The organism is Paenibacillus sp. NPDC058367, assembly GCF_042723305.1.
GTDB lineage: Bacteria > Bacillota > Bacilli > Paenibacillales > Paenibacillaceae > Paenibacillus_AQ.
Window position 1 is genome coordinate 115,344 of record NZ_JBHXIZ010000006.1, and the last position, 57,671, is coordinate 173,014.

The 57,671-nt window shown below is 45.0% G+C and carries 57 protein-coding genes (2 of these 57 cut by a window edge); 31 read left to right on the forward strand and 26 right to left on the reverse strand.

The features are described 5' to 3' along the window. Positions 1-458, reverse strand: the start of a protein-coding gene (locus ACFWMP_RS25895) for a glycosyl hydrolase family 8 (RefSeq protein WP_379425087.1). 4,702 nt of this gene lie to the left of the window's left edge; the window shows 458 of its 5,160 coding nt (coding positions 1-458); it begins with the start codon at positions 456-458; the stop codon falls past the left edge of the window. A gap of 269 nt (positions 459-727) precedes the next feature. Here ACFWMP_RS25895 and ACFWMP_RS25900 point away from each other — a divergent pair, with 269 nt between their 5' ends. Then, the gene (locus tag ACFWMP_RS25900) at positions 728-1,606 is read left to right on the forward strand and encodes an AraC family transcriptional regulator (RefSeq protein ID WP_379425090.1); all 879 of its coding nucleotides are present in this window, start codon (positions 728-730) and stop codon (positions 1,604-1,606) included. Positions 1,607-1,784: 178 nt separating this feature from the next. On the opposite strand, the gene ACFWMP_RS25905 is transcribed toward ACFWMP_RS25900, so the two are convergent. The 5 genes from ACFWMP_RS25905 to ACFWMP_RS25925 all read right to left on the reverse strand — a co-directional run bounded on the left by ACFWMP_RS25905 (position 1,785) and on the right by ACFWMP_RS25925 (position 10,733). Continuing rightward, positions 1,785-2,516: a sugar phosphate nucleotidyltransferase gene (locus ACFWMP_RS25905; RefSeq protein WP_042191506.1), complete on the reverse strand. Its 732-nt coding sequence runs from the start codon at positions 2,514-2,516 to the stop codon at positions 1,785-1,787. A gap of 47 nt (positions 2,517-2,563) precedes the next feature. Then, positions 2,564-3,301 (reverse strand): glycosyltransferase family 2 protein, encoded by a 738-nt coding sequence (locus ACFWMP_RS25910; protein WP_339266983.1) that lies wholly within the window; start codon positions 3,299-3,301, stop codon positions 2,564-2,566. Continuing rightward, on the reverse strand, positions 3,298-4,281 hold the full coding sequence (locus tag ACFWMP_RS25915) for a glycosyltransferase family 2 protein (RefSeq protein WP_143764120.1): 984 nt from the start codon (positions 4,279-4,281) through the stop codon (positions 3,298-3,300). The genes ACFWMP_RS25910 and ACFWMP_RS25915 overlap by 4 nt, the downstream gene beginning before the upstream one ends. Further along, positions 4,278-5,120 (reverse strand): glycosyltransferase family 2 protein, encoded by an 843-nt coding sequence (locus tag ACFWMP_RS25920; protein ID WP_379425093.1) that lies wholly within the window; start codon positions 5,118-5,120, stop codon positions 4,278-4,280. Before ACFWMP_RS25920 ends, ACFWMP_RS25915 begins: the two co-directional genes overlap by 4 nt. 207 nt (positions 5,121-5,327) lie before the next feature. Next, positions 5,328-10,733, reverse strand: coding sequence for a WIAG-tail domain (locus tag ACFWMP_RS25925; RefSeq protein ID WP_379425095.1), 5,406 nt, complete (start codon positions 10,731-10,733; stop codon positions 5,328-5,330). A 239-nt stretch (positions 10,734-10,972) separates the two neighbouring features. Here ACFWMP_RS25925 and ACFWMP_RS25930 point away from each other — a divergent pair, with 239 nt between their 5' ends. Both ACFWMP_RS25930 and asd read left to right on the forward strand, forming a co-directional pair. Continuing rightward, positions 10,973-12,067: a YheC/YheD family endospore coat-associated protein gene (locus tag ACFWMP_RS25930; RefSeq protein ID WP_339243404.1), complete on the forward strand. Its 1,095-nt coding sequence runs from the start codon at positions 10,973-10,975 to the stop codon at positions 12,065-12,067. An 86-nt stretch (positions 12,068-12,153) separates the two neighbouring features. After that, on the forward strand, positions 12,154-12,945 hold the full coding sequence (gene asd / locus ACFWMP_RS25935; RefSeq protein WP_042191516.1) for an archaetidylserine decarboxylase: 792 nt from the start codon (positions 12,154-12,156) through the stop codon (positions 12,943-12,945). 73 nt (positions 12,946-13,018) lie between these two features. On the opposite strand, the gene ACFWMP_RS25940 is transcribed toward asd, so the two are convergent. The 5 genes from ACFWMP_RS25940 to pdxR form a co-directional block, all read right to left on the reverse strand. Further along, positions 13,019-19,885: a glycoside hydrolase family 3 N-terminal domain-containing protein gene (locus tag ACFWMP_RS25940; protein WP_379425098.1), complete on the reverse strand. Its 6,867-nt coding sequence runs from the start codon at positions 19,883-19,885 to the stop codon at positions 13,019-13,021. Positions 19,886-20,545: 660 nt separating this feature from the next. Then, entirely contained in the window at positions 20,546-21,508 is a 963-nt protein-coding gene (locus tag ACFWMP_RS25945; RefSeq protein ID WP_379425100.1) for an ABC transporter substrate-binding protein, read from the reverse strand. Between the two features lie 253 nt (positions 21,509-21,761). After that, positions 21,762-22,505 carry a 2,3-diphosphoglycerate-dependent phosphoglycerate mutase gene (gene gpmA, locus ACFWMP_RS25950; protein WP_042191518.1) on the reverse strand — a complete coding sequence of 248 codons (744 nt, stop codon included), beginning with the start codon at positions 22,503-22,505 and terminating at the stop codon, positions 21,762-21,764. A 547-nt stretch (positions 22,506-23,052) separates the two neighbouring features. Beyond that, positions 23,053-23,838, reverse strand: a complete 786-nt coding sequence (locus ACFWMP_RS25955; protein ID WP_339243407.1) for a helix-turn-helix domain-containing protein — start codon at positions 23,836-23,838, stop codon at positions 23,053-23,055. Between the two features lie 171 nt (positions 23,839-24,009). Beyond that, the gene (pdxR, locus tag ACFWMP_RS25960) at positions 24,010-25,515 is read right to left on the reverse strand and encodes a MocR-like pyridoxine biosynthesis transcription factor PdxR (protein ID WP_379425103.1); all 1,506 of its coding nucleotides are present in this window, start codon (positions 25,513-25,515) and stop codon (positions 24,010-24,012) included. 143 nt (positions 25,516-25,658) lie between these two features. Here pdxR and ACFWMP_RS25965 point away from each other — a divergent pair, with 143 nt between their 5' ends. The 3 genes from ACFWMP_RS25965 to ACFWMP_RS25975 all read left to right on the forward strand — a co-directional run bounded on the left by ACFWMP_RS25965 (position 25,659) and on the right by ACFWMP_RS25975 (position 28,024). After that, positions 25,659-26,276: a pyridoxamine 5'-phosphate oxidase family protein gene (locus ACFWMP_RS25965; protein WP_379425105.1), complete on the forward strand. Its 618-nt coding sequence runs from the start codon at positions 25,659-25,661 to the stop codon at positions 26,274-26,276. Between the two features lie 178 nt (positions 26,277-26,454). Further along, positions 26,455-27,756 (forward strand): aminotransferase class I/II-fold pyridoxal phosphate-dependent enzyme, encoded by a 1,302-nt coding sequence (locus tag ACFWMP_RS25970; protein WP_379425107.1) that lies wholly within the window; start codon positions 26,455-26,457, stop codon positions 27,754-27,756. Positions 27,757-27,904: 148 nt separating this feature from the next. Continuing rightward, entirely contained in the window at positions 27,905-28,024 is a 120-nt protein-coding gene (locus tag ACFWMP_RS25975) for a YjcZ family sporulation protein (protein WP_212567871.1), read from the forward strand. A gap of 141 nt (positions 28,025-28,165) precedes the next feature. On the opposite strand, the gene ACFWMP_RS25980 is transcribed toward ACFWMP_RS25975, so the two are convergent. The 5 genes from ACFWMP_RS25980 to ACFWMP_RS26000 all read right to left on the reverse strand — a co-directional run bounded on the left by ACFWMP_RS25980 (position 28,166) and on the right by ACFWMP_RS26000 (position 32,991). Continuing rightward, complete coding sequence (locus ACFWMP_RS25980) at positions 28,166-29,386, reverse strand: ABC transporter permease (RefSeq protein WP_339243410.1); 1,221 nt, start codon at positions 29,384-29,386, stop codon at positions 28,166-28,168. 1 nt (position 29,387) lies between these two features. Beyond that, positions 29,388-30,134, reverse strand: a complete 747-nt coding sequence (locus tag ACFWMP_RS25985) for an ABC transporter ATP-binding protein (protein ID WP_076285232.1) — start codon at positions 30,132-30,134, stop codon at positions 29,388-29,390. Continuing rightward, positions 30,131-31,633: a DEAD/DEAH box helicase gene (locus tag ACFWMP_RS25990; RefSeq protein WP_042191534.1), complete on the reverse strand. Its 1,503-nt coding sequence runs from the start codon at positions 31,631-31,633 to the stop codon at positions 30,131-30,133. The genes ACFWMP_RS25985 and ACFWMP_RS25990 overlap by 4 nt, the downstream gene beginning before the upstream one ends. A gap of 97 nt (positions 31,634-31,730) precedes the next feature. Next, positions 31,731-32,507 carry an SDR family NAD(P)-dependent oxidoreductase gene (locus tag ACFWMP_RS25995; protein ID WP_379425111.1) on the reverse strand — a complete coding sequence of 259 codons (777 nt, stop codon included), beginning with the start codon at positions 32,505-32,507 and terminating at the stop codon, positions 31,731-31,733. 28 nt (positions 32,508-32,535) lie between these two features. Beyond that, entirely contained in the window at positions 32,536-32,991 is a 456-nt protein-coding gene (locus tag ACFWMP_RS26000) for a chemotaxis protein CheX (protein WP_042130872.1), read from the reverse strand. A 253-nt stretch (positions 32,992-33,244) separates the two neighbouring features. Here ACFWMP_RS26000 and ACFWMP_RS26005 point away from each other — a divergent pair, with 253 nt between their 5' ends. Next, positions 33,245-34,147 (forward strand): LysR family transcriptional regulator, encoded by a 903-nt coding sequence (locus ACFWMP_RS26005; protein WP_042191539.1) that lies wholly within the window; start codon positions 33,245-33,247, stop codon positions 34,145-34,147. 69 nt (positions 34,148-34,216) lie between these two features. Beyond that, on the forward strand, positions 34,217-35,026 hold the full coding sequence (locus tag ACFWMP_RS26010; protein ID WP_042191541.1) for a histidinol-phosphatase: 810 nt from the start codon (positions 34,217-34,219) through the stop codon (positions 35,024-35,026). A 99-nt stretch (positions 35,027-35,125) separates the two neighbouring features. On the opposite strand, the gene ACFWMP_RS26015 is transcribed toward ACFWMP_RS26010, so the two are convergent. Beyond that, positions 35,126-35,866 (reverse strand): NADPH-dependent oxidoreductase, encoded by a 741-nt coding sequence (locus tag ACFWMP_RS26015; protein ID WP_042191544.1) that lies wholly within the window; start codon positions 35,864-35,866, stop codon positions 35,126-35,128. 233 nt (positions 35,867-36,099) lie between these two features. On the opposite strand from ACFWMP_RS26015, the gene ACFWMP_RS26020 reads away from it, so the two are divergent. The 15 genes from ACFWMP_RS26020 to ACFWMP_RS26090 all read left to right on the forward strand — a co-directional run bounded on the left by ACFWMP_RS26020 (position 36,100) and on the right by ACFWMP_RS26090 (position 45,233). Then, positions 36,100-37,329, forward strand: coding sequence for a replication initiation factor domain-containing protein (locus tag ACFWMP_RS26020; RefSeq protein ID WP_379425115.1), 1,230 nt, complete (start codon positions 36,100-36,102; stop codon positions 37,327-37,329). A 591-nt stretch (positions 37,330-37,920) separates the two neighbouring features. Next, positions 37,921-38,202 carry a hypothetical protein gene (locus ACFWMP_RS26025; protein ID WP_379425117.1) on the forward strand — a complete coding sequence of 94 codons (282 nt, stop codon included), beginning with the start codon at positions 37,921-37,923 and terminating at the stop codon, positions 38,200-38,202. A 42-nt stretch (positions 38,203-38,244) separates the two neighbouring features. Further along, complete coding sequence (locus ACFWMP_RS26030; RefSeq protein ID WP_379425119.1) at positions 38,245-38,406, forward strand: hypothetical protein; 162 nt, start codon at positions 38,245-38,247, stop codon at positions 38,404-38,406. 25 nt (positions 38,407-38,431) lie between these two features. Next, positions 38,432-38,674 (forward strand): hypothetical protein, encoded by a 243-nt coding sequence (locus ACFWMP_RS26035; protein WP_379425121.1) that lies wholly within the window; start codon positions 38,432-38,434, stop codon positions 38,672-38,674. Positions 38,675-38,901: 227 nt separating this feature from the next. Beyond that, entirely contained in the window at positions 38,902-39,057 is a 156-nt protein-coding gene (locus ACFWMP_RS26040) for a hypothetical protein (RefSeq protein WP_379425123.1), read from the forward strand. A 51-nt stretch (positions 39,058-39,108) separates the two neighbouring features. Next, positions 39,109-39,309 carry a hypothetical protein gene (locus ACFWMP_RS26045; protein ID WP_379425125.1) on the forward strand — a complete coding sequence of 67 codons (201 nt, stop codon included), beginning with the start codon at positions 39,109-39,111 and terminating at the stop codon, positions 39,307-39,309. Beyond that, positions 39,309-40,643: a hypothetical protein gene (locus ACFWMP_RS26050; RefSeq protein WP_379425127.1), complete on the forward strand. Its 1,335-nt coding sequence runs from the start codon at positions 39,309-39,311 to the stop codon at positions 40,641-40,643. The genes ACFWMP_RS26045 and ACFWMP_RS26050 overlap by 1 nt, the downstream gene beginning before the upstream one ends. Positions 40,644-40,656: 13 nt before the next feature. Beyond that, positions 40,657-42,492, forward strand: a complete 1,836-nt coding sequence (locus tag ACFWMP_RS26055) for a fibronectin type III domain-containing protein (RefSeq protein WP_379425129.1) — start codon at positions 40,657-40,659, stop codon at positions 42,490-42,492. 11 nt (positions 42,493-42,503) lie between these two features. Continuing rightward, complete coding sequence (locus tag ACFWMP_RS26060) at positions 42,504-42,635, forward strand: hypothetical protein (RefSeq protein WP_379425131.1); 132 nt, start codon at positions 42,504-42,506, stop codon at positions 42,633-42,635. Further along, positions 42,632-43,069: a hypothetical protein gene (locus ACFWMP_RS26065; RefSeq protein ID WP_379425132.1), complete on the forward strand. Its 438-nt coding sequence runs from the start codon at positions 42,632-42,634 to the stop codon at positions 43,067-43,069. The genes ACFWMP_RS26060 and ACFWMP_RS26065 overlap by 4 nt, the downstream gene beginning before the upstream one ends. Before the next feature lie 370 nt (positions 43,070-43,439). Next, positions 43,440-43,562, forward strand: a complete 123-nt coding sequence (locus ACFWMP_RS26070; protein ID WP_379425134.1) for a hypothetical protein — start codon at positions 43,440-43,442, stop codon at positions 43,560-43,562. A gap of 44 nt (positions 43,563-43,606) precedes the next feature. Next, complete coding sequence (locus ACFWMP_RS26075) at positions 43,607-43,939, forward strand: PH domain-containing protein (protein WP_379425136.1); 333 nt, start codon at positions 43,607-43,609, stop codon at positions 43,937-43,939. Between the two features lie 15 nt (positions 43,940-43,954). After that, complete coding sequence (locus ACFWMP_RS26080) at positions 43,955-44,377, forward strand: hypothetical protein (RefSeq protein WP_379425138.1); 423 nt, start codon at positions 43,955-43,957, stop codon at positions 44,375-44,377. Continuing rightward, complete coding sequence (locus ACFWMP_RS26085) at positions 44,377-45,003, forward strand: AAA family ATPase (protein ID WP_379425140.1); 627 nt, start codon at positions 44,377-44,379, stop codon at positions 45,001-45,003. The genes ACFWMP_RS26080 and ACFWMP_RS26085 overlap by 1 nt, the downstream gene beginning before the upstream one ends. Positions 45,004-45,026: 23 nt before the next feature. Then, positions 45,027-45,233 carry a hypothetical protein gene (locus ACFWMP_RS26090; RefSeq protein WP_379425142.1) on the forward strand — a complete coding sequence of 69 codons (207 nt, stop codon included), beginning with the start codon at positions 45,027-45,029 and terminating at the stop codon, positions 45,231-45,233. 17 nt (positions 45,234-45,250) lie between these two features. On the opposite strand, the gene ACFWMP_RS26095 is transcribed toward ACFWMP_RS26090, so the two are convergent. Next, a complete protein-coding gene (locus ACFWMP_RS26095; RefSeq protein ID WP_379425144.1) occupies positions 45,251-45,451 on the reverse strand; it encodes a hypothetical protein in 201 nt (66 codons plus the stop codon). Positions 45,452-45,712: 261 nt separating this feature from the next. On the opposite strand from ACFWMP_RS26095, the gene ACFWMP_RS26100 reads away from it, so the two are divergent. From ACFWMP_RS26100 to ACFWMP_RS26130, 7 genes are all read left to right on the forward strand, one after another. Further along, the gene (locus tag ACFWMP_RS26100) at positions 45,713-45,892 is read left to right on the forward strand and encodes a hypothetical protein (RefSeq protein ID WP_379425146.1); all 180 of its coding nucleotides are present in this window, start codon (positions 45,713-45,715) and stop codon (positions 45,890-45,892) included. Positions 45,893-45,907: 15 nt separating this feature from the next. Continuing rightward, on the forward strand, positions 45,908-46,276 hold the full coding sequence (locus ACFWMP_RS26105) for a hypothetical protein (RefSeq protein ID WP_379425148.1): 369 nt from the start codon (positions 45,908-45,910) through the stop codon (positions 46,274-46,276). 323 nt (positions 46,277-46,599) lie between these two features. Further along, positions 46,600-46,839: a hypothetical protein gene (locus ACFWMP_RS26110; protein WP_379425150.1), complete on the forward strand. Its 240-nt coding sequence runs from the start codon at positions 46,600-46,602 to the stop codon at positions 46,837-46,839. Positions 46,840-47,089: 250 nt separating this feature from the next. Beyond that, positions 47,090-47,629 (forward strand): site-specific integrase, encoded by a 540-nt coding sequence (locus ACFWMP_RS26115; protein ID WP_379425305.1) that lies wholly within the window; start codon positions 47,090-47,092, stop codon positions 47,627-47,629. Between the two features lie 12 nt (positions 47,630-47,641). Then, the gene (locus ACFWMP_RS26120; protein WP_379425152.1) at positions 47,642-47,884 is read left to right on the forward strand and encodes a hypothetical protein; all 243 of its coding nucleotides are present in this window, start codon (positions 47,642-47,644) and stop codon (positions 47,882-47,884) included. A gap of 108 nt (positions 47,885-47,992) precedes the next feature. After that, positions 47,993-48,358 (forward strand): hypothetical protein, encoded by a 366-nt coding sequence (locus ACFWMP_RS26125; RefSeq protein ID WP_379425154.1) that lies wholly within the window; start codon positions 47,993-47,995, stop codon positions 48,356-48,358. A 117-nt stretch (positions 48,359-48,475) separates the two neighbouring features. Continuing rightward, positions 48,476-48,655, forward strand: a complete 180-nt coding sequence (locus ACFWMP_RS26130; RefSeq protein WP_379425156.1) for a hypothetical protein — start codon at positions 48,476-48,478, stop codon at positions 48,653-48,655. A 200-nt stretch (positions 48,656-48,855) separates the two neighbouring features. Here ACFWMP_RS26130 and ACFWMP_RS26135 read toward each other — a convergent pair whose 3' ends face one another. The 6 genes from ACFWMP_RS26135 to ACFWMP_RS26160 form a co-directional block, all read right to left on the reverse strand. Beyond that, positions 48,856-49,401, reverse strand: coding sequence for a GNAT family N-acetyltransferase (locus tag ACFWMP_RS26135; protein WP_379425158.1), 546 nt, complete (start codon positions 49,399-49,401; stop codon positions 48,856-48,858). Positions 49,402-49,432: 31 nt separating this feature from the next. Further along, positions 49,433-50,377, reverse strand: coding sequence for a metallophosphoesterase (locus ACFWMP_RS26140; RefSeq protein WP_379425160.1), 945 nt, complete (start codon positions 50,375-50,377; stop codon positions 49,433-49,435). A gap of 19 nt (positions 50,378-50,396) precedes the next feature. Further along, positions 50,397-51,188: a DUF3891 family protein gene (locus ACFWMP_RS26145; protein ID WP_076300337.1), complete on the reverse strand. Its 792-nt coding sequence runs from the start codon at positions 51,186-51,188 to the stop codon at positions 50,397-50,399. Positions 51,189-51,376: 188 nt separating this feature from the next. Beyond that, positions 51,377-52,141, reverse strand: a complete 765-nt coding sequence (gene sdhB, locus ACFWMP_RS26150; protein ID WP_042130877.1) for a succinate dehydrogenase iron-sulfur subunit — start codon at positions 52,139-52,141, stop codon at positions 51,377-51,379. A 75-nt stretch (positions 52,142-52,216) separates the two neighbouring features. Next, positions 52,217-53,959, reverse strand: a complete 1,743-nt coding sequence (gene sdhA, locus ACFWMP_RS26155; RefSeq protein ID WP_042191550.1) for a succinate dehydrogenase flavoprotein subunit — start codon at positions 53,957-53,959, stop codon at positions 52,217-52,219. A gap of 68 nt (positions 53,960-54,027) precedes the next feature. Beyond that, positions 54,028-54,693 carry a succinate dehydrogenase cytochrome b558 subunit gene (locus ACFWMP_RS26160; protein ID WP_042130879.1) on the reverse strand — a complete coding sequence of 222 codons (666 nt, stop codon included), beginning with the start codon at positions 54,691-54,693 and terminating at the stop codon, positions 54,028-54,030. A 401-nt stretch (positions 54,694-55,094) separates the two neighbouring features. On the opposite strand from ACFWMP_RS26160, the gene ACFWMP_RS26165 reads away from it, so the two are divergent. Next, positions 55,095-55,997 (forward strand): LysR family transcriptional regulator, encoded by a 903-nt coding sequence (locus tag ACFWMP_RS26165; RefSeq protein ID WP_149644994.1) that lies wholly within the window; start codon positions 55,095-55,097, stop codon positions 55,995-55,997. A 72-nt stretch (positions 55,998-56,069) separates the two neighbouring features. Here the strand turns inward: ACFWMP_RS26165 and ACFWMP_RS26170 are convergent, their stop codons facing one another. Next, positions 56,070-56,738, reverse strand: coding sequence for a potassium channel family protein (locus ACFWMP_RS26170; RefSeq protein WP_042191554.1), 669 nt, complete (start codon positions 56,736-56,738; stop codon positions 56,070-56,072). 13 nt (positions 56,739-56,751) lie between these two features. Then, a protein-coding gene (locus ACFWMP_RS26175) for a TrkH family potassium uptake protein (RefSeq protein WP_339271789.1) crosses the window boundary here: on the reverse strand, positions 56,752-57,671 show its 3' portion. 376 nt of this gene lie beyond the right edge of the window; only the last 920 of its 1,296 coding nucleotides appear in the window; the start codon falls outside the window, past its right edge; the stop codon is at positions 56,752-56,754.

Consider the following 57,671-nt stretch of genomic DNA (forward strand, 5'->3'; position numbering starts at 1 on the left):
GTATTCGGCACATCCTCCCACGTTTGTCGGTCTACACTCGTCTGCACTTTAAAATCACGCGGACCTGACCCGGATGAATTTTGCTCAGAGGATAAGGTGATCTTCTCAAACCCGGTTGTAGACACGGTAGCAAGCCAATACTTTTTCCCGTTTCCATTGTCCCAGCCCTGATAGCTGATCGCTTTCTTGCTTACATCCACATCCTCGAACACACCGCCTACATTGCGAAAAGTAGAAGCTGTCTCATAGATGCCGTATGTAGCCGAGATTACCCCCACATTTTCAGCGGCCTCATCAAACACCCATTCGGCAATCGTCTTTACACCGGTTATTGAATCTGAACCGACAGCATCTGGTGCTGGTGCAGCATTTGCAATCTGGAATGGCAGCAGTATAAGCACGAGCAACAAAGAAATGGATTGGTGCAGCCTTCTTTTCAAATGACCCTTCTTTTGCACTCTCGTTCCCTCTTTTCGCAGATAATAGTTTAAGCGCTTTAACTTTCACTTGCAGCGGACCCTGATTTTTTTTCCCCTCCTTAAATACGATTTATATGTAAATATAGCGCATTCATTTCTATTCAATCTCTGCATATTTTGTTATTGTTAATGATTTTCTACTTTTACCGCTATTTAATTTCTATCCTGTTCAACAGGTCAATGAACGTGATACGATTGATTCAGGTATGGATCATGTTTCTGCGAGGATCATTCCCGCCGGATTGGAGATGACACCCCTGGAAATCAACTTCTATAAGTCTGATCCCTTTCACATTAGCCGAGAGAAAAAAAATGTCTCAAGTATACCTTCAAATCATTATCACGATGCTTATGAAATTCTCTACTTAGTGTCTGGAGAGCTGTACTATTTTATAGAAGACCGAACCTTTCAAATCGTCAGCGGGGTTTTATTGTTCATTAACGCTAATGACCTGCACAGACTGATTAATGTAAATGATACGATGTACGAAAGAGTTACTTTATTGTTTAAAAGGGAGTTCCTTCGCGACTTTTTTGCGGACAGCCCTCTTCCATGCGACCTCTTCTCCTGCTTTCACTCCAGATCAAATGCGATCAAGTTAAGCGGCAACGACCAGATCTTTGTCGAGAATCTTTTTAGCAAATTGATTCATGAAGACACCAAGAGACCTCCAAATTTCGACTACTATCGGAAAATCCTGTTGATGGAGCTGCTGATCTTCATCCAACGAAAAAAGCTTCTGGATCAAAACGAGCATTTTGTAGAAACGAACCGGACCCATAAGAAAATTTCCCAAATCATCCATTTCATCAACGGTAACTTCGCTGAGCCTCTGTCTCTGGAATACATATCGGACAGGTTCTCCATAAGCACCTCCCATTTAAGCCGAACGTTCAAGGACACAACCGGTTTTACTTTCAGCGAATATGTAAATAACACCCGCCTGAAAGAAGCCCGCTCTCTGCTGCAGGACTCCAAATTAACCGTTTCGGAAATCGCTGAGCGTGCAGGATTTGGTAACCTGACCCATTTTGGAAGAGTATTTAAAACCATGACCGGAACCTCACCGCTCAAATACCGCAAACAGAACCGGGTTGATGAAGATAATATCTCTACGCAAGCTTGAGATCAGGTCCTTCGTCCGGACTGCTGCGCCAATCAAGAAAAAACGGGAGCCGTCCATAAGGACGACCCCCGTATCTCGTAGAAATATAAGCAAAGTATGTTGAAAGATATACTTTCTTATAGTTTATAAAAAAGGAGTGCCCGACCAAGGCCGGCCACTCCACGTTACCGGCTGCCACTTATGGCAGTGCATCCTTCAGCTTCTCTCCCGCCTCCCGGAGAGACTGAAACGTCCCCGCATCGCTCCACCAATCCTTGAGAACATCATAGCTGAGCCTGCGGTTAGCAGCATATATATTATTTACATCGGTAATCTCCAGCTCCCCCCTCTTGGAAGGGGATACTTGGCGGATGATGTCAAACACAGCTTCATCGTACATATAAATACCTGTTACGCAAAATTTGGTCTTGGGATGCTCGGGTTTCTCTTCGATATAAGCAATCCATGCGGAATCTTGACTATCGAACACGGGAACACCGTATCTACGTGCGTCGTCCACCGGCTTCAGCAATACCTTCGCTGTACCTTCAGGCTGCCGGAGATAGCTCTCCACGTAAGGTGTCAGATCATCCATAAACAGATTATCACCAAGCAATACGACAAACCGTTCCCCAGGGAAAATGAATCCTTCTGCTAAATCGAGAGCCTCTGCAATACCTCCAGCAGCTTCCTGAATCTTATAAGTCAGAGATACACCAAATGCTGCACCGCTGCCTAAAAAATCCGTATACAGACCAGCAGATTGCTTGCTGATGACCAGAAGAATGTCGGTAATCCCTCCCCGGCGAAGCCGATCTATGCCGTAACAGACCATAGGATATTTGCCGACCGGAAGCAAATGTTTGTTCATAAGCCGGGTCAGCGGTTGAAGTCTGGATCCTGTTCCGCCCGCCAGTATGACTCCTTTCACTTACTTTCCTCCTCTTTATCTAAGTCCTTTGCCTTCGGATCTGCACTTTATATGAAACTCGTTGGATCCACATTCCATTTGTTCATAAAGAGCTTACGATTTCGTTCCACCAGCTCCTGCAGCCCGGTGTGATATACCTGCTTGAAGCTCGCACTTCCTTCATGGTGTACAAGGCAATCCCCTGCGATGAGCAACCGGTATCCCTTTAGCCTGGCACGATAACAATAGTCATCATCCTCGTAATGTCCAGGTGAGTATCTCTCATCCAACAGACCTACGGAAGTAAGTAGCTCTCTTTTGAATAAAAAACATAATCCTACCAAACGGTTAGTCTCCAACCATTTTTGAGGATTGGAACGGTTAGTTATCTCTGCAGCCTTATGAAAATCTAACAGACTTTCATAATCAGTCTTCACCTGTTGACGTCCACTCGCATAGTTTGTCACTGGCCCAACAATACCAACTTCAGGAGCACTATATAGCGATCTCTTCAGATTAGTTAACCATCTATGGGAAACCACCACATCATTATTCAGCAGTAACAATTCATCCCCTGATGCTAGCAGTAGACCCAAATTGCAGGCGGATGGAAAGCCTCGATTCTCAGGCAACGAAATAAACGTTATACGATTCGCGCGGCAATAGGCATCCGTTCCATCTGATGAAGCATTATCTACAACGATGATCTCGTAAGGCAGTGGAGTATAAGCACGTATCGATTCCACGCAGGACCGCAGCAGTGGCAACGCGTTGTAGGTCGGAATAATAATACTAGTCATCGTCATATCCGGTTCCTCCAAGCAGCTACTTGTCTGCGGTATTCACGCTGCGTTTCGCTATTAAGTAGGCCCCCATCATCTCGACGGGAAAGCACCTCAAGGAGAGCCTCTGCGTGATCCCCTATGATCAGTTTCTCCACAGCATTTCCAGCGCCTATGTTCGCTTGACGCAGCCGATTATGCTTAATCACATTCACCGTTCCAACTTTCTCCACCCTTAGCTTCTCTAATACAGAACGAGCTTGGGCTTTAGGAGGAACTATTAATTCACGGTAGCCTATAGTCTCAAGTGCTCTCCGGGAAAGCGCGTGAGGGACAGCCGTCATAGAGCTAACTCCGAGATCGTACCGTCCAAGAGCATAATTCAGAAACAGCTTGCTGCGAGTAACATCATCGCATAATCCAAAAGAAGGCATCAGTGGATCCAAATCATTAAGAGCCACGTCAATTCCACCATCTACAGCAGCTGTGAATAATCCGAGCTGAGATGCAGGGATAACCATATCTCCGTCCAGGAAGAGCAGAATATCTCCTCGACTCAGCTTCGCACCAATAGCCCGCCCTACATCATGTCCAACTGACTCCGGACAATGCACAACTATAGCTTGACGATGTTGTCTGGAAATGGGAAAGCTGCTATCGCTGCAACCGTTAAGCACGACGATAATTTCAGTAGGTCCCAACCGCGATACCTGTTGCAGCAGACGTCCCAAGGTCTGCTCCTCGTTACGCGCGGAGATAATAACTGACAAGGTCCCACGTAAGCTCGGTAAATTCAGCACCTCGCGACCTACCTTGGATTGCCGAGACAGAATCGGTGGCCGAGCGGTAGGGATGCCTCTTTTTACCGAACGATTCGCTACCCTTTGGCGGGGTGCCAGTGTTGTTTTGGCCTGACTAGATGCTGAACGTTTCTTTACCGTACGAGTTGCTGTTCCTCGTCGAACGGCAGAGCTACCAGACACTTGTAACAGAGCAACCATCATCTCACCATCTCTCTGCGCCGGGTTCCATCGGTGAACCCCGCCCTGTTTCCCCGGTGTTCAAGCAAGAGGGATACAGCCTCCATATGATCTGCTGTAATCAACTGCTGCAAAGGATCTGTGCCATCTTCCTTACGTCTGACCGCATTCAGTTTCCCTACATGTACTTTGTGAGCAGCTACCACACGTAAACCATTCAGAACTGCCTGAGCATGTGCCAGAGGGGGACGAGATAATGATTGACTCCCTAAGATTTCAAGTGCTCTTCGGCTAATTGCGTGCGGAACCGCCGTCATCGAACATCCTTTTAGATCTGGACGGCCAAGTAAAATATTAAGTGCATGTTTGGACAGCACCACCGGATGGGGCGAAAGTCTCCTTACCGGTCCGGAATAATCATTAAGCGCTATGTCTGCGCCACCACTAATGGCGGTGACGAAAGGACGTAGCCCCGAGGCAGGAATCACTAAATCTCCATCGGTAAACAAGAGAACCTCTCCCTTAGCTACCTCTGCTCCGACACTGCGACCAGCGTCGTGTCCCAGCGGCAACTCATAGGAAATAACATGCGCACCAAGCGAAAGGGCAATTTCTGCCGTTTGATCGGCTGATCCGTTGACGATTACAATAACCTCGCAGCGCGGATGGACCCTTCTAGCTCCGGATATCACTCCCGCAATGGTCTTCGCTTCGTTCATGGCCGGAATAATAACCGAAACATAGGGATTTGGATGGTTAACGATAGGGATTGCGGCGACTTGCCGCACTGGGCGTGAAGTCCGCCGTTTGATCCGAGAGACCCGCCGTCCCGTGCGGCGGGCAGAAGTACGTTTGGGCTTCATGCTCATCCACCTTCCTTACAGAGCCTACTCGTCAGGCTGAGGGTTACATCACAGTTTATGTACTACGCCGAACAGGGTAACGGCCTTTGTCTCCTGTCATGTGGAAAACAGGACAAATGTACTCACCCTCTTAATTGCTAGGAGGACAACACAACAAAAAGCGCAGCCATCGGCTGCGCTTAGCATTTTGTACATCATCATTGCGAATTAATCAAACACACGATCATCCACTGCCGGTCTGGCTAATGGAGCGCCGATAGCAATCCAAGAGATGACCCCATAGAAATGCGGAGTTTCGCGCAAGCGCACCACTTGTATCACTGCATCTCCATTGGCTCTGCTCTTTAAGGAAGCATAGAAGTAAGGTTGATTCGTCATGGCGACGAGCACATAACCGGTATGACCAAAGTTCTCATCGAACGATACGGTCACTTCCACACTCTCAGCATCCCCATTGAACATGAATGCTGTCATTCCAAACTGCTGAAGCGCTTCTCGCTTACCTGCAGTCTGAATCGGACTGAAGGATAGATGTTCAGCATTTACAGAATTCACTGCCAAATGAGCACCGTTTACTGCACCAGGAGCAATATGATAATCCTGAACGCTTTCTTCCTCTAGATGACGGGCTTGAATAGCGAAGGAAGAGATTTTGGAAGCCACCACCGATTCATCTTGAAGCTCTGTCGTCCCTACCGAACCATCAGCCAGATGAGAGGACTCAATACTTCCTGCCTTCAGCTTTACTCCATCGATGCTAGCATCAGGAAGCAATGCAGAGCTGCGTGTTTCATCCGCAAGATGCTCCAGTTTGATGATACCGGGCTGCAAATGCCGATCTGCCACGATCTGGTCAGCAAGATGCTCTCCGTACACACTCCATGGCTGTAAATGTGAAGCATTCACTGAACCTTCGGCCAGTTTTTCTTCGGTAATGCTACCTTCCGGCAACAGTTCGGAGCTACGAACCTCCTCTGCCAGATGCTTTAGGGTAATGCTGTTAGATCTAATGTGGCGACTATCTACCGTATCCCCTGCCAAATGACCGCCATAGACGCTACCAGGAGCCAGGTGGAATGATTGGATAGATCCACCCTCCAATTTCTCACCTGTGATACTGCCATCCGGCAAAAGATCTGCGCTAAAGACCTCTTCCGCCAGATGATTCAGGTTAATACTTCCTTGCCGGATATGGCGGCTATCTATCGTACCACCCGCTAAATGCCCCCCATACACGCTACCTGGAGCCAAGTGGAAAGCAGAGATGGATCCACCCTCAAGCTTTTTACCGGGAATGCTGCCGTCTGCCAGGAAATCCGAGCTACGTGTCTCTGATGCTAGATGAGCTAGTGTGATCTCACCGTAACGGATATGGCGGCCTTCTACTGCACCGAGGCTCAAATGACTGCCATCTACGCTTCCTGGTGCCAGATGGTTTGAATCTACAGATTCTTCTGCCAGCTTCTCACCGGTAATGCTACCATCTGGCAGAAATTCGGAGCTACGTGTCTCTGATGCTAGATGAGCTAGGGTAATCTCACCGTAACGGATATGGCGTCCTTCTACTGCACCGAGGCTCAAATGACTGCCATCTACACTTCCTGGTGCCAGATGGTTTGAATCTACGGATTCTTCTGCCAGCTTCTCACCGGTAATGCTACCATCTGGCAGCAATTCGGAGCTACGTGTCTCTGATGCTAGATGAGCCAGGGTAATCTCACCGTACCCGATATGACGTCGTTCTACTGCACCTGAGCTCAAATGACTGCCCTCTACACTTCCTGGTGCCAGATGGTTTGAATCTACGGATTCTTCTGCTAGCTTCTCACCGGTAATGCTACCATCCGGCAGGAAATCGGAGCTGCGTGTTTCTGGTGCTAGATGAGCCAGGGTAATCTCACCATACCCGATATGACGTCGTTCTACTGCACCTGAGCTCAAATGACTGCCATCTACACTTCCTGGTGCCAGATGGTTTGAATCTACGGATTCTTCTGCCAGCTTCTCACCGGTAATGCTGCCGTCCGGCAGTAATTCTGAGCTGCGTGTCTCTGGTGCTAGATGAGCCATTGTAATCTCACCATACCCGATATGATGGCCTTCTACTGCACCCCAACTCAGATGACTACTCCCTACACTTCCAGGTTCAAGATGAATAGAACTAACGGATTCTTCTGCCAGCTTCTCACCGGTAATGCTACCGTCCGGCAGCAATTCAGAGCTACGTGTTTCTTTTGCCAAATGAGCTAACGTAATCTCACCATTTCGGATATGACGGCCTTCCACTGCGTCTGGACTCAAATGACTGCCATCTACACTTCCTGGTACTAGATGATTTGAATCTACGGATTCTTCTGCCAGCTTCTCACCGGTAATGCTACCGTCCGGCAGCAATTCTGAGCTGCGCGTTTCTTCTGCCAAATGAGCCAGCGTAATCTCACCATTTCGGATATGACGTCCTTCAACTGCACCTGGGCTCAAATGACTGCCATCTACACTTCTTGGTACTAGATGATTTGAATCTACGGATTCTACGGCCAGCTTCTCACTGGTGATACTACCGTCTGGTAATAATTCAGAGCTGCGTGTTTCTTTTGCCAAATGAGCTAAGGTGATTTCACCATTTCGGATATGACGGCCTTCCACTGCGTCCGGACTCAGATGACTGCCATCCACACTTCCAGGTATTAGGTGATTTGAATTCACAGATTCGTCCGCCAGCTTTTCTCGGGTAATGCTACCGTCTGGAAGCAAGTCTGCGCTACGTGCATCTTTGGCTAGATGAGCCAGCGTAATCTCACTGTACCCGATATGACGTCCTTCTATTGTATCTGGAGCCAGATGACTGCCATTCACACTTCCAGGTATTAAATGACTTGAATTCACAGATTCGTCCGCCAGCTTTTCTCTAGTAATACTGCCATCTGGGAGCAAGTCTGCACTACGTGCATCTTTGGCTAGATGAGCTAAGGTGATTTCACCGTGCCCAATATGACGTCCCTTCACTATATCCGAGCTCAGATGACTGCCATCTACGCTTCCGGCCATGAGATGAATAGAACCTACGGATTCCTCAGCGAGCTTCTCGCCGGTAATACTACCGTTAGGCAGTAGCTCAGAGCTAAACGTTTCTTCTGCCAAATGAGCTAGTGTGATCTCACCATGCTGAATGTGACGACCTTCTACTGCACCCAGTCTCAGATGAGTTCCGTCTACACTTGCAGGTACAAGATGAATAGAATCTACGGATTCTTCCGCCAGCTTCTCCCCGGTAATACTGCCCTCTGGCAGCAAGTCGGAGCTACGTGCATCTTCAGCTAGATGAGCCAGCTTGATCTCACCATGCCCGATATGACGTCCTTCAATCGTATCCATGCATAGATGGCTTCCGTCTACACTGCCCGGTGAAAGATGCTGGGAATCCACAGCCCCTTTGGCCAGCTTAGACCCGCTAATGCTGCCCTCCTGTATTTGAATCGAAGAGATGGAATTAGGAATGATATGACCATTTCCGATGGACAACGGCCGGATATGCGCCCCGCCGATACTTCCCGGATTCATATGTCTGCTCTGAACCGCACTATCGCTAATGGATTTTGAATGAACTGCATTCACAGATAAATGCTCTGCCTGAACTGCCGACACTGCTAATTTACTGGAATCCACACTTCCATCAGCAAGCTTAGCCGATGTGACCGATAAATCACTAATCTTATCCGTCGATACACTTTCCGGGGACAGCTTTAACGATGTCACCACATGATCTGCCAGATGATGTGGCTGCACTGCCCCAGCGGCCAAATGAATCTCTCTCACCGCAGCAGAAGCCAGCTTATCTCCCGAAACCGAGCCGGACTGAATCGCAGCAGTAGTCACACTATTTTCACCGAGATGTCTCCGTTCCACAGCTCCAGTGGCAAGATGATCTTTATCCACTACAGCATCCTGCAAGGCACGACCGCTCACGCTGGCATCTGCTAGATGTTTCTCCTCCACTGCACAAAAAGCGATATGCTCACCACTTACCACTTCACGAGCAATCGTACTTCCAATGACCGATCCTGCTGCTAGTTTAGCCGAGCTCACCACTCCGTCCGCTAACTTGGCGGAAGTAACGCTCTGTGGACGCAGGTGCTCCGCACCCACAGACTCTGAGGCCAGCTTTTCTCCAGTAACAGCACCAGAGGATAGATGTTCCGTATGAACAGCTTCATCCATAAGCTGCTCCGAGCCTACCGCTTCCGAAGCTAAATGGGAGTGGTTCACAGCCTCACGTTCCAGATGATTAGAGGAAACAGCTTGCATAGCAATTTGCGGTCCGCGTATGGCGGATTTGGCAATATGTCTGGTGGTTACAGCTTCATCTGCTAGCTTATGTGCGAGTATGCTTTGATCAGCGATTTTCGATGAGGTGACCGCTTGCTCAACCAGCTGTGCAGTACCTACCGCACCCTCTGTTAGCTTTAAAAAGGAGATACTTCGGTCAGCTAGATGGCGACTCGTTATTTCCCCGTCGCTGATATGGGAACCGTGTACGCTTTCTGCACTTAGATGGATGCTTCTCACTACTTCTGCACCTAGCTGCTTGGAACCAATAGCACCATCCGCTACATGTGCGCCTTCGATTACACCCGACTGGAGCTGCTCCTTGCCGATCAGCTTGCTGGCAAGCTGCCCTGGTCCGATCGCTCCCGGAGCCAAATGTCTAGCGGTTATCAAAGCATCGCTAAGATGGCGACCCTCAATCACAGCATCAGCCAGTTTGGAGCTGCTGATTTCACCATCGGCTATTATATCGCCAGATACCGCTGCATCAGCTAGCTTGGAACGGTCTATACTCCCGTTTGCGATGTGGCGGCCTGTGATGCTGCTGCTTCCTATTTTCTCACCAGTAACCGCTCCATCTTCCAGTAGATCAGCCGTAATAATCAGATCGCTCAAATGACGGCTCTCAATTGATTTATCCGCAATTTGACCGCCGCCGATAATCCGATCAGCCAGCTTCTCTGGACTAATACTACCGTTCTTCAGCTTCTCTCCACTGATGGAATGATCCAGCAGTTTACCGCCACTTACGCTTCCTTCAGCTAAATGTTCACCCACAATGGATTCAGGCGCGATTTTCGAAGAAGTAACTGCCTTGTCCGCGATATTGATGCTCTGTACAGCGTAATCTTGCAACCATGGTGTACCAATAATGCCGAACTTCAGCTTAGAACCGTCAATGGTACGTGGAGCGATTTTAGCTCCTGTAACTGCTGCATCCGATAGATCATCTGTATAAACGGGCTGGAACCGCTCTTTTTCAGGAGCGAACCAAATCGTCTCAGGAAGATTATCCGCCTGTTTCTGAAGCTGCTCTTCCACTATAGGCTCTGGCTCTGGTTGCAGAACTGGTACGAAAATTGATTCCTCTTGAACGACTTCAGCGATTGCTCCTCCACTTACCTGAACATCAGCGAGCTCTGCTTTACTGACTCCGTCATTGCTGCTCCCCGAATCCTTAGAACTGCCTTTGCTTTCCAGCATGCTCAGTTCCTTTATATTGGGATTATCTACATAGTAGAGTCGTTTTTGTGGACTGCGCGGCTGCTTTTTTTTGGAACCCCTCACAAGCAGTCTCCTCCTTCCATCTATTGTTTCTCCTAGGCATCATATGCAGCGGTATAGGCTGATGACACCCTTTTGCGATAAGCCCTTAATAAGATTCTGATGAAATTTATACTTTCTTATATTTAAAAAAAGGCTTCTGCCGCCGCGCATTCGTCCACCCTGACATGCGGGTACAAACATACAATGACAAGAGTAGTAAAAGCGGGAATCACGTGACCGAAGAAACAGGAGGAACAAACATGGGGCATAAGCTCGTTGGAATACTACTAAATGCCGATATGCACCGGGGCGTTCCCCGGCTAAAAACAGGACAGGAGTCTCTATCCAACTATGAAGAGGCGGCCGCTGCATACGGCCTAGTTCCCTGCTTTCTGAAGCTCGCGGACATCGATACAGACTCAGGCTTCAGCGCCGCCTATATAAAGGGATCTCATGGATATAAAAGCGTAGTAGTTCCTACGCCAACTGTCATCCATAACCGAGCCATATACAGCCAGAATAGCCCAGGAATGCAACGTCTGCTGCGGCACCATCCTTTGGTGTACAATACTTGCAATCGATACGGCAAGGATGAGATCCATGAACTGCTTGAGCAGCATGAAGAGCTGCGTGAGGTTTTGCCAGCAACAACTGGCGTATCTGGACTCAAACAAATGATGAATCGTTACCCCGATCTTATTCTTAAACCTTGCCGTGGAAGCATTGGGAATGGGGTCATGCGACTGGTTCGTAAAGGGCCTCAGCACTGGAGCTTAAATTATCTCTCCCCCTCCATGCGGCGCTGGATAAGCACTCCCGTATATCAGGGAGCGCTGCCAAAAATGCTCCGGGCACGCCTTGCCTCTGTCCCTTATCTCGTGCAGGAGCGTATTCCCCTTGCTGAGATTGGAGGACGTCCCTTTGATTTACGCGTCACCGTTCAACGCGGCTGGGGAGGCGATTGGCAGGTTACCGGTCTCTTTGCTAAACTAGCACCCCCTGGGGGGTTTGTCTCTAATATAGCCCGTGGAGGAGAAGCGTTAAGCTCTTCCTTTGCGCTGGAAAAAGCCTTCTCTAGAGGAATAGCGGCCCATATCCGTATAGCTGTCGAAACACTTAGCCTTGTTATAGCTCGTTGTCTCGAGCAAGACCTTCCAGGGCTGGCCGATATCGGACTGGATATAGGCATTACAAAGGATGGTCGCATCTTCTTCATAGAATGCAATGGCCGCGACCAACGCTATGGATTTCACAAAGCCGGCCTTACGGAGATTTGGAAGGAGAGTTACCGAAGACCTATGGGATACGCACGTTTTTTACTAGAAAAGAACAGCCTCATATATAACAGTTATTGATTTGTCTCCTATTCTATGTCAATATAATGCAGAGCAGATGGCGGCCACATACGACCGTACTGCTGTATTATGGAAGGGAGATGGGCATGGTAAAACAATTGCTGCGGCTAATGACCGAGCTATCCTCGCACCGATGGCTTTCACGGTTAATGGGGTCTTTTTCTCATAGTAGACTCAGCCGTTTTCTAATCCCGGTATTTATTAAGACTTATCAAATCCCCTCCGCCCAAGCGGAGAAGAATCCTGGAGAATATCTCACTCTTAATGAGTTTTTCAGCCGCCGGCTGAAGCCTGGCATGCGGCCTATTGCAACCGATGCTGACGCTTTAGTTAGTCCCGTAGATGCAATGATTACTGCTATGGGTGACATTTCCTCTGGTACGATTATGAATGTAAAAGGGCAGGATTATAAGATCGAGGATCTACTAAATCATTCTCCGCATCTGGAGCTATACAAGAGAGGTTTTTTCTTCGTCCTTTATCTAAGTCCTACGGATTATCACCGGATTCACTCTCCCCTTACTGGACATAAGGTTGAGAGTGATCATATTCGTGGACGAGCCTATCCTGTCAACGATTTCGGCATGCGACATATGAAGGGCGTACTGAATCGCAATGAACGTCTTATCACGTATATCGCCGGAGACTACGGAGAAACCGCAGTAGTAAAGGTAGGCGCGATGAACGTCAGCAGCATCGGGTATACGGATGCTAACGCTACCGAGTGGCAAATCGGCGATGATCTAGCCTATTTCGAGTTCGGCTCCACTGTAGTACTGCTTATGGAGAGCGGTACTTTTACCCCGAGACCCAAGCTTGAGGTCAACACGAAGGTAAAGATGGGGGAATTGCTGGGGACGCTACATCGGCCGCTTTAGTAAAGCTACGAAATAACAAAATAAGGGTATCCCTAACCGATTGAAAATCGGCGCCGGGATACCCTTGTTTTGTTTATTTCACTTTAGAGCTTGTTACGCTAGCATAGTAATCCAGTACATTGTTGATGATCACAGCTGCTTCAGCTCTTGAGGCCGAAGCTGTCGGATCCATTTTTCCACCGCTGCCTCCATTTACTATACCAAGATCTTTGAAGGCATAGACCGCTTCTTTAGCATAACCCGCAATAGAAGCATCATCTGGGAAGTCATGGTTAGTCGCTTGCGGCAATTCAACATTCAGTTTCTTCAATGCATTAAATAGAATTACACACAGGTCCTGACGGCTAATGCTGCTATTAGGAGCAAACATACCATTACCGATACCATTGATCAGTTGATTAGAAGTCCCAATCTCAACATAGTTTTGATACCAAGCATCTTTCAGAACGTCAGTAAACTGCTTTTGATTCTCGCCCATGCTAAAGTTGAAGCTTTTTACTACCATGGCAACAAACTCGGCACGGTTTACCTTCCCACTTGGATCAAAGCTTCCGTCTGTGCGTCCGCCGATAATATTTCTCTCCACCAGCGCTGCAATCGCAGATTCTGCCCAGCTAGGAATTAGAGTAGCATCTTTAAACTTATTCTTAAGCTCTTGTCTGATTAGCTCCGGTGTCTTCGTTTTTCCATCTGTTTTTGGAGGCTGAGGCTGCTGTTCTCCAGGTTTTACGACTTCTCCAGGAATCGATGGTACTGAAGGTACCGCTGGGGTAGTCGGTGTTGGTGTACTTGGTTGACCACCAGCTCCACCGCTGTAAGGTTTAACGATCACAGAGATCTGTACCTTCAGGCCAAGTGGATTAGCTATACCCTCAGGGAAGATCAGATCCCCCTTGATGGTGTACGTTCCTTCCGTATTACCGTTATAGCCTTCCTTGTTCCACTGAACAGATACGACCTTATTCATCCCGGTATTCAAGGTTACTGATACTGAAGCAGGTAGCTCCAGTGCGTCAAAGCTGGTACCATAAGCAACGCTTTTACTTGCTAGTGCTTGCACTGCCGTGATTTCCGGTATCGTAATGACCTCCGCCAGTACTTCGATCGTAATGGATGCCTTCAGGTCTTTGGGATTGCTGACGCCTTCCAGAGGTACTAGCGTTCCTTTCAGCATATAAGCTCCTTGCTTATCGCTATTGTATCCTTCACTATTCCAATCGATGGATATCGCCTTTGTCTCACCGTTGTTCAAAGTAGCTATGACCGATGATGGTAGCTTCAATCCATTAAATGGAGTGCCGAATGGAACGCTCTTACTTTCCAAATCCTGCACTGTGACAATCTCAGCGACACGAATCACTTCGGGCATTACCTGAATGGTGATGGAAGCTTTCAGATCATTAGGGTTGATCATTCCTTCTTCTAATACCATAGTACCGATCAGCACGTATGATCCTTCCACATTGCCGTTATAACCAGCAGGGCTCCATTTAACAACAAGTTCCTTCTGCTCATACGTATCAAGCGTTACTGTAGCTGAAGACGGCAATTCCAACTTATCAAAAGCGGTGCCAAATTCAACATTTTTGCCCTCCAGCTTCTCAACTTTAGTAATCTGGATAGGTTTAGTGCCTTCTGGCAGTACAACCACTGTAATAGAAACAGTTTGATGGGTACTATTCAATACCCCCTCAGGAAGCTCAAAGCTACCTGCCAGCGTATAACTCCCCGCTTTTCCACCGTTGAAATCTTTACTATCCCATTGTACAGGCAAGTGAATTACCCTTTTGTTGCCCAATGTAGCTTCCACTGTAGCTGGTAAATTCAATTCTCCTGCAGCAGTTCCGAACGGCACACTCAGCAGTTGCGGCTGAACAATCGATATAATTTCTTTAGCATGGGGATCTTCTGTCCATTTGGCATAATACACCGTGCTTATGTTCATTACCGTTTCTACGGTTAATGCATTACCAGTCCCTTCTTTATTATCAAACCAGCCAGCAAAAATGTAGCCTTCACGTTCCGGTACCCGAGGTAAGGTGCTTAATGCTTCACCTTTAAATGCGGTTACTTTGATAGGAGCCGGTGAGTCCAGATAATTCTGATCGAAGGTGACTTCAATCGGATCAGCATAAATGAGTTCAACATATTGTAAATTTGCATTTAATCCGTTAAAAATCATATACACATTTTGTTTTCCAGTCACTTTGGTTCTGTCTAGGAAGGTTTCCGCTGTCAAATAATGATCAATGTAAGAATTTCCAGGCGTTTGTTTAGTGCTTGCCATTCCATAATTCCCCCAAGCAGCGCCTGCTTTCTGAGCAAAACTAATGCTTGCAAATTCATTACCAAGTTCAAAAGAACCTCCGCCGCTGTAAGCATCAGCGTATGCTCTTCCTTGTGTAGTAGCTCTTTTAACTGGTTTACCCGTATTGTCAGCCTCTGTATAGAATTTAAAAGATGGAGACGATCCGCCTTCACGGGCATACTGCACTCTTACTTCCACAAGATTAGTTAAGTCAACCTGACCGAAATAAACAAGGTCATTAGAATTGACATAACTCATGGCGTCCGTACCACTTTCGAATCTGAACTGGGTATTCGTTGCATAAATCCATGGTGCATTATAAGGATAGATTCTAATACCGTTCTCTACTTTCAGCGTTTCTCTCGGAGCAATATTGATTGGCATAGACGATATGCTCAAATCTGTTATAGCCGCTTTCAAGGAAGCTATGGCTTCTGCAACAACCTCGTCGTTAATCGGCTCAGCAAGAACAGCCTTAACCTCATCCAGCACAGCGTTGAATTTGAGCTTTTTGTAAGCTGTGTATGCATTCATATCGATATTTTGAGCAGCCTTGATATCCGCATCTAACACCGATGTGTCTACATTGTCCTGCTTCAGCTGGAAGGTTAGCCAGTTCAGGTCAATACCAGCACTCTCAAATACAATTCTAAGGGTATGCTCGCCCGCCGACAGCTGAATATCAGGAATTCTAAAGGTTTTCCATACCCCTTTAGTCGTGGTGAGGTCGAAGGTACCCAGTAGCTTATCGCCATCATAGATGCCAAAGGACATTTGGGCGACATCCGATTGGCTAGAGCGAATTCGTGATGTGACTTTGTACATGCCTTCTTTCTCTACATTTACCTTATAGGAGATGGCTTCTCCCTTACTTGTGTTGGTGTAGCATAATCCACCGTCTACGTCATTACTGCTTACTGGCGTGATTATCGGAGTAATGGAGGCAAATTCCGTCTCAGCTACCTTCAATTTAGTATTTTTCCCAATCTTCTTTACTGCCAAAGCTACATCACTGTTGATTCTGACATAATCAAAATCAACAACAAATGGATCTGTAAGATTCTGACTTCCATTAGATGCAAGTAATCCAAACTTCGGATTGGCATAATTCGCAGTTGTACTGCCAAGTGAAATATATTCCTTGCCGTCAGCGCTGACATAACCGGAATAGCTGTTGCCTATTTTTTTCAAACGTAAATACAGCTCTTTCTTTTCTCCAAAAATACTGGTGAGCTGACTGGCAGACAGTTGTCCGATGGTAACAGGCTCCGTACCTCCGGTTTCTTTGGTCATACCGATGATCTTGCCGCTACTGTATTCATACTTCACCCAGATATAGTTATTGTTATCCTGTGAAGCCGTGATGCCGACGCCGTTATAATTTTGATTTGGCGCTTTGCTCATATTAATTTTCACTGTTGCTTCCCAGTTGCCGAAGGCCTCCTGCTGGAAATAGTTCTTCAAATCTGCATGATCACTCCAGAAGTCGCCTCTTTCAGCGATGATTCTCAAATTGCCGAGAGCAGTGCTCAAAGACCAATTTTTGTTGTTTTCTGTATTGGTAGCAGTCTCTTTATTAATCGTCCAGAAGTTGCTTAGATTTGTACTATCGAACTCATCGCTCTGTGGTGTCGTACCAAACTGTATCACATAGGAATTCGCCTGATCGGAGCTGATACATTTGATCGTCACTCTTTTATTGATGAGATCTACGTTGGCCGTTGCTTTTACACCATCATTCGTTTCAAACGTAACTTCAGGTAAAGTAGCCCCGTTACTGAGACCTACATCATAACTGAACCTAGTCTGTGCAAACCCCTCAAGCGGCTTACCATCAATCGAGATATTCTTTAAATAAGCATAGGTCGGATTCTCAAAAATCGGTTCCAAGCCTTCCTCCGAAGAGAAAATAACCTTGTAGATCCGTTTCTCTCCTCCGGCCGAAGCAGTAATTACAGCAGCCGGTCTATCTTTATCGGCTTGTCGTATACTTACGTCTACACCAGCTATCGCCGTAGCTTTGACTTCAGGATAGCTGCTAGTTTCAGTCGTTTCACCAAAGGCTTTATAGTCGAGTTTCAATGGATTAAATATTTTGATCTTTTTGCCGCCAACCGTAATATCAGAGAGCTGTGGATCTCCTGATTTGTCCGTATTCACCCGGAACCAATCTCTTCCCGGCGTATAATTGACCACATAATCAATCTTTGCCGTTCTTGCAAAGGCTGGAGATTTCATCAAAAAGCTCGTGATATTCTTGGCAGAACGCTGCAATTCTCCCAGGGTCAGACTGCCGTTAGCAAGCGATGTCATCGTATTAAAGGTACTGTTATTCCGATTTTTATGCGTTTCTGCATAATCGTTCGGAATTACCATGTAAAGGTCATTTTGGGCACGGACCATGGCTTTGCCGTTGGTTTCATCATAACGATTGGTAGTGGCATAGAAGCCCTGATCCTCACTCATCTTCGCCCACCAGTCTGTCATGACAATCCCGTCAAATCCCCACTCTCCGCGGAGAATGGTCGTATTCAGATCATAGTTACTGGAAGCCCAAGTTCCGTTTACCGGACCATAGGACGTCATCACTGAACGCGTCTTTCCACTCTTTACTGCCATTTCATAACCTTTCAAATAAATCTCGCGAAGCGCTCTTTCAGAGACAAGTGCATTCACAAGATGTCTATCCGTTTCCTGATTGTTCGCTGCGAAATGCTTAATAGTAGGCGATGTACCGTTCTTCTGAAGACCTCTTGTCTGCGCAGCAGCCATGATGCCTGTCAGTAACGGATCCTCTGAAAAATACTCAAAGTTTCTTCCGTTCAGGGGACTTCTGTGGATATTGATTCCCGGTCCAAGCAGCGTATCGATATTGTTAATCAGCATTTCTTTACCGAGAAGATCGAACAATCTTTCATTCAGCTCGGTGTTCCACGTACAGGCAAGCATCGTCCCGTTCGGGATACTGGTTGCCTTCTCTGCATTGGTCTCCATCCGGATTCCTGAAGGACCGTCGGCAGCACTGTCGATAGGGAGTCCGAATTTCAGCAGATTTTTAGTGACACCACCAAAAGCCGCAGCGGTTCCGGCAGTAACTTTAGGGCTAGACATCCCTTCCCCTAAAATAATGGCCCCCAGATCGTTGTTGGACAATTGTGCAATGAACTGATCCATAGTCACTTTCTGATTGTATACATCCAATAAGGTATAACCCTTGTCCCCAGTTTGTGGAATGGATGCAGGAAGATTTTGCTTGATTCTTTCATCCAAGTCGGTAGTCCGTGTCGGTACCTTTTCAGTGACAGTGGTAAAAGTACCATTTTCATTCGGTTGTCCTGGTTTGATACGATCAAATTCCTTAGTTGGCGCGAGCGCTTCCTGCAAGGTTTCTACAACCTTCAAAGCATTAAGGCTGTATACTCCTTGCTTTTCGCTGTCACTTACACTGTTGCCTACGTAAATATTATAGTCACCAGCTTCTAGAACATAAGATGAATCATGACCTGTAATTCCACTATCATCATATGAGGCCATATCTTTGGTGTCATATGTGATGGTGATCGACTGTGATTCCCCAGGCTGTAACAGCCGGGTCTTAGCAAAAGCAGCAAGCTCCTTGGCCGGCTTGCCAAGTTTACCTTGTGGTGCACCGTAATAAATCTGTACAACTTCTTTGCCTTCCACCTTACCTGTATTCTGAACAGTTACAGTCACTGCAACCTCATTCTCACCAGCGTTGACATTATCAGTCGTGATCTTGAAATTGGTATAGGACAGTCCGTACCCAAATGGATAGAGCACCTTATCCGGAGCAAAGGTCTCAAAATAGCGGTAGCCTACATAAATATCCTCACTATAAGAATTCTCAGTTTTGCTGCCAAAATGTGCAGTAGAAGGATAGTCAGCAAGTGTAGCTGCAATCGTATCGCTCAATTTTCCGCTTGGCGTAACATCTCCGGTCAGTACATCGGCTACTGCGCTACCGCCTTCCATCCCCCCTTGCCATGTGTACAAAATAGCAGCTTTGGGATAGTTTTTAGCCCATGACATATCGATAACGTTGGCTACGTTCAATACGATGGCCACTCGGTCGAATTTGGCATAGACCCGGTTGAGCATGTCTACTTCAAGGTCTGTCAGCTTATAGGCACCCTTGACGTCCGTATTATCTTTATCTTCACCGGCTGTTCTGCCGATGATGACCACAGCTGTATCCGTTTTTGCTTTTGCTGCATCCACAATTTCATCGGTTAAAGGCATTTCTGCCTGTGACCATGGCTCTGCTGCCCAGCCACCACCGCCATTGTTGAAAGGATTCTTTTTGATCCAGTCGGCATAAACCTTCGCCAGATCTTCATTTAACTTGAGACTGGGATTGTTCCGAAGACCTTCCAGAATCCCATTCACATAATCTACTCTTACCGCACCGCCAGATCCTGTGCCTGACTTGTAATAATGCGCTTGTATGCGGCCAAATACCGATACATTTTCACTCATCTTGATAGGGAGCACTTGTTCATTCTCATTTACTTGTGATCCTGCTGGTTTATACTCCGGATTTTGCAGCAGCACAATACCTTCAGCGGCCACTTCTCTGGACACATCCGCTAATCCCGGGAGAACCTTAGCCAAAACGGGAGAACTGGTACTAGGCGTTATGATTGAGGTTATCAGAATGCAGCAGAATAATATTTTAAGTAAGCGATTACAATTTTTCCTCATACTTATCACCATTCCTTTCGATTAAGGTACAGCTTAGGATAATGGGTCATCGTAAAGAGCGAGTTTTCAATTAAAAATTTCTAATGCATAAACGTTTGCTTCATAAACCGATAGGATGATTTTACTTTCAGGAAGGAGTTATTCTCTAAGAGCGCTAGCCGCTGTGGAGTAAGGCTTATTCAAGCATCAAGTGTGTTACTGATTAAATCTAAACCGGTTTAGATTTTTCGCATAATTCTCCTAACTCATACTTACAAATTAAAACGTGCGAAAATGTTCATTAATTCCTCCTTTACTTTTTAAACTTACATTGAATACTATCATCAGAAATATCATCCTAACATAGAAAATCCTCATAGATTTATTGAATATACTCATGTATCACAGAATTTAAGTTTTTCAAAATAACTAAAAAGACTCACTCGGCCGATAGCTAAACTTATAAACCGAAGTTAAGATGGAGCCAAAACAACTACATTAAAAATAGCAGGGAGAATCAGCATCGCTCAATGCCGATTCTCCCTGCTATAAAAACCAAATGCAAGCTCGTGGACTTTCGTTGAAGTAGAATTATTTTGCAGATAAAAGACTCTCAGTAATGTAATTTAACTGCGCTTCAAGCGTAACGGGATCACTATATGTATCAGCGGTTGGGTCCAGTTGGAATACGTTGCCTGTTTTTACGGCAGGAAGATGCTTCCATAAGGGGTTGTCATAGACGATTTTCGGATCACTCGTATCGCCAGCCCATGGGCATGTGAATACAATATCTCCAGCAAATTGAGGCAGCTTCTCAAGGGAGATTGTTGCCCAACCAGTGCCGCTGTCTATAGCTTCTTTCTGCGCTTCAGGAGGTGCTTTCAGACCAAATTCATTATAAATAATTTCTCCACCGCGCCCGTAGCTGTGACCGAATACGAATAGACCACCGGAAAACGGATTTAGGATAGAAACGGTTTTGTCACCTACAGTTGCTAACACCTGAGGCTTCAATTCTTTGATTTTTTTGTTCCATTGTTCCACCCAAGCTTTAGCTTCGGCTTCTTTCCCCGTTAATGTACCGAAATCAAGCATTTGTTCTCTGATAGTTTTTGCACCGTATTGAATGGCTACTACTGGCGCTATTTCGGCCAGCTTGTCGAGTCCTTCCATTCCGGAGAATACAACAATAAGATCAGGGTTCAGCTCTAAAATGTGTTCAAGAGATGGTTCATCTCCAAGGCCTTGAACGCCTTCCAGCATTCCTTCAAAGTAGGGACTGTTTAAGACACCATTCATAACACCAACCGGTTTGATACCTAACGCCAAGAAGTATCCTGTGTCGAAGGAGGTTAAATCGACAATCCGCTTCGGATGTCTGGGTACTTGAATATCTCCGTTACTTGCTTGATATGTAACCATGTCCACTTCGCTGGATGAGTCATTGCTGTTTGATGAAGATACGGCACTCTCTGTCCCGTCTACTGAGGAGGTAGTATGCTCAACTGCTTGTCCGCAAGCTGCTAGCAGTAACGTTATAACCAAAGTAAACACAAGCAATAGGTAAGTTTTTGGAGATCTAAACAAAATAAATTCACTCCAATCGACATAATATATAATGATACTGATAATCATTATCAATGCAACTATATAATATTATTCTATTCTTGGCAATGGAGAATGCGTTAACATCTACTGCATGTACCTTTTGGACACCTACTACACACTAAAAATAAAAGGACAGCCCCATGGCTGTCCCTTAATCTTTTCAAGTCATTATATGCTCTCTTTACATCTGTTACGCCTATTACACATGTCCTTGCTTAGCAACATCACGCGCCTTGGCCGCAACCTGTTCCGGATCTCCTAAATAAAAGCGGCTGATTGGATTAATGTCCTCATCCAGTTTGTACACGAGTGGTACTCCTGTAGGAATATTGAGCTCCAGCAGTGCTGCCTCATCAATATCCTCCATAAATTTGATCAACGCTCGCAGTGTATTGCCATGGGCTGAAATGAGCACCCGTTCCTTTTTACGTACAAGGGGAACGATGCGGTTTCTCCAGAAATCACCTACACGATGAACAGTATCTTCCAGACTCTCGCCTCGCGGAATATCCTCCGGACGAATACTGCTATAACGAATATCGTTTCTGGCATACCGAGGATCATTAAGCTCAAGCAGTGGAGGCCGAACCGATAAACTCCGTCGCCAGAGATGCAATTGTTCTTCACCGTATTTTATCGCCGTTTCACTTTTACTAAGTCCCTGAAGTGCACCATAATGCCGTTCATTCAGCTTCCAGGACTTTTGCACAGGAATCCACAGCAGATCCATTTCATCGAGAACATAGTTGAGTGTTTTGATCGATCGTTTGAGTACTGATGCAAAAGCAAGATCAAATGTATACCCTTCATCCTTCAAAAGCTTGCCAGCAGCCTTAGCCTCTTGAATACCCTTCTCGGTTAAATCCGGATCACTCCAACCCGTAAACAAATTCTGCACATTGTACTGGCTTTCACCATGACGTATCAGTACGATTTCGTACATTTTATCTCTCCTCCCACCTATATGCTCTGGAACTCTGTTACATCATGCAATAGATCACCGTGATAATCTCTAGTATGAGCGTTTTTTGGGCAATTGAATGTAAGATATGCAACAGAATGCAAAATTACCCTCACAGGAGATTTATTCTATTGTATCAAATACAACGAGAGGAACGATAAATCCTTCAGTTTGCCAAGCATAAATGCCTAGCGGCATCCTTATAAGGACGGTAAGCGTTTATGTCTTATATTTCAAAAAAACCGGAAGCCTGTTGGCCCCGGTTATTTAAAGTCTTTGGTCATATCCAGCGATTGTATACCTGCTCAGTTTAGAACCAGCTATCTATGGCAAAAGCACTCGATTGTTTTAATCTTCTCAAACGGTTTCTAAAAAGCCCTGCGCCTCCACTTTTACAATCGGTGTTGCAGATTCGGCGTCTGATCATCATCCCTTGCGTCTCCCCTTCCAAGAAGTTATGTAAATTCTCTGTAAACTAAACTGCAAAGTATTTACCCTTGGATGAAATAACTGAAACAACGAATGCAAATCAGCGGATCTCAGATGGACTTTTTCCGGTATACTGCTTGAACTGGCGGCTGAAAAAGAAAATGTCACGGTATCCAAGTGCATCCGCTACCTCAGTAACATTCATTCCAGCGTAGAGCAGCAAATGCTGAGCACGCTCAATCCGAGCTCGAATGACATAAGATTGAACGGAAGAGCCAGTAAGCTCCTTAAACTTAATTGAAAAATACCGCGGCGACAGCCCTGCACGTGCAGCAAGATCCTCTACGCGATGCGAAATCCCGGGATGTTGGCTCACATAATTCGCTATTTCGTGAATAATCTCTGTTAAATGGTTGCTAGCATAACGTTCTACAGGCTTCACTCGGTCCTCCCTAAGCAGATGAATCATTAGTTGCTTTAGAACAAGCTGCCCTTCTTCCTCAGCCGCGTACGTATCCACTAGGAACAGCCGGACGTAACGAGCAAGCAGATGCTCAAATTCAACGGTTTCTGCAAGTACCCGATAGGGCAGCGGAACATCCATCACCTCTCCGGTGACATCAAAATGAATATATGTAAGGACAAGTGGTCTTTGCGGATTATGAGTAGCGCTTGTATGGTCACCCGGACGGAACAAGAAGCAGCTCCCCTTGCCCACTTGGAAGGGTTCACCGTTACGAATAACCGTCCCTTCCCCGCTCCATACATAGAATAAATCATAATTTTGCAGCGACTTCTCTCTTTTTTGCCATTTCCAGCTTGGTTCGCACACAATCTTCGCCAAGGCAGGTAATATAACAAAAGAGGATGGCGATGCGTGCAGCATAACGTTCCCTCCCAAAAGTTTTGTTAGCATAATCTGCTTGAGTTACTCCGCAAAACTCACTTCGTAAGCATTCACCTTGTTTTGTTAGCATAATCTGCTTGAGTTACTCCGCAAAACTTGCATCGTTAGCATTCACTTCGTTTTGCTTCCCATCCCCACCATCATACCTTGTCATGTTGCAGTTTGTACATCTTCCCATGCCAAAAGCAGGCGCTTTATTCCTTCCTCCAGTTCCACAGTATTCAGATGGGCAAAAGCAAAACATGCGGCTGGCTCCCCCGGCGAAACTTGATATAACGCCACATCTCTGAAATCCGTGCCGCGCCTGTGCGCTGCCGCCCGGAATGCCACGAACTCTTCTCTACTGCGTAGCCACCGCGCATATACTTGCAGCCCCGCATCTCCAGGCAGCAGCTCAAACAGCTCATTAAGCTGTTCTGACAGCATTGCCCTAAGGATGCGACCGCGTTCACCATAAATGCGGGTCATCCGACGCAGATGACGGCCATAGCCGCCGGTATTCATAAACCGTGCCAATGCCCGCTGTTCCAGCAGTCCGACTGGTAAAGGCTCATATAGCGCCTTGGCGGCGATCGTCGGTTTTACCAGAGAGGGTGGAAGCACTGCAAAGCCAAGCCGAAGGCCAGAGAACATCGTGTTTGAGAAGGAGCCAATATACACGACCCGTTCTCCGCGATCTAGCGCTTTTAATGGCTCGATTGGACGTCCCGACCACCGAAACTCACTGTCATAATCATCCTCAATGATTACCGCTTCATGTCGCTGCGCCCATTCCAGCAAGATACGCCTCCGTTCCAAAGGCAGCACCACACCTGTAGGAAATTGGCGACTTGGTGTAACAAACAACAGACGCGCATCCCAATCCTCCGGAATTAGACCGCTATCATCCAGCTTTCCTACCAGCAATCGTCCCCCATTGATCTCTACCGCTCGGCGAATCCCATGAAAACCCGGATCCTCGACAACCGCTTCGCCCCCTGCATCCAGCAGCAGCTGGGTCAAAATAACGATGCCTTGCATCGAACCGCTAAACAATACGATATGCTCTACATCCGCACGAATCCCGCGGGTAATCCGCAGATGCGCAGCGATAGCTTTGCGAAGCCCTTCATCTCCTTCGGGGGGACAAGTACTTTGCAGCAAGCCGCCCTCCTTCCCTCCAGCATACGTTAGCGCACTGCGCCATTCGGCGTAAGGAAAGTGCTCCATCCGCATACCGCCGCTAAGGAAGCTTACAACATTCTTGCTACGCTGCTCATACAAGGGTGTCGGGCGCGTGAGCAGTCGTTCTCCCCATGCCGAAAGTGGGATCGTTCTCTCAGATGCAGAGCCTCCCCCAGCAGCATCTGCCACCTCACCCGAAGTCACATTTTCACGCTTATTATCTCCAGAAGCTGAAACAAAGCTATCTTTTGATACGAATGTCCCCCGTCCAGTCACCGTCCTTACATAACCATCAGCGAGCAACATTTCATACACCTGCGAGACCGATCCGCGCGACAAGTCATAGTGCATAGCCAGACTTCGTGTAGACGGCAGCTGAGTGCCACCCGGGAGAGTTCCCTCCAATATTCCAGCGCGAAGTGCATGATATAACGCTAAATATTTGTAGCGGTGTATCGCCAGATATTGATCGAATGCCAGCGTAATATTCATTGTTTCCCTCCTTGGCCAGCAAGTGGTCCATTAAAAACTATCTTAATTGGTCCTTTTTAATTGTCAACTACTCTACTATTCTTGAAAGAACATCTACATCGGAGCAAATGCTCTACACTATTAAGAATAAGGACGTGAACCCTATGCGCAGAAAAGAATTTCAAGTAGATCAGGAGGAAGAATTGATCTCTTTTCTAGACGGAATGAGCTTCGGTTTTCTCGGTACAAGCGATGAACAGGGGCTACCGCGGGTGACACCGCTGAATTTTGTATATACAGATGGTTGTTTCTATTTCCACGGTAGTCATGCTGGCGGCAAAATGAAGGCGATCCGCAATCAGCAGAAGGTCTGCTTTACCGTAGCGGATGAGTATGCACTGATTCCGTCTTATTTTAGCGATCCAGAGATGGCCTGCCCAGCAACCGCATATTTTAAAAGTGTTACCGTCTACGGCATAGCCGAGCCCGTCGAAGACATTAGCGAAAAAGCCATCGTACTCTCCTTATTTATGAAAAAACTCCAGCCCGAGGGCGGCTATAATCAGATAGATGCAGAGGACCCTAAATACCGTCCCCGTCTAAAGGGCGTCGCGGTAGTGCGCATTACCCCAGATGAGATCACGGCGAAGTTTAAGTTTGGGCAAAATCTAAAAGAAGAAGGACGTTCTGGGGTCATTTCCGGCCTATCTGAAAGAAATCATCCACGTGATGAAGAAACCATTGAAATGATGAAAAAATACTGCCCCTATCACTCCGAATAATAGATACGGATAAACCAGTTTCTCGTTCAAAATAAGCGCTACGTATAGTGTAAAACTTAAACTTCCTTAAATTTTAAAAAAACGTATCTTTCCAAGTGACGGTTGCAAGTGGCGGTGATATAATGTTAGGCAATGTTAACAGTATGTATCCCCAAAGAACCCTGGAAGGATGAAACTGATGAATCCAATAGCTGGACAATTAAACGAAAGTATCAAAGCAGGAAATGAACATGTATATGATATGCTCTCTACGCTTGGCAAAGAAATTTACTTCCCTAAGGAGGGTATCCTGAGTCAATCTGCTGAAGCAGGAGCTCACGCCAAGAAATACAACGCAACCATCGGCATTGCTACCGAAGGCGGTGTACCTATGCACCTCGGTGTCATTCAGGATAAGCTTTCCGCTTACAGCCCTAAGGATCTGTATAGCTACGCTCCTCCAGCAGGTAAACCAGAGCTGCGTACTGTATGGCGTGAAAAGATGCTGCGCGAAAATCCATCGCTAGAAGGTAAAACCATCAGCAATCCTGTTGTAACCAACGCCCTGACTCATGGGCTTAGCATTGTCGCTGACCTCTTCGCTGAGCCAGGTGACGCTATCATCTACCCAGATAAGAATTGGGAGAACTATGAACTAACCTTCGGAATTCGCCGCCATGGGGAGACCGTTAACTATCCGCTTTTTACAGAAGAAATGACCTTTAACAGTACGGGTCTTGAAGAAGCGCTACTGGCTCAAAAAGAACGCGGAAAAGCGATCGTTCTGCTGAACTTCCCTAACAATCCTACAGGATATACTCCAGGGATTAAGGAAGGCGATGAAATCGTCGCAGCTATCCTTCGTGCGGCTGAGGAAGGTATTAACGTGGTTGTCGTAAGTGATGATGCTTACTTCGGACTGTTCTTTGAAGACTCACTAAAGGAATCATTATTCGGTAAGCTTGCTCATCTGCACCCACGTGTGCTTCCAATCAAAATTGACGGTGCAACTAAAGAAGAATTCGTCTGGGGCTTCCGTGTTGGCTTCATCACTTATGCCTCGGAAGACAAGGATTTGCTGGCTGCATTGGAGCAAAAAACATTAGGCATCATTCGCGCCACTATTTCCAGCGGTGCACACCCATCACAGACCTTCGTATTGGATGCATTGAAATCTCCACAATTCGAAGAACAGAAGGAAGAGAAGTTCCAAATCATGAAGGGCCGTGCGAATAAAGTAAAAGCGCTGCTCGATAGCGGCAAATACGGCGATGATGTATGGACGTATTATCCTTTTAACTCCGGCTATTTCATGTGTCTGAAGCTGCATACTGTTTCGGCTGAAGCTCTTCGGCTTCACCTGATTCATAATTACGGACTGGGCACTATCGCTCTGGGTGAAACAGATCTGCGGATTGCTTTCTCTTGTATCGAAGAAGAACAGCTCGAAGATCTGTTTGATCTTGTATACGCAGGCGTTCGTGATCTGGAAAAAGCTTAACAAATCTTTCATATTCCTTCCAATCAGCTCCGTTTCTACGGGGCTGATTTTTTTCTGGACTCCTCCGGCATTGGCCTATACATGCTTCTCTCTCCGCACATACAATACGATGTACTCAAGTACAACACACACCGAAAGGGGAATGAACATGAGCGAAGAAGTAAGAGGCGGATTTAACGGTTGTTGTGGCGGTGGATTCACAAGCACTGGCGCCATTCTGGTTCTCTTTATCCTGCTGGTAATCATCAGCCGTTCACTCTTTGTCTAACTAGAGATGACAGTCTCGGGAGAGAGCCTTGAGCTCTTTCCCTTTTCCAGTGGTACACCTCATTCCCCACGCAAAAAAGGCTCCCTCATCCGTAGAATCCTCTACTTTTGAGAAAGCCTTTTTTTATTTTGAAGTAACTCCCTACAAATCCTCGTCAGCCATCTTTGCCGCTTTGCGGGACAAGTATCCCTTAAACAGAAAGGATACCAGAACCCCTGCTACAAATGTACCAATCACTGGTAGTAGACGGTCGCCTATAGAGGCTAAGAAAGGTAAACCAAGAATCAGTGCCACTACCAGATGCGCGCGGAATACGAATTGCGTTGTGTTATCCGCCTTACTGCCTTCAGGAAAAGGATATACTGTCAGCCAAAAAGACTCACTATGCAATTTGCGGAGTGCCGACAATTGTACACCAATAATGAACAGGAAGAACAAATAGATGGCGGTACCGAAGTAACTGTCATGGTTCAACCAATTCAGCAGCAAAGCCAGCACCGAAATCCGCATAATGATTCCGAAGATATCTCCTCGGGCGAAGCTTTTGGTCAGCAGATAGCGGTAAGCCGTATCCTTACGCCAAGGCAGCCGAGCCCCCCATTTGGAAAGATAACGACGAGGATATACCCGTTGCTCACGGCCCGGTACATCCACGAACCAACCCAGAACCATCAGGGCGCGTCCACCTTGATTTTTTTCCATGGCGATTAGTCTTTCCCAAGGTACGGCGTGGCGTCCAGGTACGGATAGTGCAACAAGATAGGCTGCTGCTAATAGCGCCATAAATATCAGGCTTCTACCGGCAGGCTGCCACAACCAAGCGGCAATAATTAATCCTCCTACTGCCCAGCGTAAGAAAGTGAATATGCCTGCCATCGGACGCGACAGCATAGCTATCTCTTTCCATAAGCCGTAACTCGCGATTAGCTTCACAGCAATCAGAATCAATATTGTAAATAACAGCCGCTTAGGCGAGTCATCTGTACGTATGTACAACGGCCAAAGGGTAATGAGTACAAATAACAATCGAACAATCTTCCATACGTTCCCACTCACCCACGAAGGTGCGAAATATTCCTTCATTCGATGTCCTTGAGGCAATAGAAAGATCGTATCCGGAGTCTGCAAATAGGTGCGGAAGCTGCTATTTACTGCTGCAGGCAGCAGTATTGCAAGCATAATCCAGCGGATGGGAATGCCTTCAGGCACATTCTGTAACAACGATGTATACCAAGCAGAGAAGACAATCAATACAAAGAGGAAGACCATAGCTACGCCGCTTTGAATGATATATCCCACATAAGGAAGCATACTTCCCATGAATCGACCTCGCCGCGTGCGCCGCAGCTCTTTCAAATCCATATTATTTCCCTCCCTGAACCAGCTCGTAGAACAGCTGCTCCAAAGTCAGCCCCTGTAGTCCAGTGGTTGCCGCAATTTCTGCCAGCGTTCCCTGAGCAATCACCTTACCTCTATGCAGCACAATAAAGCGGTCGCAATAATTCTCAATGGTAGAAAGAATATGAGAGCTAAGCAGAATAGAGGAGCCTGATTTTTTCAGATCCATCATGAAATCAAGCAGAGAGCGAATCCCGAGCGGATCCAGTCCTAAAAAGGGCTCATCGATCACATATAACGCAGGGCGTGCCACGAAAGCGCACATGATCATAACCTTCTGCTTCATCCCTTTGGATAGATGAGTCGACAACGTGTCCATCTTATCTTCCATATGGAACAGCTTGGCTAGATGTAAGGTGCGAGTTTCGTAGTCACTTTGTTCTACCCCATACGCTCTTGCTGTAAATTCAACATGCTCACGTACTGTCATTTCATCATACAGAAGAGGCGATTCAGGCACAAAACTCAAAGCATTGTGATATCCGATGGGATCTTCAGCACGGGTCTTGCCCTTTACTGTGATATCGCCCTTATGGGGCGACATCAATCCTAGAATATGCTTCATGGTCGTACTTTTTCCTGCTCCATTTAAACCAATTAAACCAACCATTTCGCCAGGCTGCACCTGAAGTGCAATATCATGCAGCACCGGCTTATTCAGGCTGTATCCACCACTGAGGCCCGTAATTTGCAATACGGGAGAATTATTCATTGACCGTCACCTCTCGGAGTTTTGTCTTTCAACCACTTTGGTGCTCCTTTATTCTTACGGTTCTTCTCACGCTCCGCATTGCTGCTGCGTTTGCTTCGTGCAGGAGTAGCACCTCCACGCGCGCCTGCAGAAGGGTTCACACTGCGCTGAGAATCGCGCTGTGATTCTACGCTAGCCTCACTTGTCTGGATCGTAGCCAGTCTTTTAACAGGTTGCTGCTCTGTGCTGGTTGTAGACGGCTGAGTTCCTGCATTCCCAGATGTTCGCGCCTGTGGCTTACTGCTGCGCGGAGAAGAAGCATCGCGGCGTTGTCCGCTGCTCTCATTTCGTCCCCGTCCACTATTCAAAGCGTTGCGCGCTTCATCTGCTGCTAGCACCTTGCCACCGACCATTTCCCGCTCTTCAAGGGCAATATCCAGTTCACGCGCAAATTTACGCATAATAAAGGTCTGCTGCTCTGTCACAATCGTTACGGATAATCCGCGTTTTCCCATCCGACCCGTACGACCCGCACGATGTACATAATGCTCGGAATCAAAGGCAGGATCGAAGCTTACTACCAGTGACAAATTCTCAATATCCAGTCCTCTGGCAGCTACATCACTGGCAACAAGCACACGGAATTTCCCTTCGCGGAAACGTGACAGTACATTACTGCGCGTTACTTTATCAGCATCACCGTAAAGTGCGGCTGCGGTCAGTCCAAGATGGTTTAGCTTAGCCTCTACCTCTGCAATATCATCAGTCGCATTCACGAACACAATCGCCTTTTCTGGATTGTAATGACGGATGACCCGACGCAGCATGTCTATTTTGTTGCGTTCTTCCGTTACAACGTAATGATGCTCTAAACTCTCTGCTGTCATGACACCAGGAGCAATTCCAACCTCTGCCGGGTTCTTCATTTCACGATTTGCCAAGGCTTTCGTCTCCGGACCAATGGTTGCAGACAGCATAACGAGCTGGCGTGAACGCAGAGCGCTGCTAACAATTTTCGTTACCTCTCCGGCCCCGCTTAGCTGAAACATTTGGTCCGCTTCATCTAGAACAATCGTGCTGACTTCATGCATCTTTAACTTGCGAAGACCAATTAATTCGCGAATCCGGCCAGGGGTTCCCACAACAAGCTGTGGATGCTCACGCAGTTTATCAATCTGGCGTTTGATGGCTGCCCCGCCAATAAGACCCATTACTCGAATCCCACGGTGTTCGCCATAACGTTCCGCCTCACGTAAGATTTGCATCGCCAGCTCCTGTGTAGGGGCGAGCACCAGCTTTTGGACCACCTTCTGCTCCGGATTGATCGTTTGAAGCAGAGGCAACAGATAGGCCAAGGTCTTACCCGTTCCAGTCTGGGAAGCAGCAATAACATCTCTTCCCTCCAGCAGAAGTGGAATCGTCTGCTCTTGTACCGGGGATGGAGCGTTAATACCGAATTCCGACAATCGGGCAACTAGGTCTTCCTGAATGCCGATAGCCGCAAAAGAAGCTTTATTCATAAGTGTAATTCATCCTTTTCGCTTGAGATAATATCTTCATTATATGCCAAAAAGGCCTCTCCACCAAATGGAAGGCCAATAATGCTGACGGCAGGCTCTATTTTCTGTTCATCGCATTATAAGTAAGCTTGTCCGCCAGGCGAGGAAACAGACCATAAAGCCGAATACCAAACCCTGCCAGACCCGGAAGATCAATCTCTTCTTTGCCAGTTTCCATGACTTTTACGATCTTGGAAGAGACATGTTCTGGTGTCATCATCATCCGAGCTACACTCTTTTCATAATTGCCGGAAGGGTCAGCCGTTTTGAAAAAATCAGTGGCAATGGGACCAGGGTTCACAGCCGAGACGATGATTCCGCTCTTCCGCAGCTCCTGACGAAGTGCATTCGTGAATCCGAGAACAGCATGCTTGGTGGCTGTATAGGCTACCGATTTGGCTGTACCGATCTTCCCTGCCATAGAAGCCACATTTACGATCTGGCCACTTCCCCGCTCTAACATATGTGGAACAACAGCCTTCGTACAGCGAACAATCCCCATATAGTTAACATCCATCATATCATCAAACTCATGAGGCTCCATCTCTGTAAAAGCGGCGAATTTACCGTACCCAGCATTATTTAGCAAAATATCAATTCTGCCGTAAGTCGCCAAAATTTGAGCAAAGGTCTCTTGTACACCGTCGGCATCTGTTACATCGCATGTATACAGTCCAAAAACGCCCGGAATACCGGCCGCCGTTTCTTTCAACTTCGCTTCGGTACGTGCCAAAAGGATCGGAATCGCACCTTGCTTACTAAGCATTTGTGCGGTTAATGCACCAATACCGCTAGATGCTCCTGTAATCACAACAACCTTATCTTTAAGTACCATAAAAAGTATTTCAGCTCCTAACTCTTGCCTAAGAGATCATCACCTGAATATCCATCTCTCCAACCCCATCCATCAACAATGGAATACTAAGTGCTCTGCGAGGCAAAAAGGACATGCTCTCAAGCTTCATAATTTGGGGAGGACTTATATCCACTGAAACCCCCTGATTATATAGAATCGTACTAGCATTTCCACTGATCATATTGCCCAGCTCTGAAATTGCACTCTGACCCATCTCATCCATCTCCGTAATCACATAGCCGCCCATCATAATCGATACCATTCGCAAGGCTACCTGCTCTGCGATACCAAATATAATATTTCCGCTCAGCTGGCCTGTCATTCCCACTTGAATCCATATATGATTATCGATCAGTTCAATTTCTTTGATGCCTAAATTCCCAGTGGAAGGCGAGACCTGAATCACTTGTTCTATAACTGTCCGTGCAGATTCTAAAAACGGATTAATTACTTCTGCTTTCATGAAAGTCCTGTCTCCCCCTTTATCGTGCTTTAGTCATATACCAAAAGTCCCAAGTAATATGGATTTATTATACTTTATATATCGGCACAATTCAGCAAAAATTAATGTACATGTCGAATTCGTACCCAAGTTTGTTTATGTTGCAACATTGCTCTGTCGGGTATTATCTCCTATAATTTAAATCAAATGCCAACATGGAACGTAATATTTCACCCCATCACTTTCATATTTGCTTGTCCAAAGGAGGTATTCCATGAACATCAGCCAGCTGGAGACACTAATAACGATCTCCAAAACGATGAGCTTTCGCAAGGCCGGAGAACTGCTTAACTTGACCCAACCAGCGGTTTCAGCACAAATCAAGAGCCTTGAAGAAGAGTTCAAAACACAGCTGGTTGACCGGAACCAGCCTGTTACGTTAACCGATCGAGGAACTGTATTTCTGGAGCATGCGGAACAAATTGTGACGATTGTGGAGGAGCTTAAACAGAGACTTGCGGACCTTGAAGATAATCCCCAAGGACATATTATTCTCGGCACTACTACCTCTATCGCCATTCAAATTTTACCGCGTATTTTGTCCTATTTTAAAGACCAGTTCCCTCATATCAAAACATCTATTTCCTCTATGTCCTCGTCTCAAATTTATCAACATGTCGAGAATGGCATTGTCGATGTCGGCATTGGCTATTTGATCGGACGAAGTCCGAGTATGACTACTTCCATTCTTTATTATGATACATTCGAGTTGGTGGTCTCACCTAGACACCCCCTGGCTCAAGTTAAGACTGCAGGTATAGAAGCCCTAAACAAAACCCCGCTAATTCTGCTCTCACCGGATACAGTGGGCCGTAAATTTGCCGACGAGGTATTCTCCAAGCATGGCATAGAGCCACAGGTAATTATGGAACTGACCAGTAGCGAGGAAGTGAAACGGATGGTAGAACTCGATTTAGGTGCAGCCATTATTTCCAAGCAGTCAGTGACCGCTGAGGTGCGAGCCGGTTCCCTCAAAATTGTGCCTATTATTGAATTGGAAGTCACACATCCTGTTGGCGTCATAACGAAGTCTGGAAAATACGTGAACTCAGCCATGAGACAGTTTCTCAGCGATCTCAAAGGTATGCCGGAGACACAATTTATTGGATCTGAATAAAAAACACCCAATAGTGGAATCGATACTTCTGAGCTAATTGCATAACCTTGTTTAAAGGAGTTGATCTTGATGAAATTTGACCTGCATACACATCATTTTCGCTGTGGCCATGCTGATGGAACGATTAGAGATTATATCGAAGCCGGAATTTCAGCAGGTTTAGGGGTAATAGGCATTTCTGATCACACCCCATATTTCGGAAGCCCTTCCGAGCAAGCTTTTCCTCTAATTGCTATGGGTAAGTCCGAATTCTCAAACTATGTTGAGGAAGTCCTCTCCCTCAAAAAAGAATACGAAGGTGTAATCGACGTTCTGCTAGGTATTGAATCAGACTACTTCCCTGAGCATGCCGAGCTTTACCGCAAAACATTATCCGCCTACCCTTTTGATTATGTGATTGGATCGGTACATAGTGTTGGTGGCGTCAGTATCTTTAACAAGGGTCGCTGGAAAGGGCTTAGCAAAAATGAACAGATTCGTGTGAAGTCTGATTATTATCGATTGATTGCTGATTCCGCCCGCAGTGGCATGTTTCAAATTCTCGGTCACATTGATGCGATGAAGGGAAATTATCCTGCTTTTTCAGAAATCCCTGCTCCAAAGCCAATTGATGACTGTCTGCAAGTAATTAGTGAATGCGGCGTGGCGATCGAAATTAATACCTCAGGCGGAACCAAGCTGGTTGGCGGTTGGTATCCATCAGAAGATATACTGGAGCGCGCACATCATTTTGGCGTTGAGGTTACTTTCGGTTCGGATGCGCATAAGCCGTCCCGAGTCGCAGAAGACCGAGATGCGGTAGCTGCACAGCTAAAAGCAATAGGTTTTACACATTGGGTTTATTACAAGCAGCGCGAGAAAATTAAAGTTTCACTGTAAAGATTTCTTATATTTCGAACAAATGCACCAAGCGTTATTGGTTTAGGGGTGGGGTTACCCTCCGTTAAACCAATCTCCGCTTGGTGCATTGTCGTTTATTTATAGGTTGTCGCAGGTAAACCCTTGCTGCTTCAGGGTGCGCTTCGCATCCCCATATTCCGGGTTGATATCGTAAAAATGAGCAATCGTGCTCGTCCAATCTCTCTCCGTTAATCCCTGCTGCTGCATATATTCACGGTGGGTTTGATTATAAGCCTCCAGGAGACCTTCCACATCCGGATTGTATTGTTCCTCATGAAACACCGCTTCCAGCGGCAGCCGCGGCTTCTGTGCGGTCTCTTCGGCTGGATATCCAACACAAAGCCCGACGATAGGGAATACGTACTCCGGCAGCTTCAACAAATCAATAACGCCTGCTGTATTGCGCCGGACACCCCCAATAGGGATGATCCCGAGTCCCATGGATTCTGCTGCTGCAATCGCGTTAGCCACTGAGATACCAACATCTGTAGCTCCAACGAGCAGAGCATCTACATCTTTTACCGCTTCAAAAGACTTGCCTTCCACTTTACTTGCTAATTTCGCTCTATAGAAGTCCATGCAGAACACCAGAAAGACGGGGGCTGCTGCTACATGCTTCTGATTGCCGCACAAGACCGAAAGCTGCTGCTTACGTGCAGGATCCTTGATAGCTATAATGGAGACCTGCTGTCCATGAACCCATGAGGGCGCTGCTTGGGCGGATTCGATCATTATCTTTAGCTTATCCGGCTCCACTTGTAGATCAGAATACTGCCGGAAAGAACGGTGATTCATTAACGTCTGTATTACATCATTCAAGATGTTACGCCTCCTTCTCAATTCATTCGACTGTTTGTTAATCATAAACGATCGGATTATGTCCTGACAAAAAAAATGGACCCGAATCATCGGGTCCCAAAGCAGTATATTTTTAAAAGGGGGTCATGTACTTAGTTTAACCGGACACTGTTAGAGTTTCATAACGGCATTATTTCATTTGTGTAACAATGTGAATACCTTTGTTACATTTATGAAAACGGAGATGAGACAACTTGACAGAACTTCTGGAGATTGAAAAACAGCCACGTTCGGAGCTGATTTCTTTAGTGGATTGGGTTGGCGTTACACTTAAAACCATTCCCATTGATAGCGTGGTTGATGATGGTCGCGAGGTACATTCTAGACGTGATATCGTGCTTGACGATATTTATAAATTGTTGGCAATTCCTGAATCTGAATTTCGTGAAATGCCCCGGGGGCTACTCGGATATAGCAAACAAATGGCATGTGGTGATATTCGAATCCTTTATGCAGGCAAAGCAGATATGGGTTATCACGTTCAAATGTCCGGTCAAGGCTGTCGTCAATATGAATCATATTGGAGTTTAGGTTGGGAAGCCTTTTTTGAACGTTTGTATGCTGCTGATGCTGATTTCGCTAGGCTTGATCTAGCTATAGATGATATCCGTTACAATGGTGACGAACCTTATTTTTGGGTGTCAGACCTTGATCGTCGAAACCGTGGTGGCGTTTGCCGATCTAAATGGCGTAATTCAAGACCGATGTCCACCGTCAAATTATCTACAGGTGAAAGCCGTGGTCACACTATTTATTATGGCAGTAACCAATCTGATATTATGCTCCGCATTTATGAAAAGAACTTTGAACGTGAAGCTGCTGAAATGGAGTTAGAAGAAGATTTAACTGCATGGAATCGTATTGAATTGCAGCTACGAAATGATCGTGCAATGGCTACGGTAAGTCATATATTATCCGGTATTCCATCCGGTGAAATTATTTTCGGGCTTTTGAAAAACTATATTAACTATGTAGATCGTACAGATGATAGTAATAAAGCGCGTTGGCCGATATCTGAGTTTTGGAGTGAATTCTTAGGTGATGTTGAAAAATTGCGGCTTTCCTCTCGTGCACCTGATAAGACTATCCCGGCTAAGAAAAATTGGTTGGATAACTCAGTAAGTGCAACTCAAGCAGAAGTTTGGTGGGCGCTTGGATCTCCGGGTGAAGATTACTTTGTTGAAATGATGAATCGTGGTCTCGAAAAGATGTCAGAAGAACAATGGGCACGCGCTGAAGCTTTCCGAACTATGTATTTAGCAGAAAAAGAAACGGCTGCCGACCTGAAAGAAGTTCGTTACGCTGATTACATCGCTCGACAAAATGAACACTCAGAAGAACTAATAAATAGCCTTGCGAAAGAATATTTGGACAAAATAAAAGGAGATGCGTCAACATCTCCTAAAGACCTAGATGCTTTCTAGGCACAAAACCCCATATTGTGATAAATATTGCTTGGCAAATCTAGGGAAATAGATTACTATAATTGTATTAATTAAATATTCGGAAGGTACTACTTTTAGTCTTGGCGGACAAGTAGACCTTCCTAGAGGCATCCCTATTCGACTAGGGGTGTCTCGTTACTTGAATTATAACCGCATTGTGTCGTTTCTGAAACGAAACATATGTTCGCATTTTACGTCCGCCAAATTGGTGGGCGTTTTTTTATGCAATTTTTATTCAATTGAGTGCATAAATATGCTAGTCAACATTCAAAGTTTTATGCACTATATGCAACGAACATTTTTTAGAATAAATTGTGACAACTTTGTGAACGTGAGTTTTGGGAGGTTCCGGTGCCGAGGAACTTTTAAAAAGCGTGGCGTGATTGAGGCGTAGCAGGTGTAAAAGGTCACTTAACATAATGTGGCTTGATAGCTGATTACAGCATCTACCGATTAGGTTCGGTTTCCTCGCGATAAAAATCTGATAATGCGTGTACCCATTAAATTTGTGAACAACGGGGTTATCCCAGTTCAAATATAAAATTTTAGTCAAAGTGAGGTTAGAAAATTATGGCAAGTAAGTTTTGGTGGTATGGCGTTACTGTAAAAGAAGTCAATGTCGTTAATCGTCCTAATAAAACCCCGTTGATATTTATCGACTTGATTGACCCATCTAATTTTGAATCAACAGGTCAGTATATGTTCCTTCCTGAGGATCGTGCTGAACAGGCTCCACGTAAGGGAGAAGTTGTAGATGTTTATACGAAGCCCGGAACATACAACGGCAAACCAAGTTTTACTTTCGCATCAATTGTCCCTTCTAAAACAGTTGCGGCTTCTAAAGTCGGTTAGACAGCAAAGGTTTTTAGATTCCATGAGAGGAGGTGAATAATAATGTCCAGCGGTATCCCTACAGTTTCTCTTGCGTACACGCTTAGCGATGTAAGCACTGGTGTAAGTAACTGGTTTTCGTCCACATGGTTGATCCTTGCATTTGCGGTGGCAATTCCATTGTCTTTCTTCATCGCACATCAAGTCAAAGGATTGTTCAACTAATGATTAATTGAGAGAGGGCTTGATTATGTCGAATGTGGTTTTCAATGTTGATCCCGGCAACATGGTCGAAACGCCTTCCCCTATCGTTTACGACATCAAGGCTGAGGTAGTATCGGCGTTGAATGATTTCTATCATTCGCACGTGGAAGGCTCTCTCCAGATTTTTCATAGTTTGACGCTTGGTGAAATTATGATAGCCGTGTTGTTAGCAGGGATATTCTTACTGTTATCGGCTCGGTGGATATGGGAGGTCGTCCGGTATGGATGAATTGATTCATAACTATTCTTACCTTGGACTATCCTTGGTCATAATGATCCTTGGTGTTCTGGCTGCCCGGTTTTCGGAGGTGCTCAAACGATGAATGAATTAATCGCTGAATCCTTCGCCTTTGTTTTTAATCAACATTTTGTCAATGTGGGATTGGTTAGTGTCATTACTTTTATGTGTTGCATTGTGTCCGTCCTTCATATCTTAGCCCACTGGGGGCGTTAGTCATGAGTTTTAAACTTGATATGAGCAGCATACTGCAATTTGCCTATAATCTGTTCGGATCGTTCTCGCCGTTGGTGTACTTGTATGCAGGCTCGGCGGTGGCACTTTTCATACTTTTTACAGTTATTGACCGTGTGCGCGGCTCAAAAAATGGTTAACCTGACAGCCGGGAACATTGTTTCCGGCTATTTTTATAGGTGGTGTTTAATTTGTTAGGTGGAATGGGTGGTGATCGAATGCCGAATCAAAGTCCTCAATTGAATGTAGGCAGTTTTAATATTACAGATTTATTCGGAAACACAAGTCATAACTGGGATACAATCGGTCCTGCCTTATGGGTACTCTTCGGAACGATGTTTGGAGCTTGGCTTATAAGGAAAATCATTAAAGGAACAAAGGGTGATGATTAGTGCGTTGGATCAAGGCGCTAACCTACGGCGTGTTAGCACTTATGTTATTCGCTTTACCATCAGCAGCGTTTGCAGATATTACTTGGAATAATGTGTATCAGGGTTTTGATGTAACGCCTGATGAATATTCCGTTACAGTCCCTGACGGATCGACCGGAACTTTTAATCTTAAAACTAAATCAGGATCAACCAAGTTTGTGAATCCACAAGGGGCGTACTTTGACAACGTTACTATTTATACAAAGCGTTCTTTGGCATCAGATGTTTTTATAGAAGTCACTTTTAGTGACGGTAATGTAGAGAAAATTTACTTCACTAGTAATTCTATTAGTATCCCTGCTGGCTTTTTCAATCCTCACCCTAGTAAGGGGATTACTGTTAAATTCACTTCGGATGGGCGACGCGAATATGAAGTCTATCTGTTAGCTTATGGTCTTAAGGATTACACCGGACCGGGACCGAGTTCATCGCCAACAACGGCACCAACGACAGCCCCGACCGCAGCGCCAACGGTTAAACCATCAGCAACACCAGTAACAACCCCAAAGCCTACCGCCAGTGCTTCTGCAAAACCTACAAGTCCTGTTGTAAGTCCAAGCCCTGATCCCGGAGGGTCAGACGGTGGCGACACTGGCGAAGGCTGTTTGTGCAAAGAATTGTGTGAAATCATGCCCGGTATTCTTTCGGGTTTCGGTGATCAATTAGATGGGATTAAAAATGCACTCTCTCCTTTACACAATGACTTGGGCGTTGTTCAAAATCAATTGTTTGGAGTTCGGGACGATTTATTCGTAATAAACGATCAGCTAGAACAAATCAATAGTAATACCGCCCCATTGCATTCGGATCTTATTGATATCAAAGCATTGACCAGTGAATTGATTCGGCAGCTTACACCAACTCAGGATTATAACGTCCCTTCACCTATTGTTGTGCCGAATTACTATAAACCACCTGATGTGGCATCACAGCCGTTCGTTGACAACACGCAATATTTCAATGATCCGGGAGACGCTTCAACTCCGGGGGCTATGCCTGCCGCGCCTGAACCTAAAAATTGGACGTTTGAAGGTAAAGAAATCAAAGAAGACGCTGAAATGGTCCCGGCACCCAAACAGACGCAAGATCCTGTCATGACGAGTTCTCCTGATATGCAGCAAGATCCTGTTATGACGGCTTCGCCCGACATGCGGCAAGATCCTGTTATGACGGCTTCGCCCGACATGCAGCAAGATCCTGTTATGACGACTTCACCTAATATTAAGCAAGACGAAATTTTAGAAATGGAAACGAAAGAATATCCTTTACGTTGGAAATCTTCCGAGTTCCCTTGATAGGAGGTATAACGTGAAAACAAAATCTTTAATGTTCGTTTTATTTTTTACGATTTTAATGATAGGCATCAAAGATCATACAGCATTTGCGTCGGTTAGTGATTCCGATAAAATTTATTATTTGGATTTGGGCAAGAGCACGACTGGAAATACAGCATCAACTGTGGGTACGGGCTATTTTGAATGGATTTCATATTTTAGGTCTGATAAGACTAGTTATGGTGGTGTTGCTTATTCTCATCCAATTAATGGAAATAGTACCGGATACTATGAGTATCAGTATATAAAATTCAAACTTCAAAAAGGAGCAAGGTTGGATTCAATGAAAATAGGAGGAGTAAATTTTACTGAATTTAGTGAATTTATTCAACAGAAGCCTCCGATTAATGTACAAGGTCAAATAGGGGATAAAAAAGTAACGCTAACATGGGATTACGAAAAACCTGTCTCTGGTTCGAGATTTTGGATTTGGGTTGATGGAATACCAAAAACCTATGCAACTTATAATCTGAGGACGTTAACATATCCAGGACTCACGAATGACAGGACATATACCATCGGATTATCTTACTGGATGAATGACTTTGAAGGACACACGGACGTTGTGAATATGCAGCTAACACCGACAACGCCAAGACCACCGACTAAAGTGGTACTGACAGCAGACATACAAAGTATAAAGGTTGATTTTGATGCTGTACCTAATGCCGTTGGCTATTACCTTTATTACGGTACCAATAAAATCCGCATTACTGATAATAGTTATACGATTAAAGATTTACCAGAAAACGTTCCGGTAGCTGTTCAAGTTTCCACTATTTATGCCGGAGATTCAGAGAGCACAAAATCAGTTGCAGTGACTGCTATTCCTTTAAAAGTTCCGGTAAATGAGGATGTTGATAAATTCGTTATTAGTAATTTGAATAAAAGTGTAGACTCTGCTTCCTCTATTCTTCTTCATTGGTTGCCTATTGATTCCATTTATTTAAAGCAATATAAGGTTTATCAAGATAATGTTTTGATCTCAACTGTATTTCAAAATTCTCTATCTATATCTGGACTTATCGAAGGACAAACTTATGTATTCAAAGTAACTCCTGTAGATAGTTTTGATAAGGAATTTCCGGGAGCCACATTATCTTATACGGTACCTATTCCTGATACTATACCGCCCGGTATACCTAAAGACATAAGGGTTGTGCCTGATCGGTATACTGCGCATGTTACTTGGGGTGCTCCTTCCGATCCAGATTTATTGGGTTATTACATTTATCTAGATGATGATCGTGTTAATGCTTCGCCGCAGTTAAATAATAGTTTCACTTTAAATACGCTTAAAATTGATTCGGAATATACGGTTAGTGTAGTTTCCGTTGATACATCCGGTAATATGTCCAGACCTTCTAATCCTGTTCGATTCAGGACATTAACTCTTCAAACCGTTCCGGCAGCACCGGGAAATCTTATAGTTAATTCTTTTTATAAAGGAGCCAATCTATCTTGGCTACCATCATCGAGCGCAGAAGAGTACATCGTTTATATGGATGGCGAACAGTTATTTAAGACAGTACAAACCAACGCAAAGGTAAACAACCTTTCCAATGGTCAGAGTTATAGTTTCGAAGTGGCTGCAATTAATCAAATCGGTGAATCGGATAAAGTCGGTCCGATTGTTGTTACACCTTCTGAATCTAGCCCTGTTGATGTCACTTTAGGTTATAGCCTTAAAGATATTAGTGACGGTACAGCTAATTTATTCTCGGCTCAATGGCTGCTGCTCGCTTTTGCTATTTCGATTCCACTTTCGTTCTATATTTCAAATCGGGTTAAAGGTCTGATTAATGGTTAGGAGGTTGAAGCATGACTATGAATGATTTGATGCAAGGTGTCCAGACGTTGATTTCAGCCTTTTCTGATCCTATCTTTTTATCCTTTGTGCTGTTACTTACATTCACCTTGATGATCGGTATTAAAAGGATTTTTATAGAATGACGTTCGTTAATTCTTTACTTAGTTTCCTGTCGCGTAGCATGTCTTTTCTAGGAGACTTTTTCAGTAAGTTATTATCGTTCTTGGCTTATCCATTGGGTTGGCTAATCTCGTTCTTGGACGGTATTTGGTACTTCTTAACGGTACTTTTCAAAATAGTGGTTGCTGTAATAATGATCTTTGTCGCTTTGTTTCAATTTCTCGGAGCAATGGCATTAGGGTTTTTAAGGACTATTCAATCCTTTCTATGGATTGATTTTAGCAGTACACCGCTTAACTACCCTAGTACTAGTTATACCGGGCTTAAATTGGTTTCTGAATTCCTCGGACCTACGGGGATCATGACAGTAGTACCTATGATTATGCTTGCTGTAGTGTGGCTGTTGTTTGTTTTAAGAGTCTTCGCTTTGCTTGGGGATGGTGATGTAGATGCGTAATTTGATAGACACTATATTCGGTCCTGTGCTTGGTTGGTTGACTAGTATATCATCTCGCCTTTCATCTTTGAGTGTGCCAATGGCAAGACCTTTGAACCTTTCCAATTACTTCGGTTACTTTGAATGGCTTGGGCCCTACTGGAGAACTTTCATCACAACATGCTGCACACTGGCTTTCATTTACTTGATTATCTATCTCATTCGAACACAATCAGGATTGTTTCTGAAATTCAAAGAATTTATACAGTGGTGGTGATTTTAGGAAATGACCGTATTCAAAACATTTTTCGAACTCTCGTCTAGTGTTGGTATTGCATTGTTTCTGTTTTTGGTAGTCCCTACTCTCTTGCTTTGGCGCAAAGTGAAGTAAATGTTAACGAGGTTGCAGCAGCTGCGGCGCGATCCAGGAGAGATCCAATCCGTAGTTGTTAACAAAAAGTTGACCAGGCGTGAACCGGCAGCTGCAAATCCGTTAACGGGAATCCATTCCTGAAGAGCTGCTGAAGCAGTAATTTGTTAACAAAGGTGAGTGTTGAAATGGCTGTTAAAAAAGATAAGTTGATCATTTTCCATAAGGGTACACAAGAATGTGAAATTGTTGCGGTCGAGGATTTGTCTGAAGAGTGCATTCAAAGTAAACGTGGTATGTATCCCCTGAGCGATGTTACAAAGCATTTAGATATCCGTAACGGCAATTTGGTTTACATGGTACAAGCTGATATTCCGGCAGCTGTAGAAGCCGTTAAACTTCGTGAATTACGGCGGAGTGTAGCCCTTAAACGTATGTTTGAGTTCAATGTAAAAGATGGTGTCGATTTCAAATTCTATATTCCGTGGATCATTATTGTGTTGCTTATTTTGTTCAAATAATAGGAGGTTGTTTCAGTGGAAGAAATTAAACCGGATTTAGAATTGGTTGAAGCACAGGACTTTTTGCAGAACTTGAAGGATATGGAACATACGCCTGTACAAGAAATCATGATTAAAGAATTGCTTGAAGTCAGCGATGATAACGAAATGATTCAAGCATTAGATTTTGTAAGACAAAACGGTGTGCCTTTGACCACAATGCAAGTTGCTGGAACCTTTCAATTGATCGACGCAGGAATAACAGATGTGTTTACTTTTATCAACTCAGCCCGGAAGCTTATGACTCCAACAAACAAGTTCTACAAGTTGATAGATAAGCTTACCCTTGCCGATCGGATCAAGGGGAACGCCAAACTGTCTAATCTGCTTAAAGCTAACGCCAACCCTGCGAACTCTGTAGGTGTACCAATGTCTATTGAGAAAGGAAGTAAGGGCTAATGTACCTATTAGGATTAGATGCTGCAATGGGTACAGGTAAAACGCTTGGCATGTCGTTATTGGCTCAACATTTCCGGCAACAGTCAGGTTGTACGCTTTGGAGCAATTATGGTCTATCTAATGCAAGGTTATTTACTAACTTTGAACAATTCCTTGAAGTCGCGCAGCAGCCTAGTAGCATCATTTGTTTGGACGAGGTTCATACCGACTTAGATAGTCGTTCTGGTAATACAAACACCTCTAAATATTTAACTCACATGCTTTATTATTTACGCAAAATAAGAGCCACCATTTTTTATGCGACTCCTGATATCTCATCTGTAGATGTTCGGGTACGGAGTGTGACTAACGTTTATTGTCGGGTTTCTAAGAATAAACGGAAATTCAAATATGAGATGTGGGATCTGCAATCTGTCCGTTATTTAAGAACCTTAATGATTGATAAAGAGAAAGTTTTTGCGATTGCCGATCAGATTTATGACACTCATAAAATGGTTGTGCCGATGGAATTCCCAGAGAAAAAAGAGGAATACATCCAATTAATTAACATGCTAAAAAATATATCGGATCAATATTATGTGCGACAGGTTCAGGACGCGCCGAGACTGCAAGTCTCGGAAGCCTGAGCCGGATAGGAGGTAAAACGTCCGTGGATATAATGACTAAATTAAAATTGAAAAAGAACATCAAGGGGATGAAAGATACCTCAGTACAATGTATTGAGTTATTGAATCACATTGAAAAAGAGGTTCCTTTAACCGAGGATATGAAACGAGCTTTCTATAACGTGGTTAAACATAACCGCAACATCCTTACTTTCTTCGGTGTTTTAGAACAACAGTTAGAAAAGAAATAGCCTACCGGATCGGCAGGCTACAGGCTAGATTGATTAATCAAATCTTCGATTTCTTTCTTAATTTGTTTATGTTCATCTAGTGTTAATGATTTTTGGCGAATACGGTAGAACTGACTAAGGTAGGCGATTACTTCGCTTTCGTTTTTCAGTTCTAGTTCTTTTTTTAGATCTTCAACTATCTTTTTTACGTTGCTATATACTTGCATACTTTTTCTCATAGTAACCCTCCTTTTCAGTATATATCTTACCGTAAAAAGTATACAAAAACAAGAAATAAGTATAGACGTTTCTATACATATCGTGGTACAATGTATACATAAGGAAGTAAAATCTATACAAAATACATTTTAAAAGACTTTTTTGTTAACAAACATTCACTCCGCAGTTGTTACTTCACTAAGTATTTGTTAACAGAAATCTCTTTCCGGATCTCCTGCAGGAAGTTGCTGCAGAAAAATATGTTAACAGGAGTGAAGAAAATGGAATCTAATAAACATCTTTTGACTGATGAAGAATTGACACTTATTGAAGTTTTGAGAATGTTCAAGATTCAACCCACAGAAGTTTTACTTCAGGCAAAGTATAGAGCGTTTGAAAATAATTCATCTGATAAAGAACGTTATACAGCAGCAGCAAATGAAATGTACAAATACATATAATTCGGGGGTCTTAATATGTCGTCTGTTTCAGGTAGTACGCAAATCAGAATTGATTCAGAAGTTAAGTTAACTCTGGAAAGATATCGCGACTCTATTCGAGGTCTTAAAACACATAGCGATGCAATCGAAAGTTTGTTGACCTATCACACAGGCTCAGAACGGGATAAAGAACTTGAAGCAAGAAATTCTGATTCTGAAAAGAAACGTCGTGGACTGGAAGATATAACTTTAGGTCGTGACCGTAAAGAAGTTCTGATTCTGTTTAAGGAAAAATACGGAATGCCTGATCTTAATTCTATGTTTGACGTGATGCTTCATCATTTTGAAACTGCTGAAAAGTTATCTATGGACACCGTTCATTTGTTGTTATCACTTAGAAAATGATTTCTGTTAACAATTTTCGTGAGCTGCGTGCCGATCTACTTTTGGCCACAGCTCTACTTGTTAACGGAATTAGGTGCCGGCTTTTGACCAGGCTTCGATATTTGTTAACAAAATATGTTGACGTTGCAGTCTGACCCCTGCTATTCCCTTTTTCCATCTGACGATCCAGTCAGGACGAGGAAGGTCAAACCTTTAAGGAGAGTGTTTTTTATGAAGACATGTCGTTTTTGTAAAGGTACTGGGAATGTCCCTTTTAGTTCTGCCTATTTTAATCGTGTGATTTTTGTTCTTTGTAAGAAGTGTTTTGGAAAGGGGGTTAAGTGATGATTTGTTCTCGTTGTAAAGTTGAAACGGTTCATATTGACTTTCCTTTGAAGAAATATGAGGTTTTAGGTCAAAATGGACAAGCCTTGGTGCTTGCTGTAGACCGTTGCCCTTGTTGCGGTGCTGATTTCCCTTCTAAACGCTCTGTGCCTGTCTCTGACGCTTTATCAAGGGCTAAGGATACAAATCAACCTGAACAGTTGATGCTCTTTACTTCTACGGTTGGAGGTTTGCAGTAATGCGTGGTTTTCGATCTGGAGCGCCGATAGGTGCTCTGGAACCCCCGTATTCTAACAGGGGGGTTCCCAATACATACTCTGTTCCTAAACCCCGTCAAATCAAGGTTTTAACAAAATAGGCTTTTAAATCATTCTACTAATCTATCTTTGCACTTTTAGTAGTTTCAGGAGTGAAATACATATGGCAACGTTAGCGGCATACAAACCTGATAGCAAAAAGGCACCTTTTGACCGATCTGCCAAGCGCGTTATGCAGCCTATCCGTGATCTTGAGGTTCTGGAAGAGTTCAAGCGTCAACTTAAAGCATGGGATTGGCGTAACTGGATGATGTTCGTATTCGGTATTAATACAGGCTTGAGAGTTAGTGACATCCTTCCCCTCAAGGTTCGGGATGTTGAAAAAGACTATGTTAACCTTCGCGAAAAGAAAACAAGAAAGACCAGACGGATCTTGATTAACGATGAACTTCGCGCTGATCTTAACTCATATTTGGAGTATTTCGACTGGCTTACACCTGATAGTTATTTGTTCGAATCTCAAAAAGGCGGACGACCAATCAGCACCGTACAGGCTTACCGCATACTGCGTCTTGTAGCTGACGTAATGGGCTTAGAATCCATCGGAACCCATACCATGCGTAAAACGTTTGGCTATCATTTTTATAAGCGTACAAAGGATATAGCGACCTTACAGACGATTCTTAATCATAGTTCGGCTCGTGTGACGATGCGCTATATAGGCATAGTTCAAGATACTATTGACGGTTACATGAAAGATTTTAAATTATAAGGAGTGATTAAAATGCAATTTGATTTTAGTGAATTAGCTGCAATTAGTTCTTCCTTAACATTGAGAATTATTGAATTGGAAGGTGAAATTTCAAAATGTAAATTGCGTTCTGAGGACTCTTTCAATCGTATGAAAAAAGAACAATATCTAAAAATGCTATCCAAACAATTGTCGGCGGCTCAGAGTGCATTTTCAAAACTGGAACTTCTAATTAAGGCAGGTTCACATGAAATTAAATTACCTGAAAGGAGGTGATCCAATGGATTTTCCAGAGTACATTACTTACGTATTTATGGCTTTGGCTTTTCTGTTTACTCTTGGAGTGGTCTATTCAATTACAAGTCATTAGAAAGTTGGTGAATCATGACTCTTCCTGATTCTACAGTTAAAGCTTTTGAAATTTTTAAACCTGTGTTTAGTTTGATGGTTCCTTTAATGGTTTTACCGATGATTTTATTTGTTGGTAAGTGGATTATGGAAATGTTCAAGCATGCTGTTGGTGATGATTATTGTTCGACTTCTTATGATTCAGAACCGGAACCAAAAGAAGACATATATTTCGATGATCGTAAAAATGGCTATTGGGTAAAAATGTCGGACGGATCGCGGTCCTTTGTAGGCATGAATGATCTATATCCGAATGATGTAGATAATCAATTCCAGACCGCAAAAGCGCAACCCGGTAAATATATTTGGGATTCCGTAAATATGAAATTCAAAGAGCGTTAACAAAATATCACCTGCAGCTTTTAGCCTGGTCAACATTTTGTTAACAAGTGTAGCCTCAATTAGATCTGGATCGGCACGCAGCTGCTTAAAGTTTGTTAACACGAAAGGAATGTTTATATGAAAAAGTTTATTAGAGTAATGATTGGAATAATCGTTTTGTTATGTATCGTAGTTCCGGGTTTAGCTTTTTACGCTTTTTTTATGGATAAGATCACCTTTGATCAATTAGCGCTTATTGTTGTTTCAATTACTGCTGCTTCTGCTTCAACTACCGTTGTAGCAAAGAAAATTATTTAGGAGTGAGTTTATTGAGTGAATATGAGTTTGAAAAATTTCTAGAATCCGTTGTTGGAAATGCTGATATTGAACCTCTATTACTCTGTTGTTTTGAAACTTTACTAACGGAAAATAGGATTCCAGCAGAAGAACGCATCAGTCAATTATCCCTTATGATTAAAGTCCTCAAAAGGAACAATCCTCGCATTAAACAGGCTAAATTACGGCTCGTGTATTAATTTGAATACTTTCATTACATCGTCCAAGGAGCCTACTCTGGGCATCACTCGCTCCAGCATCATGCCGTTCTTAAGCATCACACGTTCGGATCTAATATTATCTCCTCGGCAGCGCCCTTCGATCCGCGTGATTCCAAGCGTATGAACACTGTAATTTAAAAATAAGCCAACCGCCTCTGTCGCCAATCCGCCTCCCCAGTACACCGGGTCTAGCATATATCCTAAAGTGGCCTTGCCCTCACGGCGGTTCCAATGCTGTAAAGCAACAATACCGATCAACTTCTGCTGCTCCTTCAAATAGATACCCGCATGTAACGCGCAAGGATCGAATGCGAATAACATCCGGTTCACCAGCTTCTCCACCTGAGCAAGGTCTGATCCAGCTCCGGTGCGTATTTGAATATGAGCCTGCACTTCTGGGTGGGAGAGCAGTTGCTGCAAATGACAAGCATCCTCGGGCGGAATCATCCTAAGGTCAACCGCCATACCTTGTTGCGTCTGGAACGATACTGCCTCATAAGTGCTCATACTCTCTCCTCCATGCAGCTAAAATATCAGCCTATTCATCCGATGAATGGTGCAATGTCAGCACCGTTAATTCAGGCCTACATAGAAAACGAAAAGGCATGACTGTTTCGCCAAAACCTCTATTCACATACACTGGCATGCGCTTGGTATCTGTATAATACAATCCATTTATGTACTTTTGAGACCCATAAGGGGTGAATGGCGCACCTACAAACGGCAGGCGAATCTGTCCTCCATGGCTGTGCCCGGATAGCTGTAGGTGAAAGGAATGAGCCTCTGCTATATCAGCATAATCCGGTTCATGCATCATCAGAACGGTAAAGGTTCCTGCAGGCACACCCTTGAGTGCCTTCACAGGGTCAGGCTCGCCATGCAGCAGATCATCCAGTCCGGTCACAGCCATAACTGCCCCGCCTCTTTTTAGAAGATAAGATTCATTCCTTAGCACCCGGAACCCAGCAGATGTAAACAACTCGATAATCCGCTTCGTATTCTTGAAATCATGGTTGCCTAGCACCGCATATTTTCCTAGTGGAGCATTCAGCTCTGCCAATACAGGTATGGCATCTACAAGATCCTCAGGGTTGCTGTCCACGATGTCGCCTGTAAAGCATATAAGATCCGGTTCCTCCTTAGCGATACGCTCTGCAAGTCGAGCCAGATCACGGGCATCCTTATTAAACCCAAGGTGAGTATCACTGAAATGGACAACCTTCATGCCTGAAAAAGCAGAGGGAATATCTTTAAAGGACAACTTCAGCTTAGTAACCTGAATCCAGTTGGGCTCCCCTTGCCAAGCGTAACCACTTGTGAGCAAGCCTGCGCCGATTACAGTAGCCGCACCTCGAACCAGGAATTGCCGGCGGGTCATTGTTGTCTTGCCCTTAGATTGACGTCCAGAGGCGCTAGAGTGGATGTCTTTACCTGAATGATTATTTTTCTTATTGGGAGAAGCCCCAGACGATTGTATCTTCATACGGAGTTTCTCCTTCCCTTCAGCTTTCGTTTAGAGCCGTCAGTACAATTCGACATTCTTCCTCTGGCGTATCACGGTATGCGGGTGCGATGCCTCTCTTAGCAATTTCTGATTGTTGGACTCGTTTCAGCATAAAGGCTACTTCCACCGTCTTCTGAAAGGGAAAAGGATCCAGCACTAACGTTGACTTATCTTTCCACTCCACGGTTATCGTACGACCTGAAGTAAAACTGAAATCTTCACTGCCAGAGAATCCTTCACGCCACCATGGATGCTCCTCAGATTTCGGGCTACCCGGTTCATTTAAAGCCAAATATAGAGATAAGTCATCGCAGAATTCCAAAAGACGGGCATCATAATACAGCTCATCTTCACCAATCGGTTTGGATACTTCCAGTTCTCGGTGAATACGGGATCTACGTTCCTCTTCATGCTCTTGATATAAAGTCAGTTCTGGATAATCCAGTCCCGAAATCTTAATGAGTCGTTCAAAATGCAAGCTGCACAAAAGCGCTCCGTAAGGTGTCCGCGCTTCGATCTCATCAAGTCCTCGCTTATAAAAGGTCAGCTTCGGCACTACAGGAAAATCAATAAAGCTGTAAGGCGCGTGTTCCGCATCGTTCCAAAAGGGCGTCTCATCCAGATCAATCCAGCCCCGGTCATGTTCAGCTACCGCCCAAAGCACCTCATCCCGGCGTCCTTCTTCTGGCACATGCTCTTCCTTAAACCAAATGGCAAGCTCTCCAGCTAACTTCCCGTGATCATGCTGTTTAACCATTACAATTGCTCCATCATGCTCCCGACAAATCACGATTATTCCTCCCTGTTGTTCCACACCTAACGTACGTTAACAATGGATATTATAGCATATGCTATTCATTCTTCTGAGCTAGACGAATTTCCTATTCCCTACCAATTATAAACAAAAAAGCTATCCTCAGCGAATATAAATCCACCATTGAGGATAGCTCAATATTAAAGATCCGGCGGTACTACTTATTACACACCTAACCAGCGTTTGAACATATGTTTTGTCGTCTGCTTATTAATTTCTGCAATGGAGGTGGTAAGAGGAATACCTTTTGGACAGGCGCGCACACAGTTCTGTGAGTTACCACAACCGTCAATACCGCCATCTTCCATCAATGCGTCCAATCTTTCATCCGCATTCATTTCACCCGTAGGATGAGCATTGAACAGGCGTACTTGAGAGATGGCTGCGGGTCCGATGAAATCCGTCTTCTCGTTGACATTCGGACAAGCTTCCAAGCATACGCCGCAAGTCATACACTTAGATAATTCATAAGCCCACTGCCGTTTCTTCTCCGGCATACGTGGTCCCGGCCCAAGGTCATACGTACCATCGATTGGAATCCAGGCCTTTACTCGTTTAAGTGCGTTGAACATCCGGGTACGGTCAATCACTAAGTCACGCACCACCGGAAATGTCTTCATTGGCTCAATGCGTACAGGTTGTTCCAGATTGTCTATAAGCGCTGCGCAGGCTTGGCGAGGTTTGCCGTTGATCACCATCGAGCAAGCTCCGCATACTTCTTCTAGACAGTTGGAATCCCAGCATACCGGAACGGTGCTGTCACCTTTGGCATTCACAGGGTTACGCTGAATTTCCATCAAAGCACTGATTACATTCATACCCGGACGATAAGGGAGCTCAAATTCCTCAACATAAGATGAGCTTTGTGGATCGTCCTGGCGGGTGATGATAAACTTTACGTTTTTGGGAGCTGTAGCAGTTTCCGCCATAATGGTTCCCTCCTCAAATTGCCTAATTTTATTTCATTAAGCTTGCCTCGCAAGCTGTTTCACTGCTGGGAAAGATTAATCCTTCGAATAATCACGGACCCGTGGAGGGATCAGTGAGACATCGACTTCGTCGTAAGAGATTTGCGGACCGTCCGCAGTCCAAGCTGCTTTCGTGGTCTTCAAGAATTCCTCATCATTACGATCCGGGAATTCCGGCTTGTAATGAGCGCCGCGGCTCTCATTGCGCATAAGCGCTCCCAGTGTCATCGCTTCGGACAGCTCCAGCATGTTCCACAGCTGACGGGTGAATGCCACACCTTGGTTATTCCAGCGTGACGTATCGTTCATATTGATATTGCGATAGCGTTCTTTAAGCTCTTTGATTTTGCCAATGGTCGCTTCCAGCTTCGGATTGTGCCGTACAACCGTCATATTGGCGGTCATCCATTCGCCCAGTTCCTTGTGAATCACATAAGCATTCTCTGTACCTGACATCGCTAGCAGAGACTCATATTTGTCCGTCTGCTTTTTGTGGAAGCTATCATAGACAGAAGAAGAGATATCTTGTGACGATTTCTTCAGACCTTTGATGTATTCAACAGCCTTTGGTCCAGCAACCATACCACCGTAAATGGCAGATACCAGAGAGTTAGCGCCTAGACGATTCGCTCCATGATATTGATATTCACATTCGCCTGCCGCAAACAGACCAGGAATGTTTGTCATTTGGTTGTAATCAACCCACATACCGCCCATGGAATAGTGCACAGCCGGGAAGATTTTCATCGGTATTTTACGAGGGTCATCCCCCATGAACTTTTCGTAAATTTCAATAATCCCGCCAAGCTTCACGTCCAGCTCTTTCGGGTCCTTGTGAGAGAGGTCCAAATACACCATGTTCTCACCGTTAATACCCAGCCCTTGATCCACACACACATTAAAAATCTCACGTGTAGCAATATCGCGCGGCACCAAGTTACCGTAGGCTGGATATTTCTCTTCAAGGAAATACCACGGCTTTCCATCTTTATAAGTCCAGATGCGGCCGCCTTCACCACGTGCTGATTCCGACATTAAGCGGAGCTTGTCATCTCCCGGAATAGCCGTTGGGTGAATCTGGATAAATTCTCCGTTGGCATAATGTACGCCCTGTTGGTACACTGCACTTGCTGCTGTACCCGTATTAATTACGGAGTTCGTTGTTTTACCAAAAATAATACCCGGCCCGCCGCTAGCCAAAATAACAGCGTCTGCAGGAAAAGTCTCAATCTCCATCGTCTTGAGATTCTGGGCACTTATGCCGCGGCATACCCCTTCGTCGTCAACGATGGCCGAGAGGAACTCCCAGTTCTCACGTTTCGTTACAAGACCTTCGGACTCCCAGCGGCGCACCTGCTCATCCAACGCATACAAAAGCTGTTGACCTGTCGTTGCGCCAGCAAATGCAGTGCGGTGACGCTTCGTTCCGCCGAAACGACGGAAGTCGAGTAATCCCTCAGGAGTGCGGTTGAACATTACGCCCATCCGGTCCATAAGGTGGATGATACCCGGTGCTGCTTCACACATCGCCTTGACCGGTGGCTGATTCGCCAGGAAGTCACCGCCGTAAACGGTATCGTCGAAGTGCTCCCAAGGGGAGTCGCCCTCCCCTTTCGTATTTACCGCGCCGTTGATGCCGCCTTGCGCACAAACGGAGTGTGATCTTTTTACAGGCACTAATGAGAATAATTGAACATGTGCACCGGACTCCGCTGCCTTGATGGTAGCCATCAGGCCGGCCAGACCGCCACCCACGATAATGATATTTGCTGTTGCCATGATAGTTCACTCCCTTTATTGAAAATATCAGAAAGGATTCTGGAATCTAGTCCTGAGAGGATAATTACTTAGATGAAAGTCTTTATGGACTGAGCTATGGAAGCTGCGGTTTGAAATTCAGCATCACGGAAAGTGACTAGCGAAATGAGGAACATAAACGTTACAAGAACAAATATACCGAGACAAAGGTAAGAGGATACCCGCTGTGAACGAGGTCCTACCGTGATTCCCCAGCTGATCAAGAAAGACCATAGGCCGTTTGAGAAGTGAAAGCATGCTGCAACGATACCAATAATATACAGTGTCAACATCAGTGGTTGAGTCACGATATCATGCATCAGACCACCCAGCTCTTCATGCTCTACACTACCAACTGCCACCTGAACCCGGGTTTGGAACAAATGCCAGACTATAAAGATAAAGGTAATAATTCCTGTAATGCGTTGCAGCGTATAACGCCAGTTTCTTTCAATGTTGAAGCGGTTCAAGTTCGGCTTGGATTGATAGGCAATATACAGTCCGTATACGCCATGGTACAGCAGAGGAAGCCATATACCGAACAATTCCAGGAAGAAGACAAGCGGCAGGCTATTCAGCCATATCACGCTGTCAGTGAAACCGGAAGCGCCACCCTCTACAGCCGCAAAATTCGTCATCATGTGCTCAATGAAGAAAGCTCCAAGCGGGATAACGCCTAGCAAGGAATGAATCTTTCTGGAATAAAATCCTTTCATACAAAGTAACCCCTTTCCGATTAAAACAGCGTTTTCATTATTGTGTATTCACCGCCGGAACTACATTTGACACAGGATAACGTAGACTATGTCATGACAAAACGTCTATATTTACCGCTATCCTTGGTTTCCCGGACTTTGTTTTCTTTTTCACAAAATGTGAATATCTTGTGTCACTTTTCATGTTACTCCTTTTTCCCTTATAAGGGAATTGCAATCTAATTATTAAACGTTATACAATAAACGCATAAGAATAGATTTTATATGATAATAATTCTCATTTAGAGAAACAACATTTTCCGACAAATCTTTTATTTCCTTATGGAGCAAGAAGTATTGTCTTCATGGCTATGAATTTCGTCACTACTGTTTATAGATTGCACTACGAGAGGAACATAAATATGTTTGACGATTTAGATGTTTTTGCAGCGGTTGTGGAGCACTCCAGCTTGAATCGGGCCTCCCGCCAGCTCAATCTGTCCCAACCTGCCCTATCTCGTAAAATCTCCAAGCTGGAAGAACGGCTGGGTGTCGCGCTATTTAATCGTTATGGCAAGCGACTGGAGTTAACCGAGGTTGGACGTCTTACTTATTCCTACGCACTTGAACAACGGCAACAGCGCTCTAAATTTCTGGAGGCTTTGTCTAAATACAAAGAAGGCGAGCCTAAGCTCGTCACCTTAGGGGCGTCACTTACCTCACTACAGACCACTCTGCCTCCACTAGTTAACGCATATATGGAGAAATACCCAACTGCGGAGCTTAAGCTAATCACAGGCCGAACACATGAAATTGTCTCCTCTGTCAGTGAAGGAAAGTCAGATATAGGTCTGATCGCTTCCTCTATTCAAGAACCTGGACTGCGCTGTATTTCTCTGTTTGAGGATCAACTTCGACTGGTTGTTTCTGAGCATCATCCTCTGAATCAATCTGCCAAGCTAACCATGGATGATCTGTCCCGACTGCCTATGATCCTTTTCTCCAAAGGCACCTGGTACCGCCGTCTAACAGATGATCTGTTCCAGCGCTGTGGAATTGATCCAGACGTTCGGATGGAGATTGACTCCTTCGAAGCCATCGTGCGGCTGCTGCCGACAGTCAATGTGGCAGCGTTACTGCCCAAGTCTTATCTGCGTCCGCAGCTGTTAAACGGCGGTGGGCTGGTCTCTCTGCATATTAAGGAGCTGGAGCAGACTCAGCGAACTACCTGTCTGATTTACCGTGACGATGGAAGCCTGAGCACAGCGGCCCGCAGCCTCGTGCAGGTCACAGAAGAGATGTTTCTGACGGAACGAGAGAAATAGTACATACCTCTGAGTGCAACCTTAATTTAAAAAAGCCCTCCGTCCCATGTAAAGGACGGAGGGCTTATCTATTTAATCTTGGTTTACAACTTCATCCTCAAATCGATCAATACTTTCATTAGAACCAATGAGTACCATAACGTCGCCCTCACTCAAATGATCATGTGCCGTTGGAGCCACTATAATTCCACTTTCCCGGTTCAGGGCAACAATACTGCAACCATATTTCGCTCTTGTATTTAAATCTGACAAGCTTTTCCCGTTCATGCAAGACGGAACGGTCAGCTCGACGATTTTATAATCCTTGGACAGTTCAATATAATCCAGCAAATTGGGTGTCACGAGCTGATGTGCTACACGAATGCCCATATCCCGCTCCGGAAAAATAACCCGGTCCACGCCCAGCCTGGACAACGCACGACCATGAAGGATCGAGATCGCCTTGGCTACTACTTGCTTGACTCCAATCTCTTTTAACAAAATCGCCGCCAGAATACTTCGTTCCATATTGTCGCCAATCGCTACAATCCCACAGTCAAAGTTCCGTACGCCGAGCGAGCGCATAATTCCTTCATCTGTAGCATCAGCCACTACCGCATGCGTCAGGTGATCGCTCATTTCCTCCACACGCTCCTCATGGTGATCAATGCCGAGCACCTCGTAGCCCATTTCCATCAGCTCAAGTGCAAGGCTTGAGCCAAAGCGGCCTAAACCGATTACTACAAATTGCTGTGCTTTCATTTCGGATTAACTCCTATCCAATAATTATTTTACCTTCTGGGTGCTTATACAATGGTTTACCCTGTTTAGGTCCAAGCGCATACACTAATGTTAATGGACCTAGCCGACCTGCAAACATGGTCAGACAGATCAGAATCTTGCCGAAGATAGACAGTTCAGGTGTCAGCCCCATGGTTAGTCCCACCGTGGCAAAAGCTGAGGTCGTCTCAAATAATATCGCTAAGAAATTACTATCCTCTGTTGTGGACAGTAACATCGACACCGTGAGGACCAATAGCAAAGCGAGTAATGTTAACGTCAACGCTTTATAGATACGCTCCTGCGCCAATCGGTAACGGAACAGTACAACATCTTCACGTCCGCGCAGCATCGCGATTACTGCACCAATCATAATCGTAAAGGTTGTAGTCTTGACCCCGCCACCTGTTGATCCTGGAGATGCACCAATAAACATAAGAATAACCATAAAGAACTGTGAGGCTTGCCGCAGTCCGGCAATATCCACCGTATTGGCGCCAGCGGTTCGGGGCGATACCGACTGAAAGAATGCCGATAATATTTTGCCGCCGAAATTTAAATTCCCCAGTGTGCGCTGATTCGTAAATTCAAATATAAAAATAACTAAAGCGCCGATAAGAATAAGCCCTGCAGTGGTGGAGAGTACAACTTTGCTATGCAAAGATAATTTACGTTTGACACGAAACTCCACCAGATCCGACATGACAATAAAACCAATACCGCCAGAGACAATCAGAAACATCACCACGATGTTCACTAGCGGGTCATATACATAATCGGTTAAACTCCGGAAATCCCCGAAAATATCAAATCCAGCATTATTAAACATAGACACAGCATGAAATATTCCAAAATAAATGGCCTTGCCCAGTGGCATATCAAACGCCCAGCGTAAGGACAGAAGCACCGCTGCAC

Bases quoted from the DNA above. Each gene is read 5' to 3' on its own strand.
- ACFWMP_RS26035 (WP_379425121.1), top strand. From the start codon at position 38,432: ATGTCGAATGTGGTTTTCAATGTTGATCCCGGCAACATGGTCGAAACG.
- ACFWMP_RS26120 (WP_379425152.1), top strand. From the start codon at position 47,642: ATGCAATTTGATTTTAGTGAATTAGCTGCAATTAGTTCTTCCTTAACA.
- ACFWMP_RS26065 (WP_379425132.1), top strand. From the start codon at position 42,632: ATGACGTTCGTTAATTCTTTACTTAGTTTCCTGTCGCGTAGCATGTCT.
- ACFWMP_RS26110 (WP_379425150.1), top strand. From the start codon at position 46,600: ATGATTTGTTCTCGTTGTAAAGTTGAAACGGTTCATATTGACTTTCCT.
- ACFWMP_RS26000 (WP_042130872.1), bottom strand. From the start codon at position 32,991: ATGAAAGCAGAAGTAATTAATCCGTTTTTAGAATCTGCACGGACAGTT.
- gpmA (WP_042191518.1), bottom strand. From the start codon at position 22,505: ATGTACGAAATCGTACTGATACGTCATGGTGAAAGCCAGTACAATGTG.
- ACFWMP_RS26025 (WP_379425117.1), top strand. From the start codon at position 37,921: ATGGCAAGTAAGTTTTGGTGGTATGGCGTTACTGTAAAAGAAGTCAAT.
- ACFWMP_RS26170 (WP_042191554.1), bottom strand. From the start codon at position 56,738: ATGAAAGCACAGCAATTTGTAGTAATCGGTTTAGGCCGCTTTGGCTCA.
- ACFWMP_RS26100 (WP_379425146.1), top strand. From the start codon at position 45,713: ATGGAATCTAATAAACATCTTTTGACTGATGAAGAATTGACACTTATT.
- ACFWMP_RS26140 (WP_379425160.1), bottom strand. From the start codon at position 50,377: ATGAAGATACAATCGTCTGGGGCTTCTCCCAATAAGAAAAATAATCAT.
- ACFWMP_RS26135 (WP_379425158.1), bottom strand. From the start codon at position 49,401: ATGAGCACTTATGAGGCAGTATCGTTCCAGACGCAACAAGGTATGGCG.
- ACFWMP_RS26130 (WP_379425156.1), top strand. From the start codon at position 48,476: ATGAAAAAGTTTATTAGAGTAATGATTGGAATAATCGTTTTGTTATGT.
- sdhB (WP_042130877.1), bottom strand. From the start codon at position 52,141: ATGGCGGAAACTGCTACAGCTCCCAAAAACGTAAAGTTTATCATCACC.
- ACFWMP_RS26070 (WP_379425134.1), top strand. From the start codon at position 43,440: ATGTTAACGAGGTTGCAGCAGCTGCGGCGCGATCCAGGAGAGATCCAA.
- ACFWMP_RS25990 (WP_042191534.1), bottom strand. From the start codon at position 31,633: ATGAATAAAGCTTCTTTTGCGGCTATCGGCATTCAGGAAGACCTAGTT.
- ACFWMP_RS26095 (WP_379425144.1), bottom strand. From the start codon at position 45,451: ATGAGAAAAAGTATGCAAGTATATAGCAACGTAAAAAAGATAGTTGAA.
- ACFWMP_RS26010 (WP_042191541.1), top strand. From the start codon at position 34,217: ATGAAATTTGACCTGCATACACATCATTTTCGCTGTGGCCATGCTGAT.
- ACFWMP_RS25995 (WP_379425111.1), bottom strand. From the start codon at position 32,507: ATGGTACTTAAAGATAAGGTTGTTGTGATTACAGGAGCATCTAGCGGT.
- sdhA (WP_042191550.1), bottom strand. From the start codon at position 53,959: ATGGCAACAGCAAATATCATTATCGTGGGTGGCGGTCTGGCCGGCCTG.
- asd (WP_042191516.1), top strand. From the start codon at position 12,154: ATGGTAAAACAATTGCTGCGGCTAATGACCGAGCTATCCTCGCACCGA.
- ACFWMP_RS25920 (WP_379425093.1), bottom strand. From the start codon at position 5,120: ATGAAGCCCAAACGTACTTCTGCCCGCCGCACGGGACGGCGGGTCTCT.
- ACFWMP_RS26115 (WP_379425305.1), top strand. From the start codon at position 47,090: ATGCAGCCTATCCGTGATCTTGAGGTTCTGGAAGAGTTCAAGCGTCAA.
- ACFWMP_RS25970 (WP_379425107.1), top strand. From the start codon at position 26,455: ATGAATCCAATAGCTGGACAATTAAACGAAAGTATCAAAGCAGGAAAT.
- ACFWMP_RS26005 (WP_042191539.1), top strand. From the start codon at position 33,245: ATGAACATCAGCCAGCTGGAGACACTAATAACGATCTCCAAAACGATG.
- ACFWMP_RS25985 (WP_076285232.1), bottom strand. From the start codon at position 30,134: ATGAATAATTCTCCCGTATTGCAAATTACGGGCCTCAGTGGTGGATAC.
- ACFWMP_RS25965 (WP_379425105.1), top strand. From the start codon at position 25,659: ATGCGCAGAAAAGAATTTCAAGTAGATCAGGAGGAAGAATTGATCTCT.
- ACFWMP_RS25930 (WP_339243404.1), top strand. From the start codon at position 10,973: ATGGGGCATAAGCTCGTTGGAATACTACTAAATGCCGATATGCACCGG.
- ACFWMP_RS25900 (WP_379425090.1), top strand. From the start codon at position 728: ATGACACCCCTGGAAATCAACTTCTATAAGTCTGATCCCTTTCACATT.
- ACFWMP_RS25910 (WP_339266983.1), bottom strand. From the start codon at position 3,301: ATGACGATGACTAGTATTATTATTCCGACCTACAACGCGTTGCCACTG.
- ACFWMP_RS26060 (WP_379425131.1), top strand. From the start codon at position 42,504: ATGACTATGAATGATTTGATGCAAGGTGTCCAGACGTTGATTTCAGCC.
- ACFWMP_RS25955 (WP_339243407.1), bottom strand. From the start codon at position 23,838: ATGCTGCACGCATCGCCATCCTCTTTTGTTATATTACCTGCCTTGGCG.
- ACFWMP_RS26085 (WP_379425140.1), top strand. From the start codon at position 44,377: ATGTACCTATTAGGATTAGATGCTGCAATGGGTACAGGTAAAACGCTT.
- ACFWMP_RS26160 (WP_042130879.1), bottom strand. From the start codon at position 54,693: ATGAAAGGATTTTATTCCAGAAAGATTCATTCCTTGCTAGGCGTTATC.
- ACFWMP_RS26105 (WP_379425148.1), top strand. From the start codon at position 45,908: ATGTCGTCTGTTTCAGGTAGTACGCAAATCAGAATTGATTCAGAAGTT.
- ACFWMP_RS25915 (WP_143764120.1), bottom strand. From the start codon at position 4,281: ATGATGGTTGCTCTGTTACAAGTGTCTGGTAGCTCTGCCGTTCGACGA.
- ACFWMP_RS26165 (WP_149644994.1), top strand. From the start codon at position 55,095: ATGTTTGACGATTTAGATGTTTTTGCAGCGGTTGTGGAGCACTCCAGC.
- ACFWMP_RS26030 (WP_379425119.1), top strand. From the start codon at position 38,245: ATGTCCAGCGGTATCCCTACAGTTTCTCTTGCGTACACGCTTAGCGAT.
- ACFWMP_RS26125 (WP_379425154.1), top strand. From the start codon at position 47,993: ATGACTCTTCCTGATTCTACAGTTAAAGCTTTTGAAATTTTTAAACCT.
- ACFWMP_RS25975 (WP_212567871.1), top strand. From the start codon at position 27,905: ATGAGCGAAGAAGTAAGAGGCGGATTTAACGGTTGTTGTGGCGGTGGA.
- ACFWMP_RS26075 (WP_379425136.1), top strand. From the start codon at position 43,607: ATGGCTGTTAAAAAAGATAAGTTGATCATTTTCCATAAGGGTACACAA.
- pdxR (WP_379425103.1), bottom strand. From the start codon at position 25,515: ATGAATATTACGCTGGCATTCGATCAATATCTGGCGATACACCGCTAC.
- ACFWMP_RS25980 (WP_339243410.1), bottom strand. From the start codon at position 29,386: ATGGATTTGAAAGAGCTGCGGCGCACGCGGCGAGGTCGATTCATGGGA.
- ACFWMP_RS26040 (WP_379425123.1), top strand. From the start codon at position 38,902: ATGAGTTTTAAACTTGATATGAGCAGCATACTGCAATTTGCCTATAAT.